This window comes from Staphylococcus auricularis (assembly GCF_001500315.1).
In the GTDB taxonomy this organism is placed as follows: Bacteria; Bacillota; Bacilli; order Staphylococcales; family Staphylococcaceae; genus Staphylococcus; species Staphylococcus auricularis.
The window spans coordinates 57,672-115,342 of the sequence record NZ_LLER01000004.1 but is presented as its reverse complement, the minus strand read 5'-3'; the positions used below and the strand labels follow the sequence as shown (position 1 = coordinate 115,342).

Sequence of the window (57,671 nt, the reverse complement as noted above, 5' to 3'; positions counted from 1 at the left end):
TGAACGAATCCTATAGCAAGGGCGTTATTTAATATATTGAGTTAAAAAAAGAAGTATTAAAAAAAGAAGCTACCAATTTCGATTGAAATTGGTAGCTTTTAGATTAGCCAAAGACTATGAGGTCTAAGGCATCACTAAAGTTCTAGGGTGGGTTGTATTACCAAAAGACATACCATATGTACTTTTGATAATTAAAGTGAATTTTATGAGATCATGACAATATACAGATATCGTTAAATAAAAAGCTATTGTCTTGATCTCATGTTTAGTATAGCACCATTAATTCTAATTGCAATAATGCAGTGACTAATGTATTTAATAAATAACTTATATTAGTAAACGATGATTCGAAACATTTATTAATTAGGAATACATACTAAACTTAACTGTATAAAATTTAGTTACCATTACTGAAAGCTAAATATATTATAAAACTAACCATTCAGTAGACTGCTTACTATATATTAAATTTACGCTGTAAAGAAAGTAGAAATTCAATATAGATATGTTATGTAAACCTATAGTGTATAATATACAGATTTTTAAACATTTATAACGAGGTTTTAGAGGTTTTAATGCTATGCGCTCTCTCGATATTGATTATGAATGTTTGAAATACCATCGTCAAACTTGCAAATGCGTTATATTATGAATCTTTAAAGACGAAATCATAACATTCTTTGCTTACAAACGTCATATTTACACTATATATGGATCTAAGAAGCTTTCATTCACGTATAGACTATGGTCGATACATTTAAGCAAGACTGTAAGTTTCTTAAATATAATGAGATCTAACAGTCACTTAGCATTTTATAGCTAGGCTTACTTATTAGCTATATAAAACTTTTAATCTTAGGCTGATTTCAAGTGATACGTTACAGCAACATTAAAGTAGCAGCATGTATGTATAACCACATAACAAACACAAATCATATGCTACAACAACGAAATATAATCATAAGACACTAATTAGTACTTAATGAAACATAGCTACATTTTTAAATCTCTTTTAGTTTACATAATATATATTATAGGAAGTTAGCATATAAGATACTTATCTGACACCTTCAATGCCTTCCAGCCATCCCCTCAACAAAAAAGAACTGATTATTTCAATCAGCTCTTCATTAACACTCATATATTTTTATACAACTTAAGCTCACAACATTTCAACACTAAACTCATTTTGCATCAATCTCTTAACTAAATTTAATCTCAGGTTATCTATGAACCAAATTTAATCTCAGTCCATCTTTGTACGATACTCAAATTTTCATCAACGCTGCACCAGACACTTTAACAATGATTTGCAACAGTTATCGACGTCGATGTCGCATTTGATCATAAAATGAATGGTCTTGTGGCTGATGATGATATGGTGGTTGCATTTGCTCACGTTTACGCAGTTGTTTTGCTAATTTTTTATCGCGGCGCTTACGTCTCCAATTACGTGTAAAGTACCACATTAAAAAGCTAATAATAAGACTGATAATAGCCATGAATGCTGCATAGCCAAGTAATGTTCTAAATGGAATATTTTCAAAATTTGGTATGATGAACGCTGCAACACCTAGCACTACAAAAGTCACTATCGCTGCTGTGAACCATCGTTGTAATGCCAGGTTGCAAAATAACGTTAATAGCACAACGCCGATCATCGTGTACATGACATAGTTTGGTAGATCGAATAGCGTCATAGGCAGATTCTCCTTTTCATATCTTTCATACGTTCCATGTATTAAATTTATTATAACATCGATTTGCTATGGATAAAGCATGCAACAACTTACACAGAATCGCTTTATGCTTTTAAAGTCACACTGCTTTAAAGCCGCGTGATACAGCAATCTGTTATGGTTTTATATTTGAGTTCATGTATAATTGAAATAAACAACAAATATAAGGGAGTGTTTATATGACTGAAGGATTACCATTAAGAAGTAATGTGCCTGAAGCTGAAACTTGGGATTTGACTGCCCTGTTTTCATCTGATGATGAATTTTATCAAGCTTTAGATCAATCTATTAAAGATGCACAAACATTTTATGATGAATATCGCGGAAAATTAGACAACAATACGACGATATTAAACGCACTTGATGAATATGCTAAATTACTCATCGAACTCGATCGATTAGGTAATTATGCAGAGTTACGTTTGAGCGTTGATACTGCGAATGAAGATGCGCAAACGTTAAGTGCCAAATTAACGACTTCTTACGGCAAAATTGCTAGCAAATTATCTTTTGTTGAGTCTGAAATATTAGAACTCTCTGATTCTGAGTTAGATGACTTAATCAGTGTTTCTGAGAATAAAAATTACTTAACAAAATTAAAACGTCGTAAGCCACACGCCCTATCTACTGAAGTTGAACAAGTACTCGCAAGTCTTACACCAACAACAGAAAGTGCTTATGATTTATACGGTACAACAAAAATGTTAGATATCTCTTTTGAATCATTTGAACATAACGGTGAAACTTACCCGCTTGATTATGCGACTTATGAAAATGAATATGAAGATCATCCAGATCCTGAATTCAGACGTAAGAGCTTTGCGAATTTCAGCGATGCGTTACGCAAATATCAAAATACCACAGCTGCGACCTACAACATGCAAGTGCAACAAGAAAAAATTGAAGCAGACTTACGGGGCTATGACTCTGTGATTGATTATCTACTTCAAGACCATGAAGTAACGAGAGAAATGTACGATCGTCAAATTGATGTTATTATGAGCGACCTCGCCCCTATTATGCAAAAATATGCGAAACTCATCAAACGCATCCATGGTTTGGATACGATGAAATTTGAAGACTTACAAGTTTCTGTAGACCCTACATACGAGCCAGATATTTCTATTGAAGACTCAAAACAATACATTTATGGCGCATTGAAAGTATTAGGTGAAGATTACTTAAACATGGTTGAAACAGCATACAAAGATCGCTGGATTGATTTTGCGCAAAATAAAGGTAAAGAAACGGGAGCTTATTGTGCAAGTCCATATGCTACACATTCTTACGTCTTTATCTCATGGACAGGTAAAATGACTGAAACATTCGTACTTACCCATGAATTAGGCCATGCGGGTCACTTTACTTTAGCACAAGCCAATCAACCATTCTTAGAATCAGAAGCTTCAATGTACTTTGTTGAAGCCCCTTCTACAATGAATGAAATGTTGATGGCAAATTATCTATTCAAGAATAGTGATGATCCTAAATTCAAACGCTGGGTAATCGGTTCTATTATTTCTAGAACTTACTATCACAATATGGTAACGCACTTATTAGAAGCGACATATCAACGTGAAGTTTACCGTAAAGTAGACCAAGGTGAATCACTCACTGCACCTAAATTAAATCATATTATGCGTGATGTATATGAACAATTCTTTGGTAATGAAGTACAAATTACTGAAGGTGCTGAATTAACATGGATGAGACAACCCCACTATTACATGGGTCTTTATTCATATACTTATTCAGCAGGTCTTACAATCGGTACAGTGATGTCACAACGTATTGAAAATGAAGGTCAACCAGCCGTAGATGATTGGTTGAACACATTGAAAGCAGGTGGCAGTGAATCACCGTCTAATCTCGCTCATATCGCAGGTATCGATATTACGACGGATCAACCATTAAAATCTACCATCAGCTATATTGGTAGTTTAGTGGATGAATTAGAACAACTCACTGATGAAATTGAAGCGAATGCGTAATTTAAAGTTAAATGAATAAATTTCATGTGCGCCCTATTACTCTATTAAATTTTTCAATCTAACGGCGCACATGAAATAAGAGGTATCGTACGGACTGAATTGTACGATACCTCTGTTATATATGAGACACATTTTTTTATTTAGGAAACATCATCAAAATAGGAAGGCGCCTATTTGATTTTAAATGGCTAATGATTTATTTATTGTAATTTTCGTACCGTGTACCTGTAAGGTAATAATAAATATTTTCTGAGATATCACCAATGTGATCCCCGATACGCTCTAAATGACGTGCAGCCAAATGTGCTTGTCCAGCAACAAATGGGTCATTATCGATAAGATAAGAAGTGTTAATGATATTTTTATATAAATCATCGATATCGTTATCTCGTTCGATAATTTCTTTGATGAGCAACAAATCGTTGTTCTTCACGGCTTCTTTTAAATCGGTTAACATGAGCAATGCTAATTTACCCATTGTTGTTAAACGTTTAAGCACGTAAGTATCTGTGATTTTAGCACGTAAACGGATATCTGCAATACTTGCTGCGTTATCCCCAATACGTTCAAAATTAGAAGCGATTTTTAGTGCTGCCATCATGAGTCTTAAATCGGATGCCACAGGTTGTTGTTTGGTGATCAATAAGATTACTTTTTCATTGATCTCAGTTTCTAATTCATTGATTTCACTGTCTTTAGCAATTGCGCGTCGTGCAAAGTTGCGGTCATCTATACTTAATGATTGTAAACCTAAATCGATATTGCGATAAACACGAAGGCCAAGTCGACGTAAATCTTTAATTAATTCGTCTAACTGGCCTTCATAATTATGTCTAATAATTGCCAATTGAAATCAGCCGAATCGACCAGAAATGTAATCTTCTGTTTCTTTGTCTGAAGGATTAGAGAAGATTGTATCTGTATCGTCGTATTCGTTTACATAACCATTAAGGAAGAATGCCGTTTTATCAGAAACACGAGCAGCTTGTTGCATGTTGTGAGTGACAATGATGATTGAATAGTTTTCTTTAAGTTCTTGTACGAGTTCTTCAACTTTCAATGTTGAGATTGGGTCGAGTGCTGATGTAGGTTCGTCCATTAAGATCACGTCTGGTTCGATGGCAAGTGTACGAGCGATACATACACGTTGTTGTTGACCACCAGATAAGCTGTAAGCATTTGTGTTTAAGCGATCTTTCAATTCATCCCAAATCGCTGCTTGGCGAAGTGATTTTTCAACGATATCATCTAACGTTTGTTTATCTTTAATACCGTGGATTTTAGGTCCGTAAGTGATGTTATCATAAATTGATTTAGGGAATGGGTTTGGTTGTTGGAAAACCATACCTACGTTTGTTCTTAATTTTTCTACAGAGTATTTGCTGTCAAAAATGTTTTGGTCACGATAGAAAATTTTACCAGCAGTTTTAACAGATGGTACAAGTTCTACCATGCGATTTAATGTTTTGATGTAAGTTGATTTACCGCAACCAGATGGTCCGATAATCGCAGTAACCGTATTTTCAAGAATATCTAAGTTGATATTTTTAAGTGCGTGGTTTTCACCGTACCATAAATCTAAATTTTTAACTGAATATACAACATCTTTATTTGCATCGTCTGTTGTTTTGTTATTCTCAGTTTGATTTTGAGTGGCTGTTTGATCTTGTGTTGTCTCTTGTTCTTTTGTTTCAGTTTGGTTTGCCATAATTAAAACTCCTTTGATCAAATTTATCTCTCACAGAGAAAAGTATGTGTTTAACTTTTAATATTTTTTACTGTATTTATTACGTAAGAAGATAGCGATGGCATTCATGAGTAATAAGATTACGAGTAATACGATAATACCGGCAGATGCCACGTTTTGGAATTCGTCTTGTGGTTGTTTTGTCCAGTTGTAGATTTGCATTGGTAGTGCTTGGAATTGGTCGAAAATACTTGATGGTAAACGTAATAGGATAGTTGGAATACCAATCAAGATCAATGGTGCTGTTTCACCTAAAGCACGAGATAATGCAAGGATGAATCCTGTTAAGATACCTGGTGTTGCTGCAGGTAATACAACGCGACGAATGGTTTGCCATTTATTACCACCGAGTGCATAAGATGCTTCTCTGACTGAGCTTGGTACTGCTCTGATCGCTTCTTGAGCTGCGACAATGATGACCGGTAAGATTAGTAATGACATTGTTAATGCAGCAGCGATGATTGAGTTACCTAAGCCAAGTGCTGGAATACCCATACCTCTAACGAAGATCGTAAGACCAAGTAACCCGAATACTACTGATGGCACACCAGCTAAGTTAGAAATGCTGACTTTTACGAAGTTCGTAAATGCATTGTCTTTCGCATATTCTTCAAGGTAAATTGCAGTACCTACGCCGAGGATAATTGAGATTGGGATGATCGTAATCATCAACCAAATTGTTCCGACTAAGGCACCTTTAATACCTGCCATTGAAGGCGTTGAAGAAGAGAAGTTAGTGAAAAAGTCTGGCGTTAAGTGTCCGACACCTTCTATCAACGTATGAATGATTAGCACTGCTAGAACAACTAATCCAATTAACGTACAAACGAAGAATGCCCATTTATTAAATTTATTGGTAGATAATCGTCCTGAAAGTTTTTTCTCAACTTTCTGCTGATCGACGAGATTTTGATTTGTTTTAGTAGATTCTGCCATGGGATTAATACTCCTCTCTGAAACGTTTCGTAATCCATTGAGAGATTATGTTCATAACGAGTGTGAATAAGAATAATGTGAAACCTACTGCATAGATGCTGTAGTAAACAGTTGATCCGAATGTAGCATCACCTGTTGCTACTTGTACTATGTAACCAGTCATTGTTTGAATTGAACCAGTTAAATCTAATGAAGCAGTTGGTGAAGAACCTGCTGCGAGTGATACGATCATTGTTTCACCAATCGCTCTTGAAATGGCCAATACGATAGATGCCATAATACCTGATGTTGCTGCTGGTAATACGACTCTTGTCACGACTTCGAATTTTGTAGCACCTAAACCAAGTGCCCCTTCACGAATTTTTTCCGGAACGGCTGACATTGCTTCTTCACTCATACTTGAAATTAATGGGATGATCATAATCCCAACTACAAGTCCAGGACTGATAGAGTTGAAACTGTCTAAGCTTGGGAATACAGCACGTAAGTAAGGTGTTACAAAAGTTAATGCGAAGAAACCAAATACAATGGTAGGAATACCAGAGAGTATTTCGAGGATTGGTTTAATGATTTTACGAGCGCGTTCTGAAGCGTATTCACTTAAGTAAATTGCTGCGCCAAGTCCAACCGGTACTGCGACGATGGTAGCAATTACTGTGATTTTCAATGTACCGATAATCAATGCCCAGATACCATATTTTGGATCAGAAGAGAACGGCTGCCAATCTTTGGTGAACAGGAATTCAGTAAGTGGAACACGTGTAAAGAATGTGATTGTTTCAGTTAATAACGTAATGACAATACCAATTGTTGTAAGAATGGAAATCAATGCGATAATTGCTAGAACAATTGGAACTATTTTATCGCTTTTACTATTGTTGTTGTTTGTGTGCTTTGCTATCTTTTCTCTGACGGAAGTACTTTGTGTAGCCATCCAATAACCTTCTTTCTTTTAAACTCCCCAATATAACTAAAAGATTGGGACTGTCTAGTAAAAACATGCCAGCCAGTACATAACTCAAGCATTCATTCATGTTTTCACTAGACAAGGAAATAGAGAGACAATTCTTTTAGCGCATCAATCTATTCCGGAACCCCAATCTTATGGATCAAACTATTTGATTAATTATTTGCTTTCTTCTTCGCTGTTATCGTCTTCACTATTGTCGTCTTCGCTATCGTCGCTATCTCCGATGATTTTATCTAATTCATCTTTTTGTTCAGTGTAGTCTTTTTCAGGAAGTGCAACGAATCCAGCTTCTTCAGCTGATTTACCTTTGTCATCTAATACGAATTTCATGAATTCTTGGAAAGCTTTGTTGTCTTTAAGTTTTTCTTCGTTAGTGTAGATGAATAATGGTCTGCTTAAAGCATAGCTTCCGTCTTGGATAGTTTCTTCAGTTGGTTCAGTTGTTTTACCATCTTCATCTTTGATTTTAACTTCTTTTAATTTGTCTTTGTTTTGTTCGTAGAAGTTATAACCGAAGTAACCGATACCTTGTTCATTGTCTTGTACTGATTGAACGATTACGTTAGTGTCAGCATTTTTATCTGCTTCGATGTCACCGTCGTCCATAACTTCTTCAGTGAAGAAGTCGAAAGTACCGTGTGATTGGTCTGGAGAGAAGGCTTTAATGTCTTCGTCTGGCCAATCAGAGTCAACGTCTTTCCAAGTTTTAGCTTTACCTGAATAAATATCTTTAAGTTGATCTTTTGATAATTCATCAACAAAATCGTTATCTTTATTGACTGTGATAGTTACACCGTCTTGTGCGATTTTGAATTCGTTATAGTCAATGTTTTCATCTTCTAATTTTTCTTTTTCTTCATCTTTGATTGGACGAGAAGCATTTGAGAAGTCAGTGCTTCCAGAGATGAATTTTTCAAAACCGCCACCTGTACCAGCAGTACCAGATGATAACTCAACGTCTTTGTATTCTTCACTAAATTTTTCGTTTAGTTTTTCAATGATAGGACCTACTGTTGAAGAACCGTCCCCTTTTACTTCTCCAGAAACGTCTTCGCCGCTTCCTTCGCTATCACCATTGCCTCCGCCACAAGCGCCTAACAATAATGAAGCGCCAAGTACAGTAGTACCAAATAATTGCCATTTTTTCATTGAAACATCCTCCTAAATAACATATAGTTGTGTGTGTTTATTTATATATGTATTTCTTACAGTTTTCATACTACATATTATTTATTAAGGACAAATAGAGTAAGTGTAAAATTTTTGTTAATATATTTGTTGAGAAATTTACAAAGTTTACAATTAGGTTGTATCGTGACTAAATTTTATGAACTATTGTGGTTATGGAAATAGACGTGATTGATTTACATCGATCCTGCATAGTTGTTCTAAAGTTTATTTTAATAGTAAAAAAACGTAAAAAAGCCAGGTAGTCATCTTATGTTAAGAAAGATTTAACTACCTAGCTTATGTTCTTATTCCATCTTAAGTTGTGAACTGTTTACTATAGAACTCAACATGGCTTTATATGAACGAGTTCTCTCATTATTGTAGGACTACTCATACCTTTAATCTGCTGCTTGGCTCCATCCCTTTTTCGTCAAACGAATTTTACCTGTTTCGATATCAATTAATTTATGTTTATATAAATGGCCAATCGCACGTTTAAATGAACCTTTACTCATATTAAATACTTCTCTAATTGCTTCTGGACTTGATTTATCCCAAAAAGGCAATTCGCCATCATACTCGACTAATAAATCAAAAATCACTTGACCATCATCATCTAACCGTTCATGCGCAAGTGGTAAGAATGAACCATTCAGTTCCCCTTTCTCATTATGACCGATAATACGGACATTAACAGCTTCACCTAATCTAGGCTCAGCTTTACGTTCAGATTGATGTACAAAAATTTTGTAACCCTCTTCAGATAGTAAGAAACTACCTGCACGTAGCAAACGATAAGGTCGTGCAGTGATTTCTTGATTAAGTAGCTCATCATCGTGCACGGGTGTGAAAGCTTGTTCGACGATCGACTCTGATGCGAGACGCGCAAACATTTGTTTTTCATGACCAATTCTTAGCGTGACGAATACGTAGTCTCCTTTTTCAGGCCATAACGATTTAATACGTGGTAGATCCTCCCAAGGGATTAACACTTCTCTCGGTAAACCGATATCCACATGGGCACCTTCTCTATCTGTACTAATCACTTTTACAAAATCGTATTTACCTTTCGTAATATCTGGCATATTTTGTGTTGCGAACAAATCTCCAGAACGGTTTGGATAAATAAAGAAACTATATTCCTCTCCTATTTCAAGCTCGTCCGACTCATTTACTTCTGATTGATTCAACTTCACCGTTTCACCATTAGGACCTTTTAATATATAGGTAGAACCTTGCATCGTAACTACTTCTAAAAATTCAATTGTCCCAACGATATCATTATCATCTCGTGCCATGTGTGCCTCCTACTTATCTGTAATATTGGGTTTTATTGTAACACGAATAGAGAGGATAAATCCATGCATGGAAGCTGTTTTAACTCGGTGCGCATGGTTTTGAAATGTAAGGCAATAACCTCTTAATTTCATTTTTCGTGCTAAAATGAATCTTGTAATGAATCTTGTAATGGATGTAGTCGTTTTGAAATTCAGTATTATATAGAAGAGAAACGGTCGAAACAACTACACAAATATGATATAATTTCCAAGTTAGAATTACGATAAAAGGAGTAAATGCATGTTACAAGTTAGTGATGTAAGTTTAAGATTTGGGGATCGTAAATTATTCGAAGACGTGAATATTAAATTCACTGAAGGAAATTGTTATGGTCTCATCGGTGCAAACGGCGCAGGTAAATCTACGTTTTTAAAAATTTTATCTGGTGAAATTGATGCGCAAACAGGCCATGTCTCCATGGGTAAAGATGAACGTTTAGCTATATTAAAACAAGATCACTTCGCATATGAAGATCAACGTGTGTTAGATGTGGTGATTCAAGGTCACGAACGTTTATATGAAGTGATGAAAGAAAAAGACGAAATTTATATGAAACCCGATTTCAGTGATGAAGATGGTATTAAAGCGGCTGAACTCGAAGGTGAATTTGCAGAGATGAACGGTTGGAATGCAGAAGCGGATGCAAGTTCCTTACTTTCAGGTTTAGGCATACCTGCTTCCTTGCATGATAAAAATATGTCTGAATTAGAAAACAATCAAAAAGTTAAAGTGCTCTTAGCACAAAGTTTATTCGGTGACCCCGATGTACTCCTTCTTGACGAACCGACAAACGGTCTCGATATTCCAGCAATTAACTGGTTAGAAGACTTTTTAATTAACTTTGAAAATACTGTGATTGTCGTTTCACACGACCGTCACTTCTTAAATAATGTATGTACACACATCGCAGATTTAGATTATGGTAAAATTCAACTTTATGTTGGTAACTATGATTTCTGGTATCAATCAAGTCAATTAGCAACTAAAATGGCTCAAGAACAAAACAAGAAAAAAGAAGAAAAAATCAAAGAGTTACAAGACTTTATCGCACGTTTCTCTGCAAATGCTTCTAAATCAAAACAAGCGACAAGCCGTAAAAAACAATTAGAGAAAATTGAATTAGATGATATTCAACCATCATCCAGACGTTATCCGTTTGTGAAATTCACGCCTGAACGTGAAATCGGAAATGATTTACTCTTTGTAGAAAATGTTTCTAAGACAGTAGATGGTGAAAAAGTATTAGATAACATTTCTTTCACTATGAATCCAAACGACAAAGCGGTGTTAATTGGTAAAAGTGAAATTGCGAAAACCACATTATTAAAAATATTAGCTGGTGAAATGGAGCCAGATGAAGGTTCTGTAAAATGGGGTGTAACGACATCACGCAGTTACTTCCCTAAAGATAACTCCGCTTATTTTGATGATGTTGATATGAACTTAGTTGAATGGCTACGTCAATATGCCCCACAAGATGAACAAACTGAAACGTTCTTACGTGGCTTCTTAGGCCGTATGTTGTTCAGCGGCGAAGAAGTGAAGAAAAAAGCAAGTGTGCTTTCTGGTGGTGAGAAAGTACGTTGTATGTTGAGTAAAATGATGCTCTCAAGTGCGAATGTACTATTACTTGATGAACCGACTAACCACCTTGACTTAGAAAGTATTACAGCGGTCAACGATGGTTTGAAATCATTTAATGGTTCAATCATCTTCACTTCTCATGACTTCGAATTTATCAACACAATCGCTAATCGTGTGATTGATATTGATCAACCTGGAAGTCTTTCTAAAGAAATTAGCTATAGAGAGTACCTTGAAGAAACTGGCTTATTAACTTCATAATAAGCGGCACAACAAACGACGACAAATAAATTAAAACTAATGCTTTTCCCTTCAATGACGATGATGTCTTGGAGGGATTTTTTTGGAGAATGCGCCCTCCTCTCACCTGCTAAAAGCAAGATGAATTGAAATGATATCGTCAGTCTTTTTATTTAAAATTTTCAGCTAATTGAAAAAAGTGTGTCAAATCTGTTTACAGAGCTAGTACTCCTATGTATAATGTGAAATATCATAATTAAATAATTTTGATGAGGCGCATCAATCATTAGTAAGTATGGCGTGATACTACCTGCAAGTAGCGCAGACTGAAAGGGTGAGATGCCGAAATGACTTACAATTGCAGTTGTACGTTGTTGGATTCTTAGGTTAAGAGCTGTGAATCTGTCATTATGAAAATAATGGAGTGCATCACTTGTATATAAACAAAGAGCAGGTTCGCACTTCCGAACTTGCTCTTTTTTATGGGCGAGCTTACTCCTTAATTAAAGAGGAGGTACTACAAAATTGAACAGAGCTGTTTTAAAATTTGGCGGATCTTCGGTCAGTGATTTTGATAAAATTAGGAATATTGCTAATACATTGAAATCGAGGGTAGATCAAGGTGAACAACTGATTGTTGTAGTCAGTGCAATGGGAAAGACGACAGATCAACTGATGTACAATGTCTCTCACCTCACCCACCAACCTAAAGAACAAGAAGTAGCTTTGCTACTCACAACGGGTGAACAGCAAACGATTTCGTACTTATCGATGGTGCTGAATGATATCGGAATTCGGGCAAGAGCGATGACAGGATATCAAGCTGGGATTAAAACGGTAGGTCACTATCTTAAAAGTCGTATTGCTGAGATTGATCCTTCTTTATTTGAAGAAGCATTTCAACAGCATGACATTCTCGTTATTGCAGGATTTCAAGGCGTTAATGAACACAATGAACTGACGACACTTGGACGTGGCGGTTCAGATACAACCGCTGTGGCCTTAGCTGCAAGCAACGGGATACCTTGTGAAATATATACCGATGTCGCAGGCGTCTATGCGACGGATCCAAGGTTGTATGAAGATGCGAAGCGATTATCCATCGTTTCATATGAAGAGATGATGGAAATGAGCGCATTAGGTGCTGGTGTATTAGAAACGAGAAGTGTCGAATTAGCAAAAAATTATCACATTCCTTTATATTTAGGAAAAACGTTATCAAAAGAGAAAGGAACGTGGATCATGCCAAGAACAGAGATATTAGAGAAAAAGCAGTGACGGGTGTCGCATTAGATACCCATATGGTACATGTGACCATCAGTTATCCAGAACCGTCTGAACAGTTATATACAGCGTTATTTAAACAATTAGATGAAGGTTCAGTTAATATTGATATGATTTCACAAATTGTGAATCAAGAAGGATTACAGATGTCATTCACAATTAAAGATAGTGATTCACAACAAATCACGACATTTTTACAGCAGTTATCAGAATATTTCAATGCTTTAGATTATACGATCAATGAATCTTATGTAAAAATATCGTTAATCGGCTCAGGCATGAGAGATATGTCCGGAGTAGCTTCGAAAGCATTCAGTACGTTACTCGCACATGATATTACCTTTTACCAAACGACCACATCAGAAATTAGTATTTCTTATGTGATTGATGCGGAAAATGGAGAACGAGCAGTCAAAGCATTGTACGAAGCGTTTGATATCGAGTAATTAGTTTCAACAAGAAAAATTCATATATGAGGTGTTTTTAATGACAAAAATAGCAGTAGTTGGTGCAACAGGTTTAGTAGGACGTAAAATGTTAGAGACTTTATCGAGAAAAAATATTCCCTACGATGAATTGGTGTTATTTTCTTCAGCAAGATCTGCAGGACAAACAATCGAACATGAAGGACAAACATACACAGTACAAGAGTTAACTGAAACAGCAGCAAGTGAACATTACGATTACGTGTTAATGAGTGCAGGTGGCGGTACAAGTCAACAGTTTGCCCCCCTCTTTGAAGAAGCAGGTGCAATTGTCATCGATAACTCAAGTCAATGGCGCATGACTGAAGACATAGATCTCATCGTACCCGAAGTGAATGAACCTGTATTCAAACGACACATTATCGCGAATCCAAACTGTTCTACGATTCAATCTGTAGTTCCATTAAAACTTTTACAAGAAGCCTTTGGAATACAACGTGTCGCTTATACGACTTATCAAGCTGTATCCGGGTCAGGGGTAAAAGTTAGAAAAGATTTAGCAGAAGGTGCAAACGGCAAAGCACCAGAAGCATATCCGCACCCTATTTATAACAACGTGCTTCCTCACATCGATGTATTTCTAGAAGATGGTTATACAAAAGAAGAACAAAAAATGATCGACGAAACGAGAAAAATATTAAATGATCCATCTCTTCGTGTAACTGCGACATGTGTACGTGTACCTGTCCAAGATAGTCACAGTGTTCACATGAATGTCACGTTAGATCAATCAACTACAGTTGAAGAGATCCAACAACTATTCGATAACGATTCGCGTGTAGTGCTTCAAGATAATCCAGCACAAGATGAATATCCACTCGCAGTTTATTCTACAGATAAAGATGAAATTTTTGTAGGACGTATCAGACGTGATGACAGTTTAGATAATACATTCCATATTTGGTGTACATCCGATAATTTATTGAAAGGTGCAGCATTAAACGCAGTTCAAATTTTAGAACAAGTAATGAAGTTGAAAGGAGCTAGATAACTCATGACACATTTATTTGAAGGTGTGGGTGTCGCGCTCGCTACCCCATTTACAGATAATGAAGTAGATTATGATACGTTAAAGCAACATGTACAATACGTATTGAGTCAAGGTGTACAAGCGATCGTCGTGAATGGTACGACGGCAGAAAGTCCAACGTTAACTTCATCAGAAAAAGACACAATATTAGAAACAGTCGTCAAACTTGTAGATGGTCAAATTCCTGTGATTGCCGGTACTGGTAATAATAATACCCAAGCCTCTATCGAAGCATCTCAACGCGCAAAATCTCTCGGTGCAGATGCCGTCATGTTGATCACACCTTATTATAATAAAACAAATCAACGTGGTTTGATCGAACATTTTACAACGATTGCAGATGCAGTTCAATTACCCGTCGTGTTATACAATGTGCCTTCAAGAACCAATATGACGATAGAACCAGATACAGTTCAGACGTTAAGTGAACATGATTATATCGTCGCTTTAAAAGATGCGACCAATGATTTTGATTACTTTGATGAAGTATATCGCCTTGTTGATACTTCTGAATTCACTTTACTGAGTGGCAATGACGATAACGTTGCTGATTTTTATCAAAAAGGTGGACACGGTGTCATTTCAGTGATCGCAAACGTCATACCAGGCGACTTTCAATCATTATATGAAGCGGCTCAACGTGGTGAAGATGTGACACGACAATTTCAACCGATACAAAACTTGTTACAAGCGACTTCAGTGGATGTGAATCCCATCCCAATCAAAGTACTGACTGCAGCTGAAGGATATGGAAATTATGAAGTGCGTTTACCACTTGTTCCCCTTCCAGAAAAAGAAAGAAATGTATTAGAAGAAGCCTATCAATCCTATAAAGCAGGTGTTAAAGCATGAAAATTTTACTTATCGGTTATGGTGCGATGAATGAACGCGTTGCACGCTTAGCAGAACAACGCGGACATGACATTGTCGGAGTGATTGTTCGTGACGCAACTCAATCGTATCCTTATCCTACTTTTGAACATATTTCAGAAGCAGAAGAAGCTGACGTAGCTATCGATTTTTCAAATCCAGAGCTATTGTTACCGTTACTTGACGAGACATTCAATTTACCGTTAGTTGTCGCAACGACAGGACAAAAAGATACAATCATTAATCAATTACAACAATTGGGTCAGGACATGCCTACGTTCTTTAGTGCGAATATGAGTTACGGCATTCATGTGTTAACTAAAATCTTAGAAGCAGCCGTGCCTCTCCTCAATGATTTTGATATCGAACTTACAGAAGCGCATCACAATCAAAAAGTCGATGCTCCAAGTGGCACTCTCGTAAAACTCTATGACGTCATTGATTCATTAAGAAATGATGTCACACCCGTATATGACAGACATGAACAAAGTGAAAAACGAACTGATAATGAAATCGGAATCCATGCGAAACGTGGCGGAACAATCGTAGGTGAACACGAAGTATTATTTGCGGGTACGGATGAAACCATTGAAATTACACATCGCGCACAGTCTAAAGATATCTTTGCAAATGGTGCCCTTACCGCAGCTGAAAAATTAATTCACAAATCAAACGGATTCTACACGTTTGATAATCTTTAATATCAAAGGAGTTTAATGATTATGGTACAACATTTATCGGCAGAAGAAATTATACAATATATTAGCGATGCTAAAAAATCTACTCCCCTCAAAGTTTACGTTAATGGAAACTTTGAAGGTGTGAACTTCCCCACTACATTTAAAGTATTCGGCAGTGAGCATTCAAAAGTTATTTTCTGTGAAGCTGAAGATTGGAAAGGCTTTTATGAACAGTATCAAGACCACTTCGAGGATTTAGAGATTGAAATGGATCGTCGCAATTCAGCTATTCCATTAAAAGATTTAACAAATACGAATGCACGTATCGAGCCTGGTGCTTTTATCCGTGAACAAGCCATTATTGAAGATGGCGCGGTCGTGATGATGGGAGCAACCATTAATATTGGTGCTGTTGTTGGAGAAGGTACAATGATCGATATGAACGCTACATTAGGTGGACGTGCCACAACAGGTAAAAATGTGCATATCGGTGCAGGTGCTGTACTCGCTGGTGTGATTGAGCCCCCTAGTGCTTCTCCTGTTGTTGTTGAAGATAATGTTTTAATCGGAGCAAATGCAGTCGTTTTAGAAGGTGTTCGTGTAGGTGAAGGCGCAATTGTTGCAGCAGGTGCGATTGTAACTGAAGATGTGCCTGCAGGTGCTGTCGTTGCAGGTACCCCAGCCAAAGTCATTAAACAATCTGCTGATGTAGATCATACGAAACGAGAAATTGTTTCAGCGTTAAGAAAATTAAATGATGAATAAATGGATGAGGTTATTTTCAATTTCAATGTATTAACAGAAAAAAGCGAAAGATTTAAGAATGAAAGTACAATGATAGTTATAATTGCCAAAGGATATGATAAAAATGGATGAATTAGAATTTGTCACACAACATAGACGTCATTTGCATGCACATCCAGAATTAAGCTCCCAAGAATATGAAACGACTGAATATGTTGCTCAATTTCTTGAAGATATAGGGATGACCTATACGCGACCATTGGAAACAGGACTCATCACTTATCTCCCTGGACAAAGTGATCGCATGATTGCGTACCGAGCAGATATGGATGCACTCCCTATCTTTGAAGAAAATGATGTGCCCTATCGCAGTCAAAATGACAATGTCATGCATGCTTGCGGACATGACGGTCATACTACAGCACTGATGTTATTCGTACAAAGATGTAAAACACTTGCTGATCAAAACTTATTACCACTCAATATCGTCTTTATATTTCAACCTGCTGAAGAAACAGGTGGCGGTGCGAATCAATTGATACAAGCTGGCGCTTTTGAACAGTATGATATAGAAGCGGTATTTGGTGTGCATGTGATGCCATTTGAAGAGGAAGGTGAAGTGGTTATTCGTGACGAAGAGATTACGGCGAGTGCCACAGAATATCGATTTTATTTAAATGGATTATCAAGTCACGTAGCAGATAAAGAACAAGGTCATTCATGTGGTGAAGCATTACAACATGTATTAACACAAGTAGGTCAAATACAGCAATATCATCTCAATGGTTTAAAACGTAATATCGTGCATATGGGTCGCTTTGAAGCAGGTGAAGCAATTAATACAGTACCTAGTCATGGTTATCTAGAAGGAACGATTCGTACGTATGATCAAGCAGATTTAGAAACTGTGAAAACACAAATGAAAAAATAGCTGATAGCGTGCAGTTGTTATTTAATGTGACATGTGAAGTGGTATTTGCAGAAGGTTATCCACCTACATATAATGCATCTTCCCTTCACCCACAAGTAGAACAAGGTTTAACTCGAGCACACTTTGAAGTGATAGATAAACCTACACCTTATCTCTTTGGTGAAGATTTTAGCTTCTACAGTCAGCTTGCCCCTAGTTATTTTGTATTTGTCGGTACTAAAGATGTTGAAAAAGGATATGTCACTGGACTTCATACTTCCCATTTAAATTTCAACGAACATATGCTCATTAGAATAGCTGATTATTATGAGCAATTATTATTTGTAATGAGCGAGGTGGATCCATCATGACAGCAGTTTGGTCAGTTGATCGTCAAGCGTTTTTAGAGAATGTGAAACGAGTCAAAGGTGATCACTCTATCATTGCAGTCGTAAAAAACAATGCTTATCATTATGGTTTATCCTTTGCAGTTGAACAATTCTTGGAAGCAGGTATCGATACTTTTAGTACGACGTCTTTAAACGAAGCGGTACGCATAAGAGAACTCGCTCCACAAGCCACCATCTTTCTCATGAATGCGAGCTACGACTTTGATACATTGAGAGCTTATGATATTCAGGTTACACTCCCATCACTTGAGTATTATTATGCGCATGTCGAAGATTTAGCGGGCGTTAAAGTGCATTTAGAATATGAAAACTTACTTTATCGTTCAGGTTTTAAAACGTTAGAAGCATTACATGAAGTCCTCGAACATCATCGACATAATACCAACCATGAAAAAATGATCATTACAGGGTTATGGACGCACTTTGGATATGCAGACGAATTCGATGGCCCAGAATATGAAACAGAACGTGCTGCATGGTTACATATCGTTGAAACGTTACTAAATGAACATTACGAATTTGAAATGATACATGCTCAAAATAGTGCGAGTTATTTTAGAGAAAATGAGTTACTCCCCTATCATACTCATGCGAGAATTGGCATTGCTTTATATGGTTCGAGACCTTATCAACAAATCGATAAATCTGAGATATCTCAAGCATTGACAGTAAAAGCGCATGTGATACAAGTTAGAGAAGTTAATCGAGGTGACTATTGTGGTTATAGTTTTGCCTTTGAAGCGAAAAAAGATCATACCCAACTTGCAGTGGTCGATATTGGTTATGGGGACGGCATTTTACGCACACGTGCAGAACATGACGTATTGATTAACGGTCACCGTTATCCTATCCGCGCATTGATGATGAGTCACATGTTTGTAGAAGTCGATGATCAAGTCCATGCACAGGATGACGTTATATTATATAATAATGATATACGTATAGATGAATACACATTCAAAGGTGTGGGAGCAAACTCAGAACAACTGAGTGCAATGAATCACGATTCTCTTATAAAGGAGTATGAATAAGCAATGGTAGTAGAATATAACGATTACGGTGAACTAACAATGGGAGGTACGAGCTTAAAAACAGTAGCTCAAAGCTTTGGTACCCCAACATTTGTATACGATGAAACACAAATTCGTGACCAGATACGCCAATATCATGCAGCTTTTCAAAAAAGCGGATTAAACTATAATATCTCTTATGCGGCGAAAGCGTTTATCTGCCTTCAAATGGTCAAATTAATCCAAGAAGAAGGACTCAAATTAGATGTCGTTTCTGAGGGTGAATTATATACGGCACTTGAAGCGGGATTTGATCCGAAAGATATTCACTTTCACGGTAACAATAAAACGAAACGCGAAATACGCTATGCATTAGAAAACAAAGTCGGTTATATCGTCGTAGATGCATTAGATGAGATTGACTTGATTGAAAAATATGCACATGAACCTGTAGATGTTGTCATTCGATTAAATCCAGGTGTAGAAGCACATACACATGAGTTTATTCAAACGGGACAAGAAGATAGTAAATTTGGATTGTCTATAGAACATGGTTTAGCATTAGAAGCCGTTAAACGCATCAATGAAACTGAACATTTAAATTTAAAAGGCGTGCATTTTCACATTGGTTCACAAATTGAAGGCACAGAAGCCATGATTGAAACAGCTCGCATCGTACTTCAATGGTTAAAAGATGAAAATATTGAAGTGGAACTACTGAATTTAGGTGGTGGCTTTGCGATTAAATACGTTGAAGGAGATGAACGTTTCCCTATTGATTCTGGTATAGAAGCGATTACGGATGCGTTGAAAGACATTGCTGACAAGTTAGATTATCCGTTACCTGAAATCGGTATCGAACCAGGTCGTTCCATTGTTGGCGAAGCAGGGATCACATTATATGAAGTTGGCACAATTAAATCCATCCCTGGTGTGAATAAATATGTCTCTATTGATGGCGGTATGAGTGATCATATTCGTACTGCGTTGTACGATGCGTCTTATGAAGCGCTACTCGTGAATCGAAATGAACCAGCCGATGAGAAAGTAACTGTAGCTGGAAAATTATGTGAATCAGGCGATATTATTATTAAAGACGCAGCATTGCCTTCCACAGTGAAACGTGGCGATTATCTAGCTATTTTATCAACGGGTGCTTATCACTACTCTATGGCTTCTAATTATAACCAAATGCAAAAACCATCAGTCTTCTTCTTGAAAGATGGAAAAGCACGTGAAGTCATAAAACGACAAACATTACGTCAATTGATTATTAATGATACGAAATAAATAATCTATTCGAAGCGAGAACGTCATTGAAGTTCAAATAGAATAAAAATGAAGCGCACTGTTGTGATGACGAAGCTCTTCGTATCAGCTTGTCATGGTTGAGAACAGTGCGCTTTTTTAATGATAAGAAGCGGTTTGAAACAAAGTATATTGTTATGGCATATGGTTGACGATAAGTCTCAAATACAAATCTTTCACTTTATCATGGCATGTGTACTATTTTTAAGGGTATAGACTACAAATAAGCACTTAAAAAAGAGCCCTTCTCAGAGCTCTTTTGAGTCAATTTTTTAATCTATGATTATAGTTTAACTACGTTCGCAGCTTGAGGACCGCGGTCGCCTTCAACTACTTCAAATTCTACTGATTGACCTTCTTCAAGTGATTTGTAACCTTCTTGGTTGATAGCTGAGAAGTGTACGAATACGTCGTTTTCTCCTTCAACTTCGATAAAGCCAAATCCTTTTTCAGCGTTAAACCATTTTACTGTACCTTGTTTCATATCTGTGAAACCTCCAAGACTTAAAATTCTTTCAATATGCGTTATTCGCATACTACAAAAAATAAGGTCTCACAGTTAATTCTGTTACTTTCAATATTTTTTGCAATACCGAATAAAACTATTGCTTAACTATAATTATAAGGGAAATGAAGATAATTTGCAATACAATATCGAAAAAGAAGTTATTCTATTTTTGGTAAATTACAAAAAACTTCATCATTATTTAATACTATAAAACTATAAAATATTTGTAGATCTTCATCGCAATCTTCACAAAATCCTAATTCGCAATTATTATAAAAAGCGTAAATGTTATATTTACCTATTATATGATTATCATATTTTTCCTTAGCGTTTTCGATGATTGTTGTGTATTGTTCCAACATAGTATCATAATCTTCATAATCATAACGTTCTATGATATTGTCAGTCCAGTCACTAAATAACCACCAACCTTCGTAATCGGCTCTAATTTTTGTAACTGTCCACATCGTTGGTTTCATCCTTTCATTATTTCGCATTCCCTCAACATAGATTCAGCTCTAGTTGTCGTTAATAACAAAACACTTAGGGACAAAAACGTGATGTGATTTTTGATTATGATATGGGATCGCTAACAAATAGTATACCCTGTTAATATGTATTTAAAAGCTGACTTCCCTATTTTATTGACTTAATAAACAGCCATTTAACTGCAATGAGAAGTCATATCTCACATTGAATTAATCTCCCAAGATTTGTCATTAACTACATTAATTACATCGATACAGAATTATATGTTAAACATATCGTAGCAATCTGTCGAGTAATTAATGATGAATTAAGTAAAATACTATACTTTCATCACTGCGAAATCAAATTTCTGAACTTATTCCTTTTTACAAATTTGTGCTTGCTATAAGTTAAATAATAGTCTTGTGGTGTGAAATTTCGTATAATATAGAACAAGAGGTGATCCAAGTGGAACGTAAACATATTAAAGTTTTTGGTGTAGTACAAGGCGTAGGATTCCGTTACTACACACAAAGAATAGCGCAATCACATCAAATTGTTGGCACCGTGCAAAACGTCGAAGATTATGTAGAAATTTATGCACAAGGTGAAGCCGATAACTTAGATCATTTTATTTCTGAAGTAACAAACGGAGCATCCCCTGCTTCGAAAGTGGATGATTATGAAATAGAAAATGTTAAAATCGATGAGTCATTGAAACAATTTACTACTATATAAAGGAAGATGAAGTTTGAGATATAATATTTCTCGTATTGTAGGAACGATATTTGCTTTCCCGGTAGCGGTTATTGCATGGCTAGTTAGCTTTTTTGCTTTTGACTTTTACTTTTTAGTAGATTTATTGATTTCTGTCATGAGTTTTGCTGCTATTTATATTCCTACACAACGTGTGATTTCTGGGAAGTACCTGAAAGAGATTGGACTTTCTCGTCGGGATTATATGTTTGTGAATAATCAACTCCAACATGCACAAGATAAAGTGAGACGCATTTTAAAATCATATATAAATATCCGCTCACTGAAAGATTTTAAACAGATCAATGAAATATATCGCATTAGTAGAGCAATCACGAGCACTGTAAAAGAACGCCCAGCAAAATTCTTTACTGTAGAAAGCTTCTTTTACTCTCATATAGATAATGCACTAAATTTAATCGATGCATATACACGTTTAGCTAAAACACCTAAAAAATCTGCTGAAGACAAACAAAAATTAGAACAAACACGCATCACATTAGATGAGGTAAAACGCACGCTTGTTGCTGACTTGAGACAACTTAACGAAGAAGATTATGCGAAGTTAGACATTGAGATGGAAGTGAATAAGTTAGAACAAAAGCGTTATGAAAAAATGCATTAAAGTATAAAGAAATGGAGCGAATATGATGGTTAATGAACACGAAAATACAAGTTCACATCCGTTAGATCAGTATTTAAATGATCAGATGACGAATGATATGCAACCAAATCAATCCAGTGAAATGTCCAACTTTTCTTCTGAAGATCAACAACGTATCGAGACATTAGCTCAACAAATTGAGCCGTTAGATAATGATGGATTACTTAACTATGGTACAGACGCTCAAGCCAACATGTCTCATTTTTCCAATCACATTCTTAACGAAGTAAAAACGACAGATGTAGGACCAGTTGGTGAAACACTGAATGGATTGATGTCTAAATTAAAATCCGTAGATCCAGATGAACTCAATCCAGAAAAACAATCGAAATTAAAACGTTTCTTTAAACGTACAAAAGCATCTGTGAATGAAATTTTTTCAAGAATGCAATCAGTGGGTTCCCAAATTGATCGGATAGCGATTGAATTAGATCGACATAAAGGCAACTTAACTCAAGATGTCTCCCTACTCGATCAATTATATGAACAGAACAAACAATACTTTGATGATCTAAACGTATACATTGCAGCTGCTAAAAAACGGCAACAGCAAATCCAATCTGAAGATTTACCGAAATTAAGAGAAAAAGCAACACAATCGAATAATCAGATGGATGTGCAAGCTGTCGCTGACATGGAACAATTTATCGACCGAATGGATAAACGCATCTATGATTTACAATTATCAAGACAAATCGCAATTCAAACTGCACCGCAAATCCGTATGATTCAAAATGTGAACCAAGCACTAGCTGAAAAAATTCAAAGTTCGATTCTCACTAGTATTCCATTATGGAAAAATCAAATGTCTATCGCACTGACATTGATGAGACAACGTAACGCAGTTTCAGCCCAGAAAGCTGTTTCTGATACAACCAATGATTTATTACTGAAAAATTCAGCATTATTGAAACAAAATGCGCTCGATACTGCGACTGAAAATGAACGCGGTATTGTCGATATTGATACGCTGAAAACAACACAAAATGATATTATTGAAACGATTGAGCAAACGTTACAAATTCAACAAGAAGGACGTAACAAACGTCAGCAAGCTGAACAAGAATTACAACAGCTCGAAGGCGACATGAAACAACAACTGCTAACGATGCGTTCAAACAACAATAATCAATAATAAAAAGAAAGACCTGGTTAAACAGAAGGAAGCAAGTGTGCTTCTCCTCTCGTTTAACTAGGTCATTTTTATGCGTCATTCTTTTTCGTAAACAATGACTTCTTGCTTACTCGTAAAGTAAGATACGATATAACCGATGATCGTTGCAATCACAGAAATTGGGAACCATTCTAAAGAATATTCATGGAAAGGTAGCGATTCTATGAAATTGAGCGTAATCCAACCTTCTGTGTGAGCCACACTTAAAATAGATATAATCGTAACGATGATGACTGGAATACGTTGCGCAATCGGTTTAGTTGGAATGTAACGAGCGAGTAGTATGAGTAATACGACCGTAATTGCAATCGGATAAACTATACTTAATACCGGTACTGACAATTGAATTGCTGCATTTAAACCGAGGTTTGCGAGCAAGAAACTCACTGCTGTAAACAGAATCACATATAGCTTATATGATATTTTAGGGAAAATACTGTTAAAGTATTGTGAAACTGCTACGATTAAGCCACATGCTGTAGTTAAACATGCGAGTGCAACAATGATACCTAATAGGTATATGCCTAATTCACCAAAACCAACTGACGCCATCGTTGTTAATAAGTAAGTCCCTATATTTTGATCGTTTGCCGTTAATTCTGCTAATTTATCTTGAGAAATCGTCATATGGTTGCCAATAAATCCAAGTGATACATAAATGAAAATTAGCGCAACAGCTGCAATTGCCCCTGCAGACACTGTTTGCTTAAATATTTGGTCTGCATGTTTCACTCCTGTTGCTTTCACTGCATTTACGACAATCATTGAAAACGCAATCGCTGCAATGGCATCCATTGTTAAATAACCACTTGTAAAGCCTTGAGAAAAGCCAGCTGCATTAGACGTAAAGGCTTCTGCACTATCACTTTGTGATGATCCTCCAAAGTCTACAAATCCTTTGATAATCATTGCGAGAATCGTGATGATCAATAACGGAGTGAGTATTGAACCAATGCGGTCCACAATTTTATTTGGATTAATACATAAGAACAGTACGACTAAGAAATATAAAACAGAAAAAATGAACAGTGCTAAATTACTATTCGTATGTACAATCGGAGTGACCGTCATCTCAAATGAAGTCGATGCGGTTCTTGGAATCGCGAACAACGGTCCAATCGTCAAATAGATAACGATCAAAAATATCATTGAAAACGTCGGTGATATTTTATTGAATGCTCCAATGTAACCCTGCTTGTCTAATGCGCCTACAATAACGCCTAACAACGGCAACCCAATACCAGTTAATACAAAGGCAAAAATCGTAGGCCAAAAATAATGTCCGCTGTCTAAACCTAAGTTAGGTGGAAATATTAAATTACCTGCCCCAAAAAACATTGCAAAAAGTGTAAATCCTATAATCCAAGTGTTTTTATTCATCTATTATCTCCTTTATATGTGTCTTTTTAATGAATTAAGAATAATAGACAATATTTTAACACTAAAAAGAATAAAAAGCTATATATTTATCAGAATATTTTAAGTAAACAGCAAATTATACTTTAGTATGCTAAAATTTAGAATGATTTCAGCAACAATTTCTTAAGTAATGGTGACAGATGACTTGGTAAATGTTCAACACCTTCGACAAAAATAGCGTAAGAACCATAAATATTGTGAATTGTTTCTTCGATATCTTCAGTGATAGGTTCTTGACTTAAAAAGACATTAAATACTTCTATATTGAGTTTGCGTGCCATTTCCACAGCTTCATACGTGTCGAGAATACCATCTTGACTATAGTTATAAGCTGAAGGTTCACCATCAGAAAAGACGATTAAAAAGCGTTGGGAATGTGGACGTTTGTTTAATCGATCTGAGGCAATACGAATAGCGACACCGTCCCTATTATCGTCTTGAGGTTCTAATGACATGATACGTGCATCATTTTGATCTAACGTAGAACGATGATAGTTAATAATTTCATCTATAATATTGGGTTGTTTGTTATCGTCAGCTTCAAAAGCATCTTCGTTAAATGCTAAAATTTCATGTTTTACATTTAATGCTTTCAACGTTTCGTGGAATAGTACGACACCCTTGATTGTTTCTTCCATTTTATCGTCCATGCTTGCTGATGCATCGATTAATAAAGTAAACGTCGCATCAAATGAACGACTTGCATCTTCTTTTTTATAGAATAATTTATATTGATCATCAATGAACCAATTTAGAAGATTTTTTTGTAAGCGACCTTTCGTTAAATTATGGCGTTCATCTTGACGTTCACGTTCAATTGTTTTTTGAATGATTTTGATTAAATCTTTTGTCTCTATTTCAACTTGTTGTTTTACTTCGCGATAAGCTTGAATATTTTCTGGATTGATATCAGGTACATTCCATTGAATTTCTACATTTTTATTAATTCCTTTTAATTGGAAAGCTTCATGGAGACCTGTATTGTCCCCACCTTCACGATCTAACGTATCGTTAGTTCCTTTACCTTTTTTCGCTTGCATTTCTGTCATGTCGTCGGAACTATCGCCTTCTCTAGCTGTGTCATTATCAGAGAGCACATCACTATTCGTGCCTTCATTGAGTTCCATTTCAAGGTACGCGCCACCTTGGGATTTACTGTCTTCTGTTTTAGATTCGATCTCTTCATTTGCGATATCTTCGGTATTCTCTTCGTTTTCTTCATCGACTTGACTCGCATCTGTGCGTTTGATGTCGGAAAGTGAAAGTTGTTCGATCGCTTCATATACTTTTCTTGGAATATGATAATATTCGTTTAACATATCCTCTTTTAATAAGTCATCAATTTGATACATGATGCGTTGAGCCAAATACATATTGTCTTCAGACGTTTCATTATAGAAAAAGTTAGGCAGATATTGATACATTTGAATCAATATATCATCTACTTGAGGATGAATTTCAGGTACGTCAAAGAAGTTCTCAGTTAAGAATGAATATTCTAGTGATAAAAATAGCAAGTCCGTGAATGTCGTTTTGGTTCTATAGACATTGATTTGAGTTTTAGTATAATTTAACCGAACTTGATTGCGCGTTTCAATTGCGGATTGCGTACTTGGACGATGCTTCACAATCGCATTGAGAACACGTCGATCTTCTAACATTTTAAACAGCTGTTGATAAAAACTAGGATGCGCAAATTCATCTTCATCTAATACTTCATTGACGATAGCTTCATCCATTAAATGATACCCATAAGCAGCTAATAGCACGTCTGTCTTAAGACCTGTACGTTCAATTTCTTCAGGACGATGCGACCAGAAACTGCTCGTGCTCACCATATTATGCACTGGATCGTAATATGGGAATTTTTGAATTTTAACTTGTGTTTGTTCATTCTTTAATAATAAACGAGCTAAATTTTGAAGCATCATCACTTGTCTTGCATTGAGTTGTTCGTCATTAAATTTGATGTAGCGATCGCTCATCGTATTTGCTCCTTACTAAAAATTTAATTCGACTGCATTTAAAATCGCTTGTTGTTCACGTTCGTCTTCTAATTTATCAATAATTGTACGTTTGATGGCGCGTTCGATTGGCATAATTGTAGCGAGGTCACTTAAATCAATGAGCGCACGGATACTTGAAGCCTCTTCAGCGATTTGTCCTTGTTTAGACATCGTTCTCAAATCTTCGTTAAATTTGATGATACTTTCAATCATTGTATCGTCTTGTAATTGACTTTGTTCTTTAATCACACGTTTTAAAATATCTCCATCGATATAGTCAACTTCAATCACGACAAAGCGGTTTTTTAACGCTTCGTTCATAGGAAGTGTACCGATATACCCTTCATTAATTGCAGCGATGACATTAAAGCCAGATGCAGCGTGTACAACTTCTCCAGTAAATGGATTAGTGAGTTGTCTACGGTAGTCAAGCACACCATTTAGAATCGGCAATGTTTCAGGTTTAGCCATATTAATTTCGTCGATATAGAGAATATGACCTTCTTTCATTGCTTTGATGACTGGGCCATCGATAAATACAATTTCTTGTTCACCATCATCATTGGTTTTGATCGTTTTATAACCAAGTAAACTTTCTGCATCTAAATCAACTGAACAGTTCACTTGATGCATCGGTAAGTCAACTGTTTGACTTAAAGTCTCTGCTAGTTTGGTTTTACCAGAACCTGTTGGCCCTTTTAATAAAATATTTTTGTTTAAAGTCATTAGTGATTTGGCATCATTAAATACGGTTTCGTCTGTATTGATATATTGTCCTTGTACCATGAAAATACTCCTTTTATAGTGTGTTGTTTCGTGTCACAGCAATGAGCTACAGCATGTTTTTTATCATCATTAACAAAGTTAAAGAAGCACTAAAGAATGAAACGGTGATATAGAGTGTACAATTACCCCCTTTATCACTAAAAAGTACGACGCACATGCCCCTTTTCTTCATACTAGTACTTCTATTAATTGCTAAGATCTATAGCTTATTCATTTAATTATGTGTAGTCATGTTGAAGTTAAACTTCTTTAAAATATGTTTTGTAATAACCACCGACAAGACCAGAATTATCAATGATTTGATAATATTCTTCTGTTTCATTGACAACGTCATATTGTTTCCCTACTGTGAGCATATCAGAAACTGTAAATTTAGCCGCATCTGTATGTACGACTTCTACTTTCTTGATGGGTGTTTTTGTTTTCCAAGTTTCGTGTAACATATATAAATATCCTTTCTTCTATGTAAGATTATGATTGTTCTGAAGTTAAGATAAATGAAATACCACTATTTTCATTGATTCTAACGGATTGACTATCATCTTGTTTCAGTTGTTGATATGGCATCCCAATCGTTTCGAGTTGTTCTAAGGCGTTTTGATATTGTTTTACATCATCTGTCGCAAACTCTACTTGTTCCACTAAGCCATGTTCAGGCACTTGAATCGTTTCGTCCGCATTATAGAGATGTAATTCGCCTCCTAAGCCACCGTCTCCAATTTTGAACACTTGGATGTTGTCAGTGACTTTAGATGAGGGAGAATATTGAGCGAAGTGCTCTAATCCGAGTACCTGTGATAGTACCGAAATGGTCAGTACAAGTTGGTTTACTTTTAAAATGACAGGTCCTAATCCTTGAATCTGATGTAGTGGATGTACAGGACTATCAAATGACGGTGTACCAAGAGGTGTACCTGTATTTTGTTCATTAGAATAGATATCAAAACGTTGACCATTGTGATCTTTAAATGAAAAATGTTTATTTCCATTTAGTTCAGTGATATCACTATATGTAATGTCATTTTGTTTTAAAATCGTTTGGTACTCATTTAAGCTTTCATCCGTAGGCACGCGTAATCCGATACTATCGATATGAACCACGCTACTATCGTAGTTAGGGATTTCCATAAAATGGAGTCGAGTTCCAGAAGCCAGATTCGTATCTCCAAAGCGTACGCCTTCCCCTTTATCTTGATAGTTTAAACCGAGAATATCATGAAACAATTTTTTTGTTTCATTCATATCATTTGTACCTATCGTGACACTTCTAAGCCCATTCATTTACAACACCTCTATCTCTCATTTGGTCCATTATAACGTATTTTTATCAAATTTTGTATGCGTAGCTGTCTCATAAATGAACCTTAACAAATTATTCAAATTCATTATTGTTCATGAGGAACGAACTATACTAAAATTATAATTGAATAGGTTAGGTTGGAAAATGCATTCAATCAGATAGATTGAGTTTTTAAAGGAGGCTGTGAATGATGTTAGGATTTTGGATAATCTTTGCACTTACAGTATTAGTTGCAGTTTATACTGGTATCGTATTCTTTACTAATTTATGGAATAAAGATAAAGACAAGAAATCTGCAACAAGTGATAAAAATAATTTATACGGCATTATTTTTGTCGTATTTGTTATTGTAGCGTTAATTGAATTATTTTATGTGAGATAACGATTTGCGAACCATAAAAGCAAAAGTTTATACCATTGAAGCCATAAAAAATCCTGGTAGCATTACGCTTCCAGGATTAAATTTAATCGTAAAGTCACTCAGAGGCCAGTAACGTAAGACAACCTTACCAACCATTTGTTCATCGGAAACCAACCCGACTTCTGGATTTCTACTATCTTTACTATTTTGTCTGTTATCTCCGAGCACTAAATACTTATCTTCAGGTATCTTCAGATTTCCGTTGGCGCCTTTGGTGTCACTGACTTTAAAGTCCTCAGTTAATTGAGTTATCGCTTTTTCTTTATTCTCTTTTAAATAAGGTTCTTTCACTTCGTTACCATTGACGTATAATTGATCAGAACGATAACGTACTTCATCGCCAGGTTTACCGATCAAACGTTTGATGTAATCCTTTTTTTCATTTGCATGGAAAATGATGACATCGCCGCGATCGAAATGATCAAGCGACTTAGAAATTTTACTAATGATAACACGATCATTATCTTCAAATGTAGGATACATTGATTCCCCATGTACCGTGTAGTTCGAAATTAAGAAACGATTGATTAATAAAATGATAATTAAAGTAACAGCAACAGTGATAATAAGCTGTATCGTATCTTTCTTCAAAACAGCACCTCCAATTTACAAAGTTATTATATCAAACTTTTTAATTTTAATGGTGATTGTCACTAAAAGATGATTTTATGAGCTTTTTTGACTTCCCTAGTAAACTAAATGATATTTTTTATTTATTTATAAACGGATAGTTAAATGTGACTAATTGGTTTTAAAACAGTTTCATTCTTAAAGGATAGAATAATACTTTTTATTTTGAATCGTAAAAGACAATTTCTAAAATTTAATTGATAACGATTATCAATTAGTGTATAATAACTTCAAATAACAAAGGGGTGTTTCAATTGAAAAAATGGATTATTATTATTTTAACGATATGTTTAACGATCGTTTTAACAGCTTGTGGCAGTTCGAAAGAATCAAACTCAAAGCAGACATCAAGTAAGAAAATGACAACGTATCAAGTGGGTGGAAAGTCTTATAAAGTACCTAAACATCCACAGCGTGTAGCGGTACTTCAAGCTTTTTACGTTGGGAACTTCATAAAATTAGGAATTAAACCAGTTGCGGTAGCTGATTTTACTGCTGATTCTAGCATTATCAAGTCACATATCAAAGATGTACCATTGATTGGAGAAGATGATGTAGAAAAAGTAGCCGATGCAAAACCTGATTTAATCGTTGTGGATGCAATGGATAAAAACATCAAAAAATATGAAAAAATCGCGCCTACTGTTCCATATGAGTACAATGATTATACTCATAAAGAAATTATGAAAGAAATTGGAAAGTTAACCAATAAAGAAGATCAAGCCAATGAATGGTTAAAAGATTGGGACGCAAAAACAAAACAAGATCAAAAAGAAATAAAACAAGCGGTGGGAACAAAAGCGACTGCATCTATTTTTGAAGTAGAAGAAAAAGGATTAACCATTTTCGCTTCGAACTGGGGACGTGGAACAGATATCGTGAATGATGCTTTTGGTATGGAACAGCCTGCCGCGTATAAAGAGAAATTAAATGAAAAAAATGAAGGTTACGCCCCTATTTCAACAGAAAATATGAATCGCTATGCAGGTGATTAAATATTTTTAAGTAAACCAAGCTATGGTAATACAGAGTTTGAAAAAAGCAATCTTTGGAATGAACTACCTGCAGTTAAGCAAGATAAAGTCATCGAGTACAAAGCGGAAGATTACTGGTTTACCGATCCGCTCACATTAGAAAAAATACGTGAATACTTGAAACAACAAATTTTAGAGAAAGCTAAGTAAAATACGATATGTTAATATACTAAGAAATAGTAGAACCCACGCTCCTTAGTCGAAGCGTGGGTTAAAGTTATTCATCTATATTTTTTCTTTTCTTCAATTTTTCTTTTCCGAGTAAGAAATAACTAATAGCTACATGTAAGACTGTTACAATGAGCACATATATTAATTTAGACAGGAAACCATCAGGTGGAGGTACAAAATAAAACGCTGTACTTAAAAACAAAATATAAATGAGTCCAAATCTAAGCGAATTCATGAATGTCATAATGAACCATTCCTTTTATTTTGTGTAATTGATCGCCTTTTTTATTCGTTTCTCTCGTAAAGTGTGTTGTCCATGTCTCTGTCTACTTTTGTGTTCTTCCCTTTTTTTTAATATTGTTATTTACAATTTTTATAAGTTTTTCTATGTTTTGCTCTATTTCTTCTTCAGTAAGGTTATTATCGCTTTCGTACATCTCACCATCTAATCTCCATTTATCTTGTAATGTTAAAGGTTTACGTCTACGCTTTTCATTTTCTTTCATTGTTTGCCCTCCTTGATGATAATTCTGATATTCTTGTATTCATTTTTTAGTGTCATTTTTCTTGTCGGGTATTCTACTCATAAATTCCTTAATAACTTGCTCATTTTCTTCTGGTGTACGATTGTTATTTTTTGCTATTATCTGATTATCTATTTCCCACTTTTCAAGCAATGTTAAAGGTTTGCGTCTACGTTTTTCATTTTCTCTCATTGTTTGTCCTCCTAGATGACCCATATTTTTTAGTGTAGCTTTTCATAATTTATTTAACGCTTCTTCACTTAATGTTGATTAATTATTTATATAAGTGCTTTTGCGTCCCGCTTACTCGAAATCAATAAAAGCAAGTTTTTGACCTAAGTTCATTTTACAGAATATTCGATTAATTACATTTAAATTAAAATACTTTTCGATTTGAACTGCATATCCACTATCTTTTACTGAAAATCCTGAAATGTTATCTTCTCACTATCAATATTCTTCAAATAATATAAAGTGATAAAAATACAACGACTGAAAAAGCCGTTGTATTCTTATTTCTATCTATGTTTTGTGTTTAATTAAGATTCCAACAATAGATCTTCAGGGTTCTCTATTAAATCTTTAATTGTTTTCAAGAATCCTACTGCTTCTTTACCATCAATGATGCGGTGATCGTAACTTAATGCGATATACATCATTGGACGGTTTTCAATTGTATCTTGATCGATAGCAACAGGACGTGTCATGATAGAGTGCATTCCAAGAATTGCTGCTTGGCTGCCATTAATAATTGGTGTAGACATCATAGAGCCAAAGATACCACCGTTCGTAATCGTAAATGAACCATTTAGCATATCATCGAGTGATAGTTTCTTCTCTCTAGCTTTTACTGCAAGTTCAGCAATATTTGCTTCAATTTCCGCGAATGTTTTCTTATCACAATCTCTGACAAAAGGTACGAGTAATCCATCATCAGTAGATACTGCAACTCCAATATCATAGTATTGTTTCGTAACCATTTCATCGCCATCAATTTCTGCGTTCACTTCAGGATATTTTTTCAGTGCCGCAACCGCAGCTTTGGTAAAGAATGACATAAAGCCGAGTTTCGTTCCATCATGATCTTTCATAAACTGCTCTTTCTTACGCTTACGTAATTCCATCACATTTGTCATATCTACTTCGTTAAATGTCGTCAGCATAGCAGTTTGATTAGATACTTCTAACAGTTTATTCGCAGCTGTTTTTTTGCGGCGTGACATTTTTTCTCTAATGACTGGTTTATTAATCGTTTTAGATTCAGCTTTTTTCGATTTTTCTTCTGTTTGAGTTGATGAAGATTGTGTTTCTTGTTGCTGAGCTTTCGGTGATTGTACATCTTCTCTTCTCAAAATATCATTTTCTTTTGGTACGAGGTCAATCAAACGAATACCTTTTTCACGTGCACGTTTTCTCGCAGATGGTGTCGCTTTAATTCTTTCTGAAGGTGAAGCTGATTCTTCCTCAGAAACATCAGTTGATGATGACTTATCGTTTGATTTAGCTGGTTCTTTAGTAGTCTGAGATGATTTTGAATCATTTTGTTGATCTGTGTTTTCTTGACTTCTTGATTCACCGCTACCTTCTCCAACGATGGCGATGGTTTGGCCTACTTCTACGGTATCGCCTTCTTTAAATAATTGCTCTTGTAAGACGCCAGCTTCTTCTGAAACTACTTCGACATTGACTTTGTCGGTTTCTAATTCTAAGATAGCTTCCCCTTTGTCGACACTATCTCCCACTTGCTTTAACCATTCAGCAATGGTGCCTTCTGTAATTGATTCTGCTAATTCCGGAACTGTTACCTCTGGCATATAAAATTTCCCCCTATGTTAATTTAAACTTTGATTTAAAATAATATTTTGTACAAGTTTGTGAATTTCTCCATCACCTTCAGCTGGTGCAGCACGGTGGATTCTACCGTGATAACTTAAATCATATTGATCTTGAGTCAGATGTTTCAGATATGGATAAACAAATGACCATGCCCCTTGGTTTTTAGGTTCTTCTTGTACCCAAGCAATTTGTTTTAATTGCGGTAATGTTTCAATAATCGCTTTAATTTCATCTATTGGGAATGGATACAATCTTTCTACTGCAATGAGCAGAATAGACGGGTCAGGTTCTTTTGCTAATCGCTCTTTAAGATCAATAAACATTTTGCCAGAAGCAAGGATGACTTTAGTGACCTTCTCTTTGTCGTGGGGCTCAGCTAATATGGCTTCAAAAGTACCCTCAGTAAACTTATCGATAGGGTCAGCCACTGTTTTATTTCTCAGTAAACTTTTCGGAGACATCACTACAAGTGGTCTCATAGCATCTGTGTTGAGACTCGCTGCTTGTGCACGTAATAAATGGAAATAATTACTTGAACTAGATAAATTGACGATTGTCATATTATTTTCAGCAGCAAGTTGTAAAAATCGTTCTAAACGCGCAGATGAATGTTCAGGGCCTTGGCCTTCAAATGAGTGTGGTAAGAGCAACGTTAGACCAGATTGTTCGCCCCATTTTGCACTTGCACTCACTAAGAAGTTATCAAACATCATCTGAGACATATTGGCAAAGTCTCCGTATTGTGCTTCCCATAGCGTTAAACAAGATTTATTTTCAATATTATATCCGTATTCAAAGCCAACGACGGCAGCTTCTGATAACGGTGAATTATGGACATCAAATGTTGCTTTTTGATGTGGTACGTGCGTGAGTGGTATATATTCCGCTCCGGTTTCACTGTCATGTAATACCGCGTGACGATGACTGAATGTACCGCGCTCAGAATCTTGACCAGTTAAACGGACAGGCGTCCCATCTTGCATAATCGTCGCAAAAGCGAGTTGTTCGGCTTGTGCCCAGTCGACTAAGCCCTCTTCTTTTTCGAACGGTTCACGTCGTTTTTCTAATACTTTATTTAATTTTTTAAATACAGTAAAGTCATCTGGATAACTTAACATCGCATCGTTAATTTCTTTCAGATGTTCTACAGTGAATGTGCGTTGATCCCCTTTTAATGGTTCTGAAATACTATCAGGTAATTTCATATCCGGATTGTTCATTTTCACACTTTTATCGATGCGATCATGGGCTTGTCTCATTGATTTTTGTAGATCTTCTAACACTTGGTTCATATCTGATTCAGTTAAAATGTTTTCCTCAATCAATTTGTGACCGTAGTGTAATTCGACCGTTTGATGTTTTCGAATATTTTGGTATGGCAATGGATTTGTGATTGAAGGTTCATCCATCTCATTATGTCCATAACGACGGTATCCTACGAGGTCGATAACCACATCTTTATGGAATGCTTTTCTAAATTCCATCGCAATATCAATCGCTTCTATTGTCGCTTCGACATCATCGGCATTGACGTGCATAATCGGTACATCATAACCTTTGGCAACGTCGGTTGAATAAGTGGTAGATCTACCGTCTTCTGGTTCAGTCGTAAATCCAATACGGTTGTTCGTAATGATGTGCAACGTGCCCCCTGTTGAGAAACCATTTAAATTACCTAGGTTCATCGTTTCAAAATTAATTCCTTCACCTGGATACGCTGCATCACCATGAATGAGAATCGGCATTGACTTACTGAATGACGTTTGTGGTTGTCCAGCTTCGTTTGTCGTATCTTGATTTGCGCGTGTCTTACCAAGTACGACTGGTGCTACTATTTCTAAGTGACTCGGATTATTCGCAAGAGAAATACGTTGTTCAATACCGTATGAGGATGTTGTTTTAATACCGCCTAAATGATATTTCACGTCTCCCGTCCATCCTGAAGTGAGTAATAAGCTACCATCTTCTGGTAAGAACTTCATAGGATCAGTATGCATAAACTCTGAAATCATCATTTCATAAGGCTTTTCAAGCACGTGTGTGAGCACGTTTAATCGACCGCGGTGCGCCATACCTATTTGAATATTCTGAATATATCTTCAGCCGCCAGTTTGATCGCATGTTGTAACATTGGAACGAGCGTATCAACACCTTCGATTGAAAATCGTTTTGCCCCAACGAAGTTTTTATGCAGATATTTTTCAAATCCCTCTACTTTGGCTAGGATTTTAAATAACGTTAATTTTGCTTCTTTATCTAATTGCATTTGATTCGGTCTTTCTATGCGGCGTTTAAGCCAGGTACGTTCTTTATTATTGTTAATATGTGTGTATTCAAAAGCAATTGGCCCCTTATAACGCTGCTCCATACGTTCAATTGCTTCGAGCGCGTTGTCATATATTTCTGAAAAATGATCAGAAATAATACGTGCAGGAATGCGTTCGATCACTTCTCTATCTAAATCGAAATCTTCAATTGTTAATCTTGGCACATGTTCACGTTCAGGACGATTGACCGGATAAATATCAGCTAAAAGATGCCCGTACTGTCGGATATTATCGACTAATCTCACTAATCGCTTGATTGTGCTACTGTATTCCTGTTCGGAAAAATGAGTGTTCGTTTGAGTTTCTGTGTGCGTCCCATCATTTTTAATCGTACTGAAAAGGATTTGTAAATCATCAGGAACGCTGGTTGGATCTTCTAAATACGTGTCGTACAGATCTAAGATGTAACCGAGATTTGTACAAAAATTGACAGGTGCTTCGGAAACCTGTTTTTTGTCGCTCATGTTTTACCCTCCACAAAATAGTTAAAACGCTTACAAGTAAATAATAGCATTAAACGTCTGGAAATTAAAGTGCAAAAATAGGATTATGCAGGGGTTTTTTAAGCGATTTAAGATATTTATTTGTGAAAATTTTAGCATACATACATTGCTCGAACTGAATTAAATGTCACAGTATTGTCACGAAATCATCCAAAAGCGAAACTACATCATCACTATAATCAAAAAAGACTTCACCCTGTTTTTGGATGAAGTCTAAAACCGTTCTTACATATTTTATTTTATTTTCTATTAAAAGAGATCGTAGTTTAACACTAAGTGAATGATTCATTTTATTGAGCAAAAATAATTTTGAATGTCGTGTACTCGCCTACTTCACTCTCAACTGAAATAGAACCGTTATTATGTTCGATGATTTTTTGCGCGATGGACAATCCGAGTCCATTACCTCCGAGTTTACGTGAACGTGATTTATCTACCCGGTAAAAGCGGTCAAAGATAAAGTCTATATCCTCTTTAGGAATACCGACACCGTGGTCCGTGATTTCTATAGAGATTTGATTGTTTTTTAATCGCGTTTCAATATGAATATGTTTTTCGATTTGGTCGTATTTCATCGCGTTATCGATAAAAATAACAAGTATTTGTTCAAATTGATGTTGGTTCATGCGTAATTTGAGTGGTTTGTGTGACGGCTTGAACTCAAATGTATAATCCGTGTGAAGATGTTCTAACGCTTTAATTCTTGATTCTATTTCTGCATTCACATCTACATTGACTTGTTCATTGGTTTGAATTTGATTGTTTTCTTTCGTTAACATTAAGAGTTCTTCAACCAAACTAGTAATCCGGGTCATCTCTTCAAGTGACGTATTTAGTGATTCTTCTAGCACTGCTGGATCTTTTTTACCCCAACGCTGAATCAGATTTAAATGACCCTGAATAATTTGAAGTGGTGTACGTAATTCATGAGAAGCATCTTCGACAAACTGTCGTTGCTGATTAAATGATTCTTCGAGTTGCTCCATCATTTCATTGAACGTATCAATCAAATCGTCCGTCTCGAAATAGTTTGTATTTAGTTCTAATTTTTCCTGGAAACCGTTTCGTCTGATTTGCGTCATTTTATTAGACATCGTAATTAAAGGTTTAGTGATTTGTGATGAGAAAATATAGCTGACACAAGCAGTGATTAACGTTGCGACAATACCGAAAATCAAGGCACAAATATAAAGTGAATTCACGAGTCGATTATAGACTTCGAGAGAGTGTATGATCACTGTGTATCCGTGAAAGTATTCATCGTCTATGCGTGTAGTTACGATGAGATAGTCGATACTCCCATCGGACATGACTGAAATGTGTTTATTGTCAATGTCAGCTAGCGATGGAGAAAATTCGACTGTATTGTCATTGGATGACTCGGTCAATTTTTTACCATCTTGATTGTATAATACAACTTTTTGGAAGTTACCGAGTGATGCGTTTAAATCTAAACTGGTAATCGTTTCGATTGGCTCTCGATGGAGTAAGTTATTAATATCGCTTGCACTTCGTTTCGCTTCTTGCACTTCATTGTATCTCAATGCACTGCTTAAGAATAAAATAATAATTAAGGTAAAGATGAAAATAGTTGAAAAAGTGATGGTCGTTGTGATGGCCATCCATTTCGTTCTTAACTTACGCTGTTTCATTTTCTGAGCACGTATCCTACACCACGGACGGTTTCGATATATTTATCTTTGTTGAATGGTTTTAATTTATTTCTCAAATAACGAATATACACATCGACAACATTCGTTTCAACTTCACTATCATATCCCCATACATCATCTAATATTTGTTCACGTTGTAAGACGCGATTTCGGTTCGTTGCAAGTAAGTAAAGCAAGTCATATTCTTTTTTAGTCAGGTCTAATTTTTGACCATCTACCGTAACGATAAATGCATCTATATCAATCACTAAGCCATCCATATCTATAAAGTTTTTCTGAGGTTGTCTTCTGAGCATGGCACGTATACGAGCCAACAACTCTTCGATATCAAATGGTTTCACGATGTAGTCATCTGCCCCGTAATCCAACCCAGTGACTTTATCATAGGTGTCACCTTTAGCTGTAATGATAATGATGGGTGTTGATTTCTCTTGGCGGATGCGACGACATACTTCTAGACCGTTCAGTTTAGGCAGCATTAAATCGAGTAAAATCAGATCATATTCTGTGTCGAGTGCACGATTTAAGCCAGTTTCGCCATCATATTCTATATCTACATGGTAATTTTTATGATTCAGTTCTAATTCAATAAAACGAGCGAGATTCTGCTCATCTTCGACAATTAATATATTGATCATCGATTGCACCTCTATATTTTTAATTAGTTGCATGTTCACTCTTCATTATAAATAATCTCAAATAAATGTATAGCAAAAAAAGTGAAAAGAAAGTTGCAGGATTTAATTGACAATAATTCTCAGTCATGTATAATGTAGTTGGAAATGATTATCAATACCAAGTAAGATCTTCCCCCCCACACTTATATGTTCTTATTGGATTGATCATTTTCATCAATATCCCCTTTTATATTCCCGTAAAAGACTAACGTTGTAAATCAACGTGTGAGATAAAGACCGTTTTTACGAATGTAAAACGGTCTTTATAATAAACAAAAGACTTTTTGACACAATAAGCGGCTAGAACGCACGTAGTTCTAGCCGCTTATCTTTATTTAATTCCAATATCAAACTAAATTAACCACTGTGTATAAAGAGGTTCACTTGCTCAGTTAAATCTGTAATTGGTTCCGTAAGATGAGTGTTGTCATTAACAGACAGAACGCACCACCTAAAAAGCCTGCCACGACATCTGTCGTATAGTGCACACCTAAATAAACACGTGAAATACAAATTGAAAGAATAAGGCAAGCACATAAGGCAATGACTGTTCCTTTTGCTTTCCCTTTCATCAATCGGTTGGCGATGTAGATTAAACTACCGAAGAATGCGGTGGATCCCATCGCATGGCCACTTGGAAAGCTAAATCCAGAAATATCAATAAGACGTAACAGTGTTGGCCGTTCTCGTTCAAAGATATTTTTCAACAATGGGTTGAGTGTGCTGGATAAAGTCATTGTAAGTGCAAAAAGTAAGGCTTCAATATTGTAGCGTTTCAATAATAAATAAGCTACGAAAATGAGTGAAAGACAAATCATCACCCATACTTCAGCGATGCGCGTCACTCCGATAAAGAAGCTTGTGGTAATTAAACTTTCTGTTGAGTAGATAAAGTCATAGACTTCGTTGTCCACCCATCGACCTAATCTCGACTCATGGAAGAAAGCAATAACACCAAATATTAACGTGAAGATAATTAATAATGAAATACGTTTCCAACGATTCATAGCGATTGAACCTCTCTATTTATTATCTGTATCATGTAATATTTTATCAAACAGTTCTTCTTTCGTATAGCTTTGTTTATATTGAGACATCTCTTTGACGATGTCATCTCTATCGCTTTCAATATTTGAAAGAGCTTGCATAAATGCTTCACCAGTGAGGCCGTCCTCTTGAATCATTTTAGCAAAACCTTTAGATTCAAAGTATTTCGCATTGTCAATTTGGTCCCCACGTGATTGATCTAAACCAAGTGGAATCAATAACATTGGGATACGTAATGTTAAGAACTCATAGATCGCATTTGAACCTGCACGACTCACTACTGTATCCGTCATTGCGAGTAAATGGGTCAAGGGTTCATTCACAAATTCATATTGCACATAACCTGTTTTATTTTCATAAGTCTCATCGATTAAACCTTTACCAGTTAAATGAATGACTTGATAATGTTTGAGCAACTCGTCTAAGTTATCACGTATGATTTCGTTTAATTTCTTACTACCTAAGCTGCCACCCATGACGAGAAGGGCCGGTTTATCCTTACTGAATTGTGTCATTTCATAACCTTTGTCAGGATCGCCTGACGTTAAATCATCTCTAATCGTTGCACCAACAAAATCAGCTTTATCTTTCGGTAAATAGTTAATCGTATCTTCAAATGTCGTGTAAATTTTTTGCGCAAATTTTAAAGATATTTTATTCGCTAACCCCGGTGTCACATCAGATTCATGGATGATGGTTGGAATGTTTAATGTTTTAGCAGCGATAACAACCGGTACAGAGACAAATCCACCTTTAGAGAAGAGTAAATCTGGTTTTTCTTTTTTGAGCACTTTACGTGCATCTACAATACCTTTCAATACTCTAAACATATCTTTGATATTTTCTAAAGATAAATAGCGTCTTAATTTACCGCTTGAGATGTCATGGTAGTCGATGTCTGGAAGTCGAGATTCGATCATTTCACGTTCTATGCCGTTTTTAGAGCCGATATAAAACGCTTCGTGGTTATCGGCTAATGCGGTGGGGATCAAACTTAAATTGACTGAGACGTGACCTACAGTCCCTCCACCAGTGAATGCTATTTTTACCATATGTTAAAACCTCTATTCCTCTATTGTTTTATAGTAAGCGTAGAAGTGTTCACCTTTATCAAAAGGATGATAGTCGATTTCAGCTTCACCGACTTTTGTGAACCCAAATTTTTCAAATAAACCTTGTGCAGGTTTATTCAAAGCAAATGTATCTGTAAGAATAACATGAACTTGATGTTCTAAAGCGTGATCTATAGCGAAGTTAAACAGTTCAGTGGCGCCACCTTTGTAATCGCTTGAACTAGCTAAACGGTGAATGACGAAAGCGCCTTCTCTATCGATAGGCCATTCTAATTCATCATACCAATCCGCTTGTTGTTGATCGATAACAATAAAACCATAAATCTCACCTTCATCGTCTATGACAAACAATGTATCTGTTTCGATGTCTTTTTTAAAATGAGTATCTAACGGATAGTGATCATCCCATTGTGTATTATTGTTATCACGCATTTTTGCTTTTGCTTCCTCAACTAAATCTAACACACTATCTAAATCTTGAAACGTTGCTTTTCTAATCATGAAAATTTCCCTCCATCAAATTCATTATTTAAGTCGTTCCAGCAGTTTATCTAACACAACATCGTCATCATTTGCTTTTTCCACTAAGAGCTGGGTGAATTTTTCATTTGTTTTCTTATTAAATTCACCTGTCACATCTAAATCGTGTTGTTGTTGAAATGCTTTGACAGCATCAACTAATTCCTCGTCATATTGTGTAGATAGATTATCAATGTGATAATCTAAGGCTTTAAGACCCACTTTCATGGTTTTAATGTGTTTACTTTGATCTCCTTGTTTAAATGTTTCATCACTTGGGATAACATTCAATGACTGATAAGCAGGAGGATCGATCTTCACATCAGGTTTGATCCCTTTACCATGAATGTAATGGCCTTCTGGTGTTAACCATTTCATATTCGTAAATTTAAGCAATGAACCATCGTCGAATTCTTTGGTAGTCTGTACTATTCCTTTACCAAAAGATTTGGAACCATAAACTTTTGCAATACCATAATCTTTTAAAGCACCTGTAAATACTTCAGAAGCGCTTGCAGATCCTTCATTAATGAGGACTGAAACGTCCATGTTTTCTGTTTCTTTTACTTTGTCGTTTGGAGCAGGAATTTCTTCAGTCTGTTTACCTTTTTGTAATTTCACTACTGTTTTATATTTGTCGATGAAAATATTAGCCATTTTTACAGCTTCGTCTAATAGTCCGCCTGGGTTATTACGTAAATCAAGCACGAGATCTTTTTTACCTGCTTTATGCGCTTTTAACACTGCAGATTTTAATTCGGCAGCTGTACTGCTTTGGAATTTATTGATTGTTAAAATTGCGATATCGCCTTTCGTTTCATAATCTACACTTTTCACATGGATTTTATCGCGTTTAATTTTAATATCATGTGAGTCGGAACCTCGTTTGACTGTTAGAGTAACGGTTGTCCCTTTTTTGCCGCGGACTTCTTTAACGATGGATTCTAACGGTTTACCTTTGACACTTTTACCGTTAACTTTTTCAACGACATCCTTAGGTTGAATGCCTGCTTTTTCTGCTGGAGAACCTTTCATAGGACTTGTAATTTGAATTTGATCATCTTTTTTCTGCATTTCTGCACCAATGCCTACAAAATCTCCTGAAACATCTTCATTAAATGACTCTGTTTCATCCTTAGTCATATACTCTGAATACGGGTCTCTGAGGGATTTGACCATGCCATTAATCGCACTTTCAGTTAATTGGTTTGATGTCGTTCCTTTATAGTAATCATCAGATAGTGTTTTGTAGACATTTTCAATTTTAGAAATATCATCTCTTTGATCGGCATCTAAACCACTGAGTTTATGACTGACAAAGAGCGTGGCACTCACTGTGATGATAACAGTGATGAAGATCGTTAAGAGTGCAAATAGCCACAGTTGGGATGTTTTAAATGTATGTATACCTGATTTATTTTTGTTTTCATGATTATTATCTTGGTTGTTTTCATCATGTTGGTTCTCAGTTTGCGTCAAAATTATCACTTCCTCATATTTGAACTAACGTGTTTTCATTTTATCAAAATATCACACCATTCATCACTTATTGTGACAAGGAATTTTAAATATGGACTAGATCATCGTTGAACTGTAACGAATGATACGATTAAAAGTCCCCCTAAAAAAGAAATGAGCTGGGATTCATCTCATTGATTCACCCCAGCTATATGATCTCATTATTTTATTCCAATTATAAAATAGCTCATAAACATGCTAGAATTTAAGCCATTCTGTATATTCTTCATAAAGGTTATCAAAAATCGACATGGGTACAGAATATGTGCCTTGTGTTTCTATATATTTGGAAATCGTATCAAAGTCCTTTTCATATTTAGGAAAAGACAAATCATGGTATATCTCATCTGCAAGGATACCTTCATCGCCTTTACGATCTCGAACAGTTAGCATAAATTGATAAAATGAGTGATCTTTCATTAGTTGATAGTCACATCAACGACTTTAGTTTCGCCTTTAACGACATGATCTACGTCTGCAATTTGGATAGATGACGTTTGATCAGAGTTTGTAACGATGACTGGAGAAATTTCAGATTTAGCATTTTTCTTAATGTAATCTAAATCTACTTCGATGAGTGGATCACCGACACTCACTTCATCTCCGCTTTGTACAGAAACTTCAAAGCCTTCCCCATCTAATTGAACGGTATCTAAACCGATATGAATGAGTAATTCTAGCCCATTATCAGCTTTAAGACCGATCGCATGTTTAGTAGGGAATACATTATCCACTGTACCATCGATTGGTGAAACGATTTGGCCTTCAGATGGTTTAATACCAAAGCCGTCACCCATCATTTTTTGTGCAAATACTGGATCGGGAATATCTTCTATTTTTACAAATTCTCCAGTAAAAGGTGCTTTGATTTCTATATCTTTGTTAACTTCTTTCCCTTTGCCAAATAATTTTTTGAACATCGAGTTCACTCCTAATCTTTGAAATATCTTACTAAATCTTCATACCCTAATTCTTCTAATTTATCATAAGGAATGAATTGAATTGCAGCAGAATTGATGCAATAACGTAAGCCACCACGATCTTTCGGACCATCGTTGAACACGTGACCTAAATGGCTATTCGCATCTTCGGAACGCACTTCAGTACGCACCATACCATGCGTTTTGTCTACTAATTCTACAAGTGATTCGTCGTCGATCGGTTTTGAAAAACTAGGCCAACCACAATCTGATTCGAATTTATCTTCAGAAGTGAAAAGTGGTTTACCTGAAATTTTATCGACATAAATGCCTTTGTCAAAATGATTCCAATATTCGTTACGGAATGGGGGCTCAGTCCCATTCTCTTGAGTAACTAGATATTCCATTTCATTTAATTCGTTTTTATCTCTTTTGATCATTTTGATTACCCCCAGTGTTTTTCAATAAATGCTTTACGTCCAGAACCACGTTGATACTGTTCATAATGTTGAGGGTTCTTTTTATAGAAGTCTTGGTGATAAGATTCAGCAGGGTAAAAATTTTTATACGGTTTGATTGGTGTGATGACAGGTTTATCAAAAATATTTTTTTCGTTAAGTTCTTGTATCTTAACCTCAGCCGCTTTTTTCTGTTCTTCATCATGGTAGAAAATAACAGGTTCGTAGTGTTCACCACGATCGAAAAATTGACCACCATTATCAGTAGGGTCAAATGTTTTGAAATAGACGTCCAAAATATTTTCAAACGATGTAATTTGGTCATCGTAAGTAATTTGAACGGCTTCTACATGACCTGTTTGGTCTGAACATACTTCTTCATATGTTGGATTCTCTACGTGGCCACCACTATAACCAGAAACAATATCTTGAATGCCAGGATAAGATGCAAAAGGTTTAACTAAACACCAAAAGCAACCGCCAGCTAATGTAGCATAAGCCATATTTTATTCTCCTTACATATTTATTGTAACAAATTTATCATTAAGAGCTTGTATTTGCTATTAATATGTTTGATTTAACAATATAGTAAATATCCTATTAATAGAGAAACGATTTATATTTTGCACTTTAACTTGTAATCTCTATCAAAGACGTCTTTTTAGGAACGTAAGATGATTACTCCGATCGCTCCTTGACCTGTATGTGTAGAAATGATTGGTGTAGTAACATTCATATCATAGTGCGGGACATCGAATTCTTCTGAAAACTGCTTTTTAACCTTCTCTATAAATTCGATAATATTCGCATGCGCTAGCCCAATAGCCTGAATGCGATGGTTTTCTACAAATGACGCAATCTCTTTCTTGAGAAATTTAATCGCTGAATTTTGCGTACGCACATTGTGCATAAGATCAATTTCTCCGTTTTTAAGCGTCCCAATTGGATTTATTTTCATCATGTTACCGATAAATCCTTTTGCTTTACCGATGCGTCCACCTTTAATTAATTGTTGTAATTGACCGATAACGACAAACACTTTGATATTTTTGTGTAAATCAGCCAGTTTTGCTGTAATCGTTTCAATGTCATGACCTTCTTCAATCCATTGAACGATGTGTTGAATTTGGTAGCCTAGTCCAAAAGAAATTGATTTTGAATCAAAAACAGTGACGTTACTATCTGTCATCTGACTTGCTTGAACCGCTGTTTGATACGTCCCACTTAATCCTGACGTTAAGTGAATACTGATAATATGTGAACCATCTTCCCCTAATTTATCATACAATTCAATAAATTTTCCTATCGCTGGTTGACTCGTTTTAACGTCCGCACCAGCTTCAATCATTTCAATGAAGGCTTTCGAAGTAATATCAACTTGGTCTTCATAAGACTTGCCATCTATTGTTAAGTTTAATGGTATCACGTGAATATCATGTTCCTCGAGATAATCATGAGATAAATCAGATGTGGAATCTGTTACAATTTTAAATTTAGTCATAGTTTATATGCCGATAGATTTTTGAAAACATAAATGGGTGAGCTATATTATTAATTCAATCTAAAGGCTTCTCCCTTCTTCAATATATTAAAATAACTTCTACAGGTTGAACCTTTTTTCATTTTTAGTAATGTACCATAAATCATTAGAGCTTACAATTTAAAATAAAATCTTCAAACTAGCGTGATGACGTTGCGATTGATTTCATATTCACCCTTGTTCTCTATCTTCAACATAATGATTATTTACGAACTAAATGTAAAAAAGTATGAGGAATAGTGTTTTTTTCGTCCAATGTGCCTTCTACTGCAGAATCAACTTCCCAATCTTCAAACGTATATGGTGGGAAGAACGTATCCCCTTGGTATTTATCTTCGATGAGCGTAATGTACATGTCATCCACTTTATCAATCATTGCTTCGAATAAGGATTGACCACCAAAAATAAATACTTGACCTGGTAGGTCATAAATTTCATCTAGAGAATGAATCACATCTACACCTTCAGGATTGAATGATTCATTACGCGTTAATACAACGTTACGACGATTCGGTAGTGGTTTACCAATGGATTCATAAGTAGCTCTTCCCATTACAAGTGTATTACCTGTTGATAATTGTTTTACATGCTTCATATCATTAGGCAAATGCCATGGTAGTTGATTATTTACACCAATCACACGTTGTTGATCATGTGCTACGAGAATGGAAAGTGTCATAAAATTACCCCCTATCTTTATTTACCCTCTATTATATAATAAATCTTCGCACTTCTTAAATTAAAGCATCATATTAAACTGCTATAGGTGTTTTAATACCTGGATGAGATTGGTAATCGACGATTTCTAAATCTTCATATTCCAAATCGAAGATCGACTTATCAGAATTGATACGGAGTTTTGGTGGTTCGAAGCTATCACGTTCGAGTTGTTTACGAACTGCATCGACATGATTACTATAAATATGAGCATCACCAAATGTATGAACAAATTCGCCTACTTCTAAACCACATTCTTTTGCGATGAGATGCGTGAGGAGACTATAGCTCGCGATATTAAACGGCACGCCTAAAAAGATATCAGCACTTCTTTGGTAAAGTTGGCAACTCAATTTACCATCTTGAACATAAAATTGGAATAATGTATGGCAAGGTGGTAAAGCCATGTCATCAATTTCTGCAGGATTCCATGCAGTGATGATATGTCTTCTAGAACTTGGATTTGTCTTAATTTGTTCAATCACCGTTTTGAGTTGGTCAAAGTGGTTGCCGTCTTTATCTTCCCAGTCTCTCCACTGTTTCCCGTACACTTTTCCTAAATTACCGAAGCGTTTCGCAAACGCATTATCTTCTAAAATACGTGCTTTAAATTTTTTCATCTCAGCTTGATATTGTTCATTGAATGCTTCATCTTCTAATGAACGATGACCAAAGTCAGTCATGTCTGGACCGTGATACTCATCTGAATTAATGTAGTTTTCAAAAGCCCATTCATTCCAAATATTATTATTATATTGTAGTAAGTAACGAATATTTGTATCTCCGCGGATAAACCAAATTAATTCAGTAGCAATTAATTTAAAAGATACTTTTTTAGTTGTTAAAAGCGGAAAACCTTGAGATAGGTCAAAGCGTAATTGATGACCGAACTTTGAAATAGTCCCTGTATTGGTACGATCATCACGTGTTTGACCATGTGCTAGTATTTCTTCACATAATTCGTGGTATGATTGGTCAAATGGATTGAGCATCATGCCACCTCCGTTTCTATATTTTTGAGTTAAAAGCACGTGGATGATGCAAAATTCGCATGATGGTTCATGCGTTTTCACACACGTTATGAGCAATGTTCATCAAATACATCTTTAATATCCATACATATATCTTGGACATCGCGACCTTCAATATGTTCACGTGGTATAAAATGTTTAAGTTCTTTACCTTTAAATAAAGCATAAGAAGGACTAGATGGTACTTGTTGGATATAATCTCGCATTTGTTCAGTTGCTGCTTTATCTTGTCCAGCAAAGACAGTAATTTTATTTGTTGGTTTTGCATCGTTTTGTTCTGCTACCGTTACCGCTGCAGGACGAGCAAGACCAGCTGCACAACCACAAGTTGAATTAATGACGACAAACGTCGTATCATCGTCGTTAACATTTTCCATATATTGCGTTACTGCATCTTCAGATTCTAAACTTTCAAACCCGTTTGATGTTAATTCATCACGCATTTGAGTTACTAATTCTTTCATATAAGCTTCATAAGCATTCATTTAATTTCCCACCTCATTGTTTATTTATTATTTCGATTTGCGATTTGTTTCCACACAGATCCTAATGCTTCATCGCCATTTTCGATTCTTGAAATCGCCATTTCAATTTGTAGTTTGACTTCGTAAGCTGGATCGTCTACATGTGCTTTTAATGCGTCTAATTGTTCAGGGCCACCTTCATCAAATAGGAACATCGCTGCACGCCATCTCACTATTTTTTGAGGATCATCTAACGCTTGTTCCATTTCTGGCAGCGCTTGTTTAAAACCAAGATCACTTAAACAATCTCCTGCTGTACGTCTCACAGCTGGTGCTTTATCATGTAAACCTTTATACAAGTAAGGTAAAGCGATCTCATCTTCAATCATGCCGATGAGTACGATGGCTTCACGGCGTAATGGTACTTTGGTTTCTTCCCTCAAAACTGTATCAAGTAGTGGTAAATCTGCTTCAGTCGGTGTAGGGAACTGTTTAAGCATGCGTAAACGAGCCTTCCAATCGTCTGTGGCTTGATATGTTTCAAGTGATACACGTTCATAATGTTTTTCAGGCACCACAATATCTGTAGATAACGCTTCTTGAACTTGACTTTCAAGTTGAGATTCTGGGTAAAGTGCAGTCACTTCTTCGAATACTTCTGACATAATTTCGTCCAGTTCACCATAACGGATGCCAAAGTCTTCCCATTTACGTAAAAAGACGATGTTATCGTCATCTTTTTGGGCTGCTAACATGCTATCTATATAAGCTTCGGGCAATTGTTTTCGTTTTTCTTCATCACCAGAAGTTAATTTAATTTGGTAAGGGATACCTTTAAACATGAGCACTTCTGCTTTAACTTCACCGTAGTGTTCATCTGGTAATGATTCGTCTGTTTGTAGCTCGTTATTGAGTGTTGCAGTTACATGAGGTAAAACTTCTTCCCAGTCAGCTTTAGGTTCCTTATCTACAGCAAGGAAATCCATAACGTAGAATATCGATTTGACACCTTCAACATTTAAAACATCATTGATAAATTGAGGTTGATCGTCTTTTACTGTAGTATACGTATTTGATGCATTATCAGATCTTTTTTCCGTTAATACAATCTTCATTGTATTTGGACTGGGTGTAGGTTCAACGCGCAAAATCTCCATGTGAAGTCCTCCTTATTGCAATTCATTTCCTAATTGTTTGATTTGTTTCCCAACTGAACACTCACTAATACAAAAGTGATGAGCTTGTGTTTTACCTTGTGTTTTTCTGATATGCGCTTTTAATAAACAGTGATCGCAATACGTATTCATTAAATGATCGATTTGCGCTAAGGCTGCTTTCTCAGAATAAGTTAACATCTACTCACCTTCCTCATTAGCTCGTTGGTTTTTTCTATGACTCATATTATAACATCTTCACGGCGTTTCTCTTAATGTTAGGTATTGTGAAACAATTGTTTTATGTGTAATGTTTCACAACAATAATAACGCTACATGTCACCTAAAAATTTAACCTTCTCTCGTATAGTATTTGATGTTCACGGCTCTTATCTTCCCTCGTGAAAATGAAACACGGTATTGAATTTTAAGTTTAATAGGATTACAATAGATAAGTTGTATTATTGCGGTTTCTAAACACCCGCTTGATCAAAATTTAGGAGGAAAATTAATGTTTAATATTTTATTTGGTATATTAACGTTCTTTGTAACGTTTATTTTACTCATACTGATGTATCGTCTATTTGGCAAACACGGACTCATCGCATGGGTTGCAATTGGTACGATTATCGCAAATATCCAAGTAGTAAAAACAGTTGATCTGTTCACGATTTCTGCCAAGTTAGGTAACGTCATGTTCGCTTCCATTTATCTAGCGACAGATATCTTAAATGATATTTATGGTCGCAGAATGGCAAAACGTGCGATCTGGATTGGTTTCAGTTCAACGTTAATCATGATTATCGTCATGCAGTTATCACTACACTTTATTCCAGCTCCAGAAGATACAGCACAAAATGCAATGGATACGATATTTAGCGTTGTGCCACGTATCGCACTCGGTTCTATTATCGCATATATAATTGGGCAACAAGTCGATGTACTTATCTTCTCAGCTATTAAGAAAATCTTTTCTTCAGATAAAACATTTATCATTCGTGCATACGGAAGTACTATTTTAAGTAATATTTTAGATACAGCATTATTCGTGTTTATCGCTTTCTTTGGTACGATGCCAAATGGCGTAGTCCTTGAAATCTTTATCACAACATATGTACTTAAAATTATTTCAACGATCTTTAACGTACCGTTTGGTTACATTGCCAAATCATTTTATAGAAAAGGTAAAATTCAACACATTGATGAAGAATATTAAAAAAGCTCGGGAATTGGTTTATTTACCAATTTCCGAGTTATTTTGTTTAATCAAACCGACGATATAGGATTTTAAGCGATCGAATCGATCATAACCATCACGTGCTAAAAAGTGACCGTTATGTTCAATGATTGTTGTGGGAACTTTCAATGATTGTGATAACTCATCTGTATAAGCAATATCTACGACAGGATCATCAGAGGCTGCGATAGACATGATGCGTGCAGCAGATAATCTAGGATATTGGATGTGACATTGATCTATAAAGGTATTTAATTCCGGTAAATCTGTTAAGGTTTGACCGAAGCCAGCAACTAGGAATAAACCTTTAATGTGATGGATTTGGGGTAAATTAGTGAGAAAATCTAACGTCGTTATGACACCTAGACTATGTGCAACGATAATCGTTTCGCTATCGAGTTGTTCTTGTATAAGATGTTGTAATGTCGCTGACCACGCTTTATAATCAGGCTGATTCGTATCTGGTAAAGCGACGACTTCGGTTTCATAACCGTATGCTTCCATTTCATCTGCGAGCCATTGATACCAATGACTACTTGAAGTCGCTTGATAGCTATGTACGATAAACATTTTTTTCATAGTAAGATCACCTATTTCATTCGTTTTCCCTTATTCGCTGTATTGTGTTCAGTTTATAATAGCATTGCTTGAATTTCCACTTTTCAGTTTATATGATAATAGAAGATAGTGCCAAAGATGTATGCATTTTTGAGAGAAAGGTGAAAATATGGCGAAAATATATTTTGATGCAGCGACACAAGGCAATCCAGGCATGAGTTCGGGTGCTGTCGTCATCATTACCGAAGAAACACATACGGTTAAAACGTATGATTTGCCTGCCTTAGATAACCATAGTGCAGAGTGGGAAACATTACTCAGAGCACTAGACTTAGCTTCTGAAATGAACGTGGATAACGCACTCATCTTCACTGATTCAAAGCTCATCGAAGATAGTATCAATCAAGAAAGTGTAAAAAATGAGCGATTTAAACCGTATCTTGAAAAGGCGTTAAGTTATACTGATACGTTTGCACTCATGTTTGTAAAATGGGTTCCACGTGCTCAAAACAAAGAAGCGAATCATCACGCCCAACAAGCCTTGTATAAACAAACAAAACAACAAAAACACAAATAAAGGGCCATCCTAACACATTTTTCTTGCCCCGATATGAGCAGCTTAAGCTTGATGTGTGTAAAGGATAGCCCTTTTCTTTTATTTGTAATGTGTAACTAAATACTTCGCAGATACATAGAGTTCTTTTTCATTACAAACAGATAGAATATGTGATAGCTCTGCTTGATATGCCATTTGCTCTTTCAGATTGTTCGTTTCTAAAGGAACTTCAGTGTAAATCCGTGCGAGTTGTTTAGACAGGATTAAGTTATCATAGTCTGCTTGTATTTTCTTTTGCTGCGCAGGTGTCAGTTCATCGAGATGCGCGACCACTTCTTCTACTGAACCATGTTGCTGCACGAGTTTGATCGCAGTTTTCTCACCGATACCTTTGACGCCCGGATAACCATCTGCACTGTCGCCCATAAATGCTTTGACATCGATCAATTGTTCAGGATGCAGACCGTATTCTTCTTCAAATTGTGCTTCAGTATAGCGATTATAGGTACTAAATCCTTTTTTAGTTAACCATATCTCAGTATTTTTATTGAGGCACTGTAAAATATCACGGTCACCTGTGACTACATATACAGGCATCTCTTCAGAAAATTGTTTTACTAATGTTCCTATGACATCATCGGCTTCGTAATTTTTAACCCCTAAATTGAGAAAGCCGAGCTCTGCTGCAATTTCTTTGACGTCATCAAATTGCGGAATCAACTCTTCAGGTGGTTCAGGGCGATGTTGTTTATATGCATTAAACATATCATTGCGGAATGTTGCTTGTCCCATATCCCAACAGATTGCGACATGGGTCGGTTGGATATCATTTATAGCCGTATAAACATGACGAACAAATCCTTGTATGGCATTTGTCGGTATGCCTTCAGAATTACGCATAAATTGATTGCGAAAGCTTGTCGCGTAAAAATGGCGGAACAAGAGCGCCATACCATCGATAATTAGTAATTTATCAGTCATGTGTCAAACACCTTTCTATATTTGCAAAGTTTCACTTAATTGGCGATGCGTTGTTTCTAACTGGTTAATCAATGTTGCATCGATATCTACAGATAATAATTGTGTGATTTGTGATTGTGTATCTTGTTCTAACGCTTCAAATGTTGCTTCACTTTGTTGCTGTAAGGACGTTAGACCGTTAACTAATGCGGTTCTTAATTGCGCAATACCACTCTGTAATAATAACATAGTGTGTTGTACGATTTCTTCATGCAATGCTTGTTGTTTCTTGCTGTTGAGTAAATTCTTTTTATTGAGTGATTTCGGTAAGCGACTCAATAAATCATTCAGTTCGATATGCACATAAGGACGGTCCAGTTCAAACGTCAGCTCACTGAATGACGGATCGATAAAAACATGGAGTTGTTCTAATGCTTGTTTGAGTGGTGCAATTTCATTTTTCAATTCTGAAGTGAAATATTTTTTCGTCCGTTCAACGAGTAACGATTGCTCTAAGTATAACCGTTGGTGAATATGATCTAAATATGCTTTCGTCGTCAATCTCTTCTCTTGAGAAAAATCGCTGTTTTGCGTCATCTGTGTATTATAAAATGCTTTTGCATCGTCGAGTAAATATAACTTCAGTCGTTCAGTTAAATGATAAATTTGATCCTCAACTTCATTTTGACTGCGTTGGCCTACGGTTTGAATCGTTTGTAGAGACATGACACCATGACGTGCATAGTCAGTTAATTTTTGCTTACGTTGCTCAATTTGAGCTCGATTTGTTTGGTATTCATCAATCATGTCACGATAAGCTTGGTTGATATGTGTCAGTTGATGGATCATTTGTTGTTGCAGTATATCTTTTGAAGTCACATTTGCAAAATGATCGATGCTTTCTCGCAATTGATCGACACCTTCATCCGCCGCTGCTAGAGCTGATCGGCTTGAAACAGCATAAATATCTGAGTTTAGTTGAACTTGAGCCAGAGCATCTTTGACATAATCGATGACAGCCGCTTTATCTTCGTCACTTTCTGCTAAATCCACTGCATTCACGACCATTTTGAAGGCTTGGTTTTCATTTAATTGATTCATCTGTTTCATGTGCTCAATGAATTTTTTATCATTATCCGTAAATAAGTGATTAAAGTAGCTGACATATAAGATTAAATCAGAGGATGTTAGAATCTTTTCTGTTTCGTTTGTATGTCGCTGATTGTTAGAGTGCAGTCCGAGTGAGTCTACGATAATTTTATCTTTCAACCATTCTAACGGTAATTGAAGATGTACCGTTTTAACAAAGGTCGCGTATTCATCTTGAGCGCTCCATTTTTTGACTTCTTGTTGGTTAATCGTGTGCTTTTGCCCTTCTGCCAACATGTCTTGATACATATCGTAATGCTTTTCAATCGCCCGTATAAACGCAAGTTGATTTTTTTCTAATTGTGCTTTTAGCTTTTCTACATTTTGTTTTAAAAACTGAGTGATCGAATCAAATGAGACATTATGAACTTCAAACACATGATTTAATTCTTCCAACAACTGTGCTTCTGATTTTAAAGTGATGGCACTGCCATTGCCATAAGATAATTCAGTTGTCGCAGCTGTTGTAGGATTCGGCGAGCTCACTAAATAATAATCTCCTAAAAGTGCATTAATCAGGCTGCTTTTACCTGCACTAAACGTGCCAAATACTCCTATTTTTATCACTTTCTTCTCTAGACGATTGAGCGTTTCTCGTATATCAGCTTTAGTCTGTTCAAATAGCGGGACAGGCTCGACTAAATCAAGAGCTCGTTTAATTGTATCTATTCGACTGGTATGTTGAATTTCGCTCGTTGTCGTATCATTATCATCATATTTACGGATATTTTTATCTGTTCGAGATGGCGTATAGTGAATTTCTGTTCGGTCAATCAGTTTATCTAATGAATCATCAATATGAATATAATAATGGTGATAATTTTCAGTTGTTAAAGAATGTTTGAGATCTCTAAGTTCTACATACTGTTCATAAAGTGCATGGTCTTGATCTTGCTCCGTTTGGACACCTTTTGCTTGTGCGTGTTGAACTGCCTCGTCGAACAGAGGTTCAGATTGTGATTTAATTTGTTGTTTAACCGCTTTCAATAAATCATCTGAAAATGTGAGTACATATTGATTAGAAATACTAATTTGAGGTTGATAGCGATTCTCTATAATAGAAGGATCGATATCGTAATGTTGATTTAAGATCGCTTCAGTGGTCTGTGCGTCATTAATAAATCGTGTCAAAAATGACATATCTTCTCTTAAAGGTTGGCGTATCTGTTGGTTAACTTTTTCTTGCAGCAGTGCGATTGCATCGTCTAAACGTTGTTGTTGAATGTGTTGTAGCTTTTTCTTTTTATTAAACAAACCGCTTACTTTAAACTGCTGAGCACGACTTTCTAAATAAAGGCGCAACCGTTCACGCATATCGTGTGTCATCACATAAGCATTGTCTAATATGTCCTGGCGCTTATTTTTTAAAAATGTAGCCAATTCAGCTTCATCATTTAATAATTGCGCTTCTTCACTCACTTGTTGATTTTGTTGGAACGTCAAATAGGCTTGGTTAAAATTGGATTCTTCGACATCAAGCACTTCGAGTAACTGCTGCATTTCATTTTGAATATACGCAAGCTGTGATGTAGTGATAAATTGAACCATGCGTGCAACATAATCTTCCATAGCTTCTCTATGTTGATCTTTTTCTACTAAATATGAAGACAAAGCATCGATTTCATTATGTGGATGATCATATTTTGATACATAAAAAATACGTTCGAGAGATAAATCCCATTCTTGAATGGCAAGTTCGACTCTCTCTTTAAATGCTTCAAATGACAGCTCGTCATCGCTATGTTTATCGATTTGATTAATGACGAATACGACCGGAATCCCGTTTTGGTTTAAACGCTTCATAAATTGAAAATTAAGCGCTGATTGAACGTGGTTATAATCCACGGTATAAAAAATGATATTACTCGTATACATAAATTGTTCAATGCTTGATTGGTGCGTCGACACGTTAGAATCTACACCAGGTGTATCTTGAAGCGTAAAACCGTTGCTAAATTTATTAGAAGTAAATTTAATTTCTACAGACTCAACGTTGACGTTTTCCCGATTCATTTGTTTCACTTGTTCATAATTATCTAATAATGTGTAACGTTGATGATCCAAGTTCGCAACGATGCCAGGCTCCTCTGAGACCGAAACGATAGCTGTGTTACTCGTAGTTGGCACAGGTGAGCTCGGAAGGATATTTTGTTCTAAAATCAGGTTAACTAACGTAGATTTCCCTGCTGAGAAATGACCGACAAACGTGCCTGTATATTGATCTAAGTAAACCTTTTTAATCATTTGATTGATGCTATGGACTAAAGTTTGATTATTAGATTTTTCCACTTCTTTTTTTAATTTATATAAAATATCAAGGTGTTCAGTGTTGGACATAATCTGCAATCCCCTTTTTTATTGCATAGTAATTAATAAAACATATTGTATAATAAGTTGCCCTAACGAAAAAGTATATCTTAAGATTTTTCTGAAAATAATAATCCTCACATACTAAAAAAGCCTAAAAGTTAATGTTACATGACTTTTAGGCTAAGCGTTATGTGCTTTTAAACGTTATTCATGATTGAATGTTCTTTCACCGTGTTTCGGTTTTGGACCATCAGTTTTCGGTTTGTTAATGCCTATATTTTCACGTAAAAAGAGTTCTGGATCTTTCGCGATGTTTACAATGACCGTTGCCACACTTTTACGTGAAACTTCTGTACCTTTAAATGTTTCATCTTTCTCTGTTGTTTCGAAATCAATTTCATTAAAGTTAGTTAACCAAGCAGGTCTCAATAACGTATAATCGAGATCGGATGCTTCAATCATATCAGCTGCACGTTTATAAACAGCTAGTTTTTCACCTAATTTATCTTCTACCCATTTACCAAATGCGCCAGGTACTTCATTATAAATACCTAATGCTGTCACAAAAATGAGGCGTTTTACTTCATTTTGTTCCATCGCTTTCACGATAATTTCTGCTTCTTTATCGAGTTCACCAGAAAGACTAGCGACGACAATGTCAACGTCTTGCATTGCATCGTTCACATCATCAATATTTGTCGCATCTCCTTCTCTCACACGAATACGATCTGAAGCATAATCTGGGAGACGATTGGCATCTCTTAAAAATAAACGTAGTGTATAGTTGGTATTTTCTAAAAATGAATTGATTGCCGCTTTAGATATGTTTCCGTTTGCTCCTAATATGAGTACTCTTCTCATATAATCACTCCAATATTTAATATTTATCTATCTTATTGTATGAATGACTTAGCGCATTTTTATGGTGAAAATGTTCGACTCCATTTACTTCACGATAACATATTTCTATCCTATTAATGATGAGATTTGCCCAGTATTTACATAAATTTAAAATATAATAACAAATGACAACCTCTATTTATTTAATCAGCGCACGTCGATAGTGTTTCATTTTTAAATATTGAGAGAAGCTATAGATGAGAATGCCTAATCAGATAAAGATAAACGTAATAAATT

52 protein-coding genes, 5 pseudogenes and 1 riboswitch (1 of these 58 only partly in view) are annotated in these 57,671 nt (G+C 35.8%); of the genes and pseudogenes, 17 read left to right on the top strand and 40 right to left on the bottom strand.

Going from position 1 to position 57,671, the window contains the following annotated elements:
- Positions 1-1,319: 1,319 nt before the first annotated feature.
- Positions 1,320-1,700, bottom strand: a complete 381-nt coding sequence (locus tag APS80_RS03140; RefSeq protein WP_059106832.1) for a LapA family protein — start codon at positions 1,698-1,700, stop codon at positions 1,320-1,322.
- 218 nt (positions 1,701-1,918) lie between these two features.
- On the opposite strand from APS80_RS03140, the gene pepF reads away from it, so the two are divergent.
- Positions 1,919-3,730, top strand: coding sequence for an oligoendopeptidase F (gene pepF, locus APS80_RS03135; RefSeq protein WP_059106831.1), 1,812 nt, complete (start codon positions 1,919-1,921; stop codon positions 3,728-3,730).
- A 196-nt stretch (positions 3,731-3,926) separates the two neighbouring features.
- On the opposite strand, the gene phoU is transcribed toward pepF, so the two are convergent.
- The 6 genes from phoU to cvfB all read right to left on the bottom strand — a co-directional run bounded on the left by phoU (position 3,927) and on the right by cvfB (position 9,851).
- Entirely contained in the window at positions 3,927-4,577 is a 651-nt protein-coding gene (phoU, locus tag APS80_RS03130) for a phosphate signaling complex protein PhoU (protein ID WP_059106830.1), read from the bottom strand.
- A gap of 6 nt (positions 4,578-4,583) precedes the next feature.
- Complete coding sequence (pstB, locus tag APS80_RS03125; protein ID WP_059106829.1) at positions 4,584-5,438, bottom strand: phosphate ABC transporter ATP-binding protein PstB; 855 nt, start codon at positions 5,436-5,438, stop codon at positions 4,584-4,586.
- 57 nt (positions 5,439-5,495) lie between these two features.
- Positions 5,496-6,413, bottom strand: a complete 918-nt coding sequence (pstA, locus tag APS80_RS03120) for a phosphate ABC transporter permease PstA (RefSeq protein WP_059106828.1) — start codon at positions 6,411-6,413, stop codon at positions 5,496-5,498.
- 4 nt (positions 6,414-6,417) lie between these two features.
- Positions 6,418-7,347, bottom strand: a complete 930-nt coding sequence (pstC, locus tag APS80_RS03115; protein ID WP_059106827.1) for a phosphate ABC transporter permease subunit PstC — start codon at positions 7,345-7,347, stop codon at positions 6,418-6,420.
- Between the two features lie 192 nt (positions 7,348-7,539).
- Positions 7,540-8,532, bottom strand: a complete 993-nt coding sequence (locus APS80_RS03110; protein ID WP_059106826.1) for a phosphate ABC transporter substrate-binding protein PstS family protein — start codon at positions 8,530-8,532, stop codon at positions 7,540-7,542.
- 419 nt (positions 8,533-8,951) lie between these two features.
- A complete protein-coding gene (cvfB, locus tag APS80_RS03105; RefSeq protein WP_059106825.1) occupies positions 8,952-9,851 on the bottom strand; it encodes an RNA-binding virulence regulatory protein CvfB in 900 nt (299 codons plus the stop codon).
- Between the two features lie 280 nt (positions 9,852-10,131).
- Here cvfB and APS80_RS03100 point away from each other — a divergent pair, with 280 nt between their 5' ends.
- The 9 genes and pseudogenes from APS80_RS03100 (at position 10,132) to lysA (ending at position 20,428) form a co-directional block, all read left to right on the top strand.
- Complete coding sequence (locus APS80_RS03100) at positions 10,132-11,736, top strand: ABC-F family ATP-binding cassette domain-containing protein (protein ID WP_059106824.1); 1,605 nt, start codon at positions 10,132-10,134, stop codon at positions 11,734-11,736.
- Between the two features lie 240 nt (positions 11,737-11,976).
- Positions 11,977-12,153: riboswitch (Lysine riboswitch) on the top strand.
- A gap of 87 nt (positions 12,154-12,240) precedes the next feature.
- Positions 12,241-13,445, top strand: a pseudogene (locus APS80_RS03095) (aspartate kinase).
- Between the two features lie 40 nt (positions 13,446-13,485).
- Positions 13,486-14,475, top strand: a complete 990-nt coding sequence (locus APS80_RS03090; protein ID WP_059106823.1) for an aspartate-semialdehyde dehydrogenase — start codon at positions 13,486-13,488, stop codon at positions 14,473-14,475.
- A 3-nt stretch (positions 14,476-14,478) separates the two neighbouring features.
- Positions 14,479-15,366 carry a 4-hydroxy-tetrahydrodipicolinate synthase gene (dapA, locus tag APS80_RS03085; protein ID WP_059106822.1) on the top strand — a complete coding sequence of 296 codons (888 nt, stop codon included), beginning with the start codon at positions 14,479-14,481 and terminating at the stop codon, positions 15,364-15,366.
- Positions 15,363-16,085 (top strand): 4-hydroxy-tetrahydrodipicolinate reductase, encoded by a 723-nt coding sequence (gene dapB, locus APS80_RS03080; RefSeq protein WP_059106821.1) that lies wholly within the window; start codon positions 15,363-15,365, stop codon positions 16,083-16,085. The genes dapA and dapB overlap by 4 nt, the downstream gene beginning before the upstream one ends.
- A 21-nt stretch (positions 16,086-16,106) precedes the next feature.
- A complete protein-coding gene (gene dapD, locus APS80_RS03075; protein ID WP_059106820.1) occupies positions 16,107-16,829 on the top strand; it encodes a 2,3,4,5-tetrahydropyridine-2,6-dicarboxylate N-acetyltransferase in 723 nt (240 codons plus the stop codon).
- A 103-nt stretch (positions 16,830-16,932) separates the two neighbouring features.
- Positions 16,933-18,089: pseudogene (locus tag APS80_RS03070) on the top strand (M20 metallopeptidase family protein).
- Positions 18,086-19,159, top strand: coding sequence for an alanine racemase (gene alr, locus APS80_RS03065; RefSeq protein ID WP_059106819.1), 1,074 nt, complete (start codon positions 18,086-18,088; stop codon positions 19,157-19,159). Before APS80_RS03070 ends, alr begins: the two are co-directional and overlap by 4 nt.
- Before the next feature lie 3 nt (positions 19,160-19,162).
- Positions 19,163-20,428 carry a diaminopimelate decarboxylase gene (lysA, locus tag APS80_RS03060; RefSeq protein WP_059106818.1) on the top strand — a complete coding sequence of 422 codons (1,266 nt, stop codon included), beginning with the start codon at positions 19,163-19,165 and terminating at the stop codon, positions 20,426-20,428.
- Positions 20,429-20,729: 301 nt separating this feature from the next.
- Here the strand turns inward: lysA and cspA are convergent, their stop codons facing one another.
- Both cspA and msaA read right to left on the bottom strand, forming a co-directional pair.
- On the bottom strand, positions 20,730-20,930 hold the full coding sequence (gene cspA / locus APS80_RS03055) for a cold shock protein CspA (RefSeq protein WP_001831260.1): 201 nt from the start codon (positions 20,928-20,930) through the stop codon (positions 20,730-20,732).
- A gap of 182 nt (positions 20,931-21,112) precedes the next feature.
- On the bottom strand, positions 21,113-21,421 hold the full coding sequence (gene msaA / locus APS80_RS03050) for a regulatory protein MsaA (RefSeq protein WP_059106817.1): 309 nt from the start codon (positions 21,419-21,421) through the stop codon (positions 21,113-21,115).
- Between the two features lie 469 nt (positions 21,422-21,890).
- Here msaA and APS80_RS03045 point away from each other — a divergent pair, with 469 nt between their 5' ends.
- From APS80_RS03045 to APS80_RS03035, 3 genes are all read left to right on the top strand, one after another.
- A complete protein-coding gene (locus APS80_RS03045; RefSeq protein WP_059106816.1) occupies positions 21,891-22,160 on the top strand; it encodes an acylphosphatase in 270 nt (89 codons plus the stop codon).
- A 13-nt stretch (positions 22,161-22,173) separates the two neighbouring features.
- Positions 22,174-22,803, top strand: a complete 630-nt coding sequence (locus APS80_RS03040) for a 5-bromo-4-chloroindolyl phosphate hydrolysis family protein (protein WP_059106815.1) — start codon at positions 22,174-22,176, stop codon at positions 22,801-22,803.
- Between the two features lie 97 nt (positions 22,804-22,900).
- Positions 22,901-23,977, top strand: a complete 1,077-nt coding sequence (locus tag APS80_RS03035) for a toxic anion resistance protein (protein WP_370688038.1) — start codon at positions 22,901-22,903, stop codon at positions 23,975-23,977.
- 75 nt (positions 23,978-24,052) lie between these two features.
- Here the strand turns inward: APS80_RS03035 and brnQ3 are convergent, their stop codons facing one another.
- The 5 genes from brnQ3 to APS80_RS03010 form a co-directional block, all read right to left on the bottom strand.
- Positions 24,053-25,396, bottom strand: a complete 1,344-nt coding sequence (gene brnQ3, locus APS80_RS03030; protein ID WP_059106813.1) for a branched-chain amino acid-like transporter carrier protein BrnQ3 — start codon at positions 25,394-25,396, stop codon at positions 24,053-24,055.
- 137 nt (positions 25,397-25,533) lie between these two features.
- Positions 25,534-27,420, bottom strand: a complete 1,887-nt coding sequence (locus tag APS80_RS03025) for a vWA domain-containing protein (RefSeq protein WP_059106812.1) — start codon at positions 27,418-27,420, stop codon at positions 25,534-25,536.
- Positions 27,421-27,435: 15 nt separating this feature from the next.
- Complete coding sequence (locus APS80_RS03020; RefSeq protein ID WP_059106811.1) at positions 27,436-28,227, bottom strand: ATP-binding protein; 792 nt, start codon at positions 28,225-28,227, stop codon at positions 27,436-27,438.
- A 239-nt stretch (positions 28,228-28,466) separates the two neighbouring features.
- Positions 28,467-28,670, bottom strand: a complete 204-nt coding sequence (locus tag APS80_RS03015) for a DUF6501 family protein (RefSeq protein ID WP_059106810.1) — start codon at positions 28,668-28,670, stop codon at positions 28,467-28,469.
- A 28-nt stretch (positions 28,671-28,698) separates the two neighbouring features.
- On the bottom strand, positions 28,699-29,508 hold the full coding sequence (locus tag APS80_RS03010) for a VOC family protein (protein WP_059106809.1): 810 nt from the start codon (positions 29,506-29,508) through the stop codon (positions 28,699-28,701).
- 206 nt (positions 29,509-29,714) lie between these two features.
- Here APS80_RS03010 and APS80_RS03005 point away from each other — a divergent pair, with 206 nt between their 5' ends.
- Positions 29,715-29,909, top strand: a complete 195-nt coding sequence (locus APS80_RS03005) for a Mid2-like cell wall stress sensor domain protein (protein ID WP_370688023.1) — start codon at positions 29,715-29,717, stop codon at positions 29,907-29,909.
- Between the two features lie 27 nt (positions 29,910-29,936).
- On the opposite strand, the gene lepB is transcribed toward APS80_RS03005, so the two are convergent.
- On the bottom strand, positions 29,937-30,539 hold the full coding sequence (gene lepB, locus APS80_RS03000) for a signal peptidase I (RefSeq protein ID WP_059106808.1): 603 nt from the start codon (positions 30,537-30,539) through the stop codon (positions 29,937-29,939).
- A 293-nt stretch (positions 30,540-30,832) separates the two neighbouring features.
- On the opposite strand from lepB, the pseudogene APS80_RS02995 reads away from it, so the two are divergent.
- Positions 30,833-31,762 (top strand): annotated as a pseudogene (locus APS80_RS02995) (ABC transporter substrate-binding protein).
- A gap of 347 nt (positions 31,763-32,109) precedes the next feature.
- Here APS80_RS02995 and APS80_RS02985 read toward each other — a convergent pair.
- The 20 genes and pseudogenes from APS80_RS02985 to APS80_RS02895 form a co-directional block, all read right to left on the bottom strand.
- Positions 32,110-32,289, bottom strand: coding sequence for a hypothetical protein (locus APS80_RS02985; protein WP_059106806.1), 180 nt, complete (start codon positions 32,287-32,289; stop codon positions 32,110-32,112).
- Between the two features lie 39 nt (positions 32,290-32,328).
- Positions 32,329-32,499 carry a hypothetical protein gene (locus tag APS80_RS10705; protein ID WP_157064345.1) on the bottom strand — a complete coding sequence of 57 codons (171 nt, stop codon included), beginning with the start codon at positions 32,497-32,499 and terminating at the stop codon, positions 32,329-32,331.
- A 347-nt stretch (positions 32,500-32,846) separates the two neighbouring features.
- Positions 32,847-34,121, bottom strand: coding sequence for a dihydrolipoyllysine-residue succinyltransferase (gene sucB / locus APS80_RS02980; protein WP_059106805.1), 1,275 nt, complete (start codon positions 34,119-34,121; stop codon positions 32,847-32,849).
- Between the two features lie 18 nt (positions 34,122-34,139).
- Positions 34,140-36,934 (bottom strand): annotated as a pseudogene (locus tag APS80_RS02975) (2-oxoglutarate dehydrogenase E1 component).
- Between the two features lie 329 nt (positions 36,935-37,263).
- Positions 37,264-38,625 (bottom strand): HAMP domain-containing histidine kinase, encoded by a 1,362-nt coding sequence (locus APS80_RS02970; protein WP_059106804.1) that lies wholly within the window; start codon positions 38,623-38,625, stop codon positions 37,264-37,266.
- On the bottom strand, positions 38,622-39,284 hold the full coding sequence (locus tag APS80_RS02965; RefSeq protein WP_059106803.1) for a response regulator transcription factor: 663 nt from the start codon (positions 39,282-39,284) through the stop codon (positions 38,622-38,624). The genes APS80_RS02970 and APS80_RS02965 overlap by 4 nt, the downstream gene beginning before the upstream one ends.
- 431 nt (positions 39,285-39,715) lie before the next feature.
- Positions 39,716-40,330: a phosphatase PAP2 family protein gene (locus APS80_RS02960; protein ID WP_059106802.1), complete on the bottom strand. Its 615-nt coding sequence runs from the start codon at positions 40,328-40,330 to the stop codon at positions 39,716-39,718.
- 15 nt (positions 40,331-40,345) lie between these two features.
- A complete protein-coding gene (locus APS80_RS02955; RefSeq protein WP_059106801.1) occupies positions 40,346-41,422 on the bottom strand; it encodes an undecaprenyldiphospho-muramoylpentapeptide beta-N-acetylglucosaminyltransferase in 1,077 nt (358 codons plus the stop codon).
- A 12-nt stretch (positions 41,423-41,434) separates the two neighbouring features.
- A complete protein-coding gene (locus APS80_RS02950) occupies positions 41,435-41,944 on the bottom strand; it encodes a GNAT family N-acetyltransferase (protein WP_059106800.1) in 510 nt (169 codons plus the stop codon).
- A 24-nt stretch (positions 41,945-41,968) separates the two neighbouring features.
- The gene (locus tag APS80_RS02945) at positions 41,969-43,441 is read right to left on the bottom strand and encodes a S41 family peptidase (RefSeq protein ID WP_059106799.1); all 1,473 of its coding nucleotides are present in this window, start codon (positions 43,439-43,441) and stop codon (positions 41,969-41,971) included.
- Positions 43,442-43,678: 237 nt separating this feature from the next.
- Positions 43,679-43,900 (bottom strand): YozE family protein, encoded by a 222-nt coding sequence (locus APS80_RS02940; protein WP_059106798.1) that lies wholly within the window; start codon positions 43,898-43,900, stop codon positions 43,679-43,681.
- A complete protein-coding gene (locus tag APS80_RS02935) occupies positions 43,900-44,400 on the bottom strand; it encodes a PTS sugar transporter subunit IIA (protein ID WP_059106797.1) in 501 nt (166 codons plus the stop codon). The genes APS80_RS02940 and APS80_RS02935 overlap by 1 nt, the downstream gene beginning before the upstream one ends.
- A gap of 11 nt (positions 44,401-44,411) precedes the next feature.
- Positions 44,412-44,840, bottom strand: a complete 429-nt coding sequence (gene msrB, locus APS80_RS02930) for a peptide-methionine (R)-S-oxide reductase MsrB (protein ID WP_059106796.1) — start codon at positions 44,838-44,840, stop codon at positions 44,412-44,414.
- A 5-nt stretch (positions 44,841-44,845) separates the two neighbouring features.
- Entirely contained in the window at positions 44,846-45,361 is a 516-nt protein-coding gene (gene msrA / locus APS80_RS02925) for a peptide-methionine (S)-S-oxide reductase MsrA (RefSeq protein ID WP_059106795.1), read from the bottom strand.
- Positions 45,362-45,519: 158 nt separating this feature from the next.
- Positions 45,520-46,359, bottom strand: a complete 840-nt coding sequence (locus APS80_RS02920; protein ID WP_059106794.1) for a DegV family protein — start codon at positions 46,357-46,359, stop codon at positions 45,520-45,522.
- Positions 46,360-46,600: 241 nt separating this feature from the next.
- On the bottom strand, positions 46,601-47,077 hold the full coding sequence (locus tag APS80_RS02915; protein ID WP_059106793.1) for a dihydrofolate reductase: 477 nt from the start codon (positions 47,075-47,077) through the stop codon (positions 46,601-46,603).
- Between the two features lie 73 nt (positions 47,078-47,150).
- Entirely contained in the window at positions 47,151-48,107 is a 957-nt protein-coding gene (locus APS80_RS02910; RefSeq protein WP_059106792.1) for a thymidylate synthase, read from the bottom strand.
- A gap of 86 nt (positions 48,108-48,193) precedes the next feature.
- Complete coding sequence (gene brxA / locus APS80_RS02905; RefSeq protein WP_059106791.1) at positions 48,194-48,631, bottom strand: bacilliredoxin BrxA; 438 nt, start codon at positions 48,629-48,631, stop codon at positions 48,194-48,196.
- 20 nt (positions 48,632-48,651) lie between these two features.
- On the bottom strand, positions 48,652-49,767 hold the full coding sequence (locus APS80_RS02900; protein WP_059106790.1) for a conserved virulence factor C family protein: 1,116 nt from the start codon (positions 49,765-49,767) through the stop codon (positions 48,652-48,654).
- 12 nt (positions 49,768-49,779) lie between these two features.
- On the bottom strand, positions 49,780-49,965 hold the full coding sequence (locus APS80_RS02895) for a zinc-finger domain-containing protein (protein WP_059106789.1): 186 nt from the start codon (positions 49,963-49,965) through the stop codon (positions 49,780-49,782).
- A gap of 310 nt (positions 49,966-50,275) precedes the next feature.
- On the opposite strand from APS80_RS02895, the gene APS80_RS02890 reads away from it, so the two are divergent.
- Entirely contained in the window at positions 50,276-50,980 is a 705-nt protein-coding gene (locus APS80_RS02890; protein WP_059106788.1) for a queuosine precursor transporter, read from the top strand.
- Positions 50,981-50,998: 18 nt separating this feature from the next.
- Here the strand turns inward: APS80_RS02890 and APS80_RS02885 are convergent, their stop codons facing one another.
- On the bottom strand, positions 50,999-51,580 hold the full coding sequence (locus APS80_RS02885) for an RBBP9/YdeN family alpha/beta hydrolase (protein ID WP_059106787.1): 582 nt from the start codon (positions 51,578-51,580) through the stop codon (positions 50,999-51,001).
- 148 nt (positions 51,581-51,728) lie between these two features.
- On the opposite strand from APS80_RS02885, the gene APS80_RS02880 reads away from it, so the two are divergent.
- Complete coding sequence (locus APS80_RS02880; protein WP_059106786.1) at positions 51,729-52,136, top strand: ribonuclease HI family protein; 408 nt, start codon at positions 51,729-51,731, stop codon at positions 52,134-52,136.
- Between the two features lie 78 nt (positions 52,137-52,214).
- Here the strand turns inward: APS80_RS02880 and APS80_RS02875 are convergent, their stop codons facing one another.
- The 4 genes and pseudogenes from APS80_RS02875 to rarD all read right to left on the bottom strand — a co-directional run.
- Positions 52,215-53,096 (bottom strand): 5'-3' exonuclease, encoded by an 882-nt coding sequence (locus APS80_RS02875; RefSeq protein ID WP_059106785.1) that lies wholly within the window; start codon positions 53,094-53,096, stop codon positions 52,215-52,217.
- A gap of 15 nt (positions 53,097-53,111) precedes the next feature.
- Positions 53,112-56,561, bottom strand: coding sequence for a dynamin family protein (locus APS80_RS02870; RefSeq protein ID WP_059106784.1), 3,450 nt, complete (start codon positions 56,559-56,561; stop codon positions 53,112-53,114).
- Positions 56,562-56,738: 177 nt separating this feature from the next.
- Positions 56,739-57,395 (bottom strand): SDR family oxidoreductase, encoded by a 657-nt coding sequence (locus APS80_RS02865; protein WP_059106783.1) that lies wholly within the window; start codon positions 57,393-57,395, stop codon positions 56,739-56,741.
- Between the two features lie 253 nt (positions 57,396-57,648).
- A pseudogene (rarD, locus tag APS80_RS02860) lies at positions 57,649-57,671 on the bottom strand (EamA family transporter RarD) (its annotated part continues 817 nt past the right edge of the window); the annotation flags it as partial.

What these genes read in the sequence shown, in the direction of transcription:
- APS80_RS02910 (WP_059106792.1), bottom strand. Translation starts at nt 48,107, where the DNA reads ATGCTCAATCCATTTGACCAATCATACCACGAATTATGTGAAGAAATA.
- APS80_RS02950 (WP_059106800.1), bottom strand. Translation starts at nt 41,944, where the DNA reads ATGATTAGAAAAGCAACGTTTCAAGATTTAGATAGTGTGTTAGATTTA.
- APS80_RS02890 (WP_059106788.1), top strand. Translation starts at nt 50,276, where the DNA reads ATGTTTAATATTTTATTTGGTATATTAACGTTCTTTGTAACGTTTATT.
- APS80_RS02985 (WP_059106806.1), bottom strand. Translation starts at nt 32,289, where the DNA reads ATGAAAGAAAATGAAAAGCGTAGACGTAAACCTTTAACATTACAAGAT.
- APS80_RS02935 (WP_059106797.1), bottom strand. Translation starts at nt 44,400, where the DNA reads ATGTTCAAAAAATTATTTGGCAAAGGGAAAGAAGTTAACAAAGATATA.
- APS80_RS03035 (WP_370688038.1), top strand. Translation starts at nt 22,901, where the DNA reads ATGCAACCAAATCAATCCAGTGAAATGTCCAACTTTTCTTCTGAAGAT.
- APS80_RS02940 (WP_059106798.1), bottom strand. Translation starts at nt 43,900, where the DNA reads ATGAAAGATCACTCATTTTATCAATTTATGCTAACTGTTCGAGATCGT.
- pstB (WP_059106829.1), bottom strand. Translation starts at nt 5,438, where the DNA reads ATGGCAAACCAAACTGAAACAAAAGAACAAGAGACAACACAAGATCAA.
- APS80_RS02875 (WP_059106785.1), bottom strand. Translation starts at nt 53,096, where the DNA reads ATGACTGATAAATTACTAATTATCGATGGTATGGCGCTCTTGTTCCGC.
- dapA (WP_059106822.1), top strand. Translation starts at nt 14,479, where the DNA reads ATGACACATTTATTTGAAGGTGTGGGTGTCGCGCTCGCTACCCCATTT.
- dapB (WP_059106821.1), top strand. Translation starts at nt 15,363, where the DNA reads ATGAAAATTTTACTTATCGGTTATGGTGCGATGAATGAACGCGTTGCA.
- cvfB (WP_059106825.1), bottom strand. Translation starts at nt 9,851, where the DNA reads ATGGCACGAGATGATAATGATATCGTTGGGACAATTGAATTTTTAGAA.
- APS80_RS03020 (WP_059106811.1), bottom strand. Translation starts at nt 28,227, where the DNA reads ATGGTACAAGGACAATATATCAATACAGACGAAACCGTATTTAATGAT.
- APS80_RS02970 (WP_059106804.1), bottom strand. Translation starts at nt 38,625, where the DNA reads ATGAAACAGCGTAAGTTAAGAACGAAATGGATGGCCATCACAACGACC.
- APS80_RS02955 (WP_059106801.1), bottom strand. Translation starts at nt 41,422, where the DNA reads ATGGTAAAAATAGCATTCACTGGTGGAGGGACTGTAGGTCACGTCTCA.
- APS80_RS02915 (WP_059106793.1), bottom strand. Translation starts at nt 47,077, where the DNA reads ATGACACTTTCCATTCTCGTAGCACATGATCAACAACGTGTGATTGGT.
- msrB (WP_059106796.1), bottom strand. Translation starts at nt 44,840, where the DNA reads ATGATCAAAAGAGATAAAAACGAATTAAATGAAATGGAATATCTAGTT.
- APS80_RS02900 (WP_059106790.1), bottom strand. Translation starts at nt 49,767, where the DNA reads ATGGAGATTTTGCGCGTTGAACCTACACCCAGTCCAAATACAATGAAG.
- APS80_RS03010 (WP_059106809.1), bottom strand. Translation starts at nt 29,508, where the DNA reads ATGAATGGGCTTAGAAGTGTCACGATAGGTACAAATGATATGAATGAA.
- APS80_RS02870 (WP_059106784.1), bottom strand. Translation starts at nt 56,561, where the DNA reads ATGTCCAACACTGAACACCTTGATATTTTATATAAATTAAAAAAAGAA.
- dapD (WP_059106820.1), top strand. Translation starts at nt 16,107, where the DNA reads ATGGTACAACATTTATCGGCAGAAGAAATTATACAATATATTAGCGAT.
- APS80_RS02865 (WP_059106783.1), bottom strand. Translation starts at nt 57,395, where the DNA reads ATGAGAAGAGTACTCATATTAGGAGCAAACGGAAACATATCTAAAGCG.
- APS80_RS03015 (WP_059106810.1), bottom strand. Translation starts at nt 28,670, where the DNA reads ATGTTACACGAAACTTGGAAAACAAAAACACCCATCAAGAAAGTAGAA.
- APS80_RS02895 (WP_059106789.1), bottom strand. Translation starts at nt 49,965, where the DNA reads ATGTTAACTTATTCTGAGAAAGCAGCCTTAGCGCAAATCGATCATTTA.
- pstC (WP_059106827.1), bottom strand. Translation starts at nt 7,347, where the DNA reads ATGGCTACACAAAGTACTTCCGTCAGAGAAAAGATAGCAAAGCACACA.
- alr (WP_059106819.1), top strand. Translation starts at nt 18,086, where the DNA reads ATGACAGCAGTTTGGTCAGTTGATCGTCAAGCGTTTTTAGAGAATGTG.
- msrA (WP_059106795.1), bottom strand. Translation starts at nt 45,361, where the DNA reads ATGGCTTATGCTACATTAGCTGGCGGTTGCTTTTGGTGTTTAGTTAAA.
- APS80_RS03090 (WP_059106823.1), top strand. Translation starts at nt 13,486, where the DNA reads ATGACAAAAATAGCAGTAGTTGGTGCAACAGGTTTAGTAGGACGTAAA.
- sucB (WP_059106805.1), bottom strand. Translation starts at nt 34,121, where the DNA reads ATGCCAGAGGTAACAGTTCCGGAATTAGCAGAATCAATTACAGAAGGC.
- APS80_RS02960 (WP_059106802.1), bottom strand. Translation starts at nt 40,330, where the DNA reads ATGAATCGTTGGAAACGTATTTCATTATTAATTATCTTCACGTTAATA.
- APS80_RS02920 (WP_059106794.1), bottom strand. Translation starts at nt 46,359, where the DNA reads ATGACTAAATTTAAAATTGTAACAGATTCCACATCTGATTTATCTCAT.
- APS80_RS02880 (WP_059106786.1), top strand. Translation starts at nt 51,729, where the DNA reads ATGGCGAAAATATATTTTGATGCAGCGACACAAGGCAATCCAGGCATG.
- APS80_RS03140 (WP_059106832.1), bottom strand. Translation starts at nt 1,700, where the DNA reads ATGACGCTATTCGATCTACCAAACTATGTCATGTACACGATGATCGGC.
- brxA (WP_059106791.1), bottom strand. Translation starts at nt 48,631, where the DNA reads ATGAATGCTTATGAAGCTTATATGAAAGAATTAGTAACTCAAATGCGT.
- APS80_RS02965 (WP_059106803.1), bottom strand. Translation starts at nt 39,284, where the DNA reads ATGATCAATATATTAATTGTCGAAGATGAGCAGAATCTCGCTCGTTTT.
- pstA (WP_059106828.1), bottom strand. Translation starts at nt 6,413, where the DNA reads ATGGCAGAATCTACTAAAACAAATCAAAATCTCGTCGATCAGCAGAAA.
- APS80_RS02885 (WP_059106787.1), bottom strand. Translation starts at nt 51,580, where the DNA reads ATGAAAAAAATGTTTATCGTACATAGCTATCAAGCGACTTCAAGTAGT.
- APS80_RS10705 (WP_157064345.1), bottom strand. Translation starts at nt 32,499, where the DNA reads ATGAGAGAAAATGAAAAACGTAGACGCAAACCTTTAACATTGCTTGAA.
- cspA (WP_001831260.1), bottom strand. Translation starts at nt 20,930, where the DNA reads ATGAAACAAGGTACAGTAAAATGGTTTAACGCTGAAAAAGGATTTGGC.
- APS80_RS03110 (WP_059106826.1), bottom strand. Translation starts at nt 8,532, where the DNA reads ATGAAAAAATGGCAATTATTTGGTACTACTGTACTTGGCGCTTCATTA.
- APS80_RS03100 (WP_059106824.1), top strand. Translation starts at nt 10,132, where the DNA reads ATGTTACAAGTTAGTGATGTAAGTTTAAGATTTGGGGATCGTAAATTA.
- brnQ3 (WP_059106813.1), bottom strand. Translation starts at nt 25,396, where the DNA reads ATGAATAAAAACACTTGGATTATAGGATTTACACTTTTTGCAATGTTT.
- APS80_RS03025 (WP_059106812.1), bottom strand. Translation starts at nt 27,420, where the DNA reads ATGAGCGATCGCTACATCAAATTTAATGACGAACAACTCAATGCAAGA.
- msaA (WP_059106817.1), bottom strand. Translation starts at nt 21,421, where the DNA reads ATGTGGACAGTTACAAAAATTAGAGCCGATTACGAAGGTTGGTGGTTA.
- APS80_RS03005 (WP_370688023.1), top strand. Translation starts at nt 29,715, where the DNA reads ATGATGTTAGGATTTTGGATAATCTTTGCACTTACAGTATTAGTTGCA.
- lysA (WP_059106818.1), top strand. Translation starts at nt 19,163, where the DNA reads ATGGTAGTAGAATATAACGATTACGGTGAACTAACAATGGGAGGTACG.
- pepF (WP_059106831.1), top strand. Translation starts at nt 1,919, where the DNA reads ATGACTGAAGGATTACCATTAAGAAGTAATGTGCCTGAAGCTGAAACT.